54 protein-coding genes (1 of these 54 running past the window's edge) are annotated in these 55583 nt (G+C 62.3%); 32 read left to right on the forward strand and 22 right to left on the reverse strand.

Annotated elements, in window-relative coordinates:
- On the reverse strand, positions 1–836 hold an 836-nt coding region (locus tag AB1A62_RS16995), incomplete at its 3' end, for an A/G-specific adenine glycosylase (RefSeq protein ID WP_366662652.1).
- A gap of 84 nt (positions 837–920) precedes the next feature.
- Between AB1A62_RS16995 and AB1A62_RS17000 the strand changes: the two genes are divergently transcribed.
- Together AB1A62_RS17000 and AB1A62_RS17005 are read left to right on the forward strand one after the other, a co-directional pair.
- Complete coding sequence (locus AB1A62_RS17000) at positions 921–1448, forward strand: DciA family protein (protein ID WP_366662653.1); 528 nt, start codon at positions 921–923, stop codon at positions 1446–1448.
- Complete coding sequence (locus tag AB1A62_RS17005) at positions 1445–2116, forward strand: DsbA family protein (RefSeq protein WP_366662654.1); 672 nt, start codon at positions 1445–1447, stop codon at positions 2114–2116. The genes AB1A62_RS17000 and AB1A62_RS17005 overlap by 4 nt, the downstream gene beginning before the upstream one ends.
- 79 nt (positions 2117–2195) lie before the next feature.
- Here AB1A62_RS17005 and lpxK read toward each other — a convergent pair whose 3' ends face one another.
- From lpxK to AB1A62_RS17030, 5 genes are all read right to left on the reverse strand, one after another.
- On the reverse strand, positions 2196–3197 hold the full coding sequence (lpxK, locus tag AB1A62_RS17010; protein WP_366662655.1) for a tetraacyldisaccharide 4'-kinase: 1002 nt from the start codon (positions 3195–3197) through the stop codon (positions 2196–2198).
- On the reverse strand, positions 3184–4377 hold the full coding sequence (locus tag AB1A62_RS17015) for a glycosyltransferase N-terminal domain-containing protein (RefSeq protein WP_366662657.1): 1194 nt from the start codon (positions 4375–4377) through the stop codon (positions 3184–3186). Before AB1A62_RS17015 ends, lpxK begins: the two co-directional genes overlap by 14 nt.
- A 113-nt stretch (positions 4378–4490) precedes the next feature.
- Entirely contained in the window at positions 4491–5294 is an 804-nt protein-coding gene (locus AB1A62_RS17020; RefSeq protein WP_366662658.1) for a 3'(2'),5'-bisphosphate nucleotidase CysQ, read from the reverse strand.
- Complete coding sequence (locus AB1A62_RS17025; RefSeq protein WP_366662659.1) at positions 5281–6627, reverse strand: TldD/PmbA family protein; 1347 nt, start codon at positions 6625–6627, stop codon at positions 5281–5283. The genes AB1A62_RS17020 and AB1A62_RS17025 overlap by 14 nt, the downstream gene beginning before the upstream one ends.
- A gap of 122 nt (positions 6628–6749) precedes the next feature.
- Entirely contained in the window at positions 6750–8273 is a 1524-nt protein-coding gene (locus AB1A62_RS17030) for a DUF2125 domain-containing protein (protein ID WP_366662660.1), read from the reverse strand.
- Positions 8274–8408: 135 nt separating this feature from the next.
- Between AB1A62_RS17030 and AB1A62_RS17035 the strand changes: the two genes are divergently transcribed.
- From AB1A62_RS17035 to AB1A62_RS17045, 3 genes are read left to right on the forward strand one after another with little or no spacing between them, the layout of a single operon-like run.
- Positions 8409–9158: an SDR family oxidoreductase gene (locus tag AB1A62_RS17035; RefSeq protein ID WP_366662661.1), complete on the forward strand. Its 750-nt coding sequence runs from the start codon at positions 8409–8411 to the stop codon at positions 9156–9158.
- Positions 9155–9766 (forward strand): enoyl-CoA hydratase/isomerase family protein, encoded by a 612-nt coding sequence (locus AB1A62_RS17040; RefSeq protein ID WP_366662662.1) that lies wholly within the window; start codon positions 9155–9157, stop codon positions 9764–9766. Before AB1A62_RS17035 ends, AB1A62_RS17040 begins: the two co-directional genes overlap by 4 nt.
- Positions 9763–10449, forward strand: coding sequence for a VOC family protein (locus AB1A62_RS17045; protein ID WP_366662663.1), 687 nt, complete (start codon positions 9763–9765; stop codon positions 10447–10449). The genes AB1A62_RS17040 and AB1A62_RS17045 overlap by 4 nt, the downstream gene beginning before the upstream one ends.
- Here AB1A62_RS17045 and AB1A62_RS17050 read toward each other — a convergent pair.
- A complete protein-coding gene (locus tag AB1A62_RS17050; protein WP_366662664.1) occupies positions 10446–10739 on the reverse strand; it encodes an HNH endonuclease in 294 nt (97 codons plus the stop codon). The genes AB1A62_RS17045 and AB1A62_RS17050 overlap by 4 nt on opposite strands.
- 68 nt (positions 10740–10807) lie before the next feature.
- Here AB1A62_RS17050 and AB1A62_RS17055 point away from each other — a divergent pair, with 68 nt between their 5' ends.
- Positions 10808–12007 carry a TIGR03862 family flavoprotein gene (locus AB1A62_RS17055; protein ID WP_366662665.1) on the forward strand — a complete coding sequence of 400 codons (1200 nt, stop codon included), beginning with the start codon at positions 10808–10810 and terminating at the stop codon, positions 12005–12007.
- Here AB1A62_RS17055 and AB1A62_RS17060 read toward each other — a convergent pair.
- The 5 genes from AB1A62_RS17060 to AB1A62_RS17080 form a co-directional block, all read right to left on the reverse strand.
- Positions 11980–12570 carry a glutathione S-transferase family protein gene (locus tag AB1A62_RS17060; protein ID WP_366662666.1) on the reverse strand — a complete coding sequence of 197 codons (591 nt, stop codon included), beginning with the start codon at positions 12568–12570 and terminating at the stop codon, positions 11980–11982. The genes AB1A62_RS17055 and AB1A62_RS17060 overlap by 28 nt on opposite strands.
- 76 nt (positions 12571–12646) lie before the next feature.
- Positions 12647–13675 carry a DNA polymerase III subunit delta gene (holA, locus tag AB1A62_RS17065; RefSeq protein ID WP_366662667.1) on the reverse strand — a complete coding sequence of 343 codons (1029 nt, stop codon included), beginning with the start codon at positions 13673–13675 and terminating at the stop codon, positions 12647–12649.
- Positions 13672–14187 (reverse strand): LPS assembly lipoprotein LptE, encoded by a 516-nt coding sequence (lptE, locus tag AB1A62_RS17070; protein WP_366662668.1) that lies wholly within the window; start codon positions 14185–14187, stop codon positions 13672–13674. The genes holA and lptE overlap by 4 nt, the downstream gene beginning before the upstream one ends.
- Positions 14174–16738: a leucine--tRNA ligase gene (gene leuS, locus AB1A62_RS17075; RefSeq protein WP_366662669.1), complete on the reverse strand. Its 2565-nt coding sequence runs from the start codon at positions 16736–16738 to the stop codon at positions 14174–14176. Before leuS ends, lptE begins: the two co-directional genes overlap by 14 nt.
- An 88-nt stretch (positions 16739–16826) precedes the next feature.
- Positions 16827–17309: a DUF3576 domain-containing protein gene (locus tag AB1A62_RS17080; RefSeq protein WP_366662670.1), complete on the reverse strand. Its 483-nt coding sequence runs from the start codon at positions 17307–17309 to the stop codon at positions 16827–16829.
- A gap of 311 nt (positions 17310–17620) precedes the next feature.
- Here AB1A62_RS17080 and AB1A62_RS17085 point away from each other — a divergent pair, with 311 nt between their 5' ends.
- Positions 17621–18586: a porin gene (locus AB1A62_RS17085; protein ID WP_366662671.1), complete on the forward strand. Its 966-nt coding sequence runs from the start codon at positions 17621–17623 to the stop codon at positions 18584–18586.
- Positions 18587–18709: 123 nt separating this feature from the next.
- On the forward strand, positions 18710–19360 hold the full coding sequence (locus AB1A62_RS17090; RefSeq protein WP_366662673.1) for a YggS family pyridoxal phosphate-dependent enzyme: 651 nt from the start codon (positions 18710–18712) through the stop codon (positions 19358–19360).
- Between the two features lie 55 nt (positions 19361–19415).
- On the opposite strand, the gene AB1A62_RS17095 is transcribed toward AB1A62_RS17090, so the two are convergent.
- On the reverse strand, positions 19416–19925 hold the full coding sequence (locus AB1A62_RS17095; protein WP_366662736.1) for a L,D-transpeptidase family protein: 510 nt from the start codon (positions 19923–19925) through the stop codon (positions 19416–19418).
- On the reverse strand, positions 19925–21013 hold the full coding sequence (gene ribA, locus AB1A62_RS17100) for a GTP cyclohydrolase II (protein ID WP_366662674.1): 1089 nt from the start codon (positions 21011–21013) through the stop codon (positions 19925–19927). Before ribA ends, AB1A62_RS17095 begins: the two co-directional genes overlap by 1 nt.
- A gap of 172 nt (positions 21014–21185) precedes the next feature.
- On the opposite strand from ribA, the gene AB1A62_RS17105 reads away from it, so the two are divergent.
- Both AB1A62_RS17105 and xth read left to right on the forward strand, forming a co-directional pair.
- Positions 21186–21872 carry a response regulator transcription factor gene (locus tag AB1A62_RS17105; protein WP_019297625.1) on the forward strand — a complete coding sequence of 229 codons (687 nt, stop codon included), beginning with the start codon at positions 21186–21188 and terminating at the stop codon, positions 21870–21872.
- Between the two features lie 239 nt (positions 21873–22111).
- Positions 22112–22900 carry an exodeoxyribonuclease III gene (xth, locus tag AB1A62_RS17110; protein WP_366662676.1) on the forward strand — a complete coding sequence of 263 codons (789 nt, stop codon included), beginning with the start codon at positions 22112–22114 and terminating at the stop codon, positions 22898–22900.
- A gap of 95 nt (positions 22901–22995) precedes the next feature.
- Here xth and AB1A62_RS17115 read toward each other — a convergent pair whose 3' ends face one another.
- Positions 22996–23517 carry a DUF6653 family protein gene (locus AB1A62_RS17115; protein WP_366662677.1) on the reverse strand — a complete coding sequence of 174 codons (522 nt, stop codon included), beginning with the start codon at positions 23515–23517 and terminating at the stop codon, positions 22996–22998.
- A 74-nt stretch (positions 23518–23591) separates the two neighbouring features.
- Between AB1A62_RS17115 and AB1A62_RS17120 the strand changes: the two genes are divergently transcribed.
- Genes AB1A62_RS17120 through AB1A62_RS17130 form a run of 3 tightly spaced genes read left to right on the forward strand, consistent with a single transcriptional unit; the run spans position 23592 to position 25375 of the window.
- The gene (locus AB1A62_RS17120; protein ID WP_366662678.1) at positions 23592–24518 is read left to right on the forward strand and encodes a tetratricopeptide repeat protein; all 927 of its coding nucleotides are present in this window, start codon (positions 23592–23594) and stop codon (positions 24516–24518) included.
- 27 nt (positions 24519–24545) lie between these two features.
- Positions 24546–25190, forward strand: coding sequence for an LON peptidase substrate-binding domain-containing protein (locus AB1A62_RS17125; protein ID WP_366662679.1), 645 nt, complete (start codon positions 24546–24548; stop codon positions 25188–25190).
- Positions 25187–25375, forward strand: coding sequence for a Trm112 family protein (locus AB1A62_RS17130; protein ID WP_366662680.1), 189 nt, complete (start codon positions 25187–25189; stop codon positions 25373–25375). The genes AB1A62_RS17125 and AB1A62_RS17130 overlap by 4 nt, the downstream gene beginning before the upstream one ends.
- Positions 25376–25398: 23 nt before the next feature.
- Here AB1A62_RS17130 and AB1A62_RS17135 read toward each other — a convergent pair whose 3' ends face one another.
- Positions 25399–26625: an FAD-dependent monooxygenase gene (locus AB1A62_RS17135; protein ID WP_366662681.1), complete on the reverse strand. Its 1227-nt coding sequence runs from the start codon at positions 26623–26625 to the stop codon at positions 25399–25401.
- Positions 26626–26735: 110 nt separating this feature from the next.
- On the opposite strand from AB1A62_RS17135, the gene AB1A62_RS17140 reads away from it, so the two are divergent.
- From AB1A62_RS17140 to AB1A62_RS17155, 4 genes are all read left to right on the forward strand, one after another.
- Positions 26736–28067 (forward strand): amidase family protein, encoded by a 1332-nt coding sequence (locus AB1A62_RS17140; RefSeq protein WP_366662682.1) that lies wholly within the window; start codon positions 26736–26738, stop codon positions 28065–28067.
- Positions 28068–28176: 109 nt separating this feature from the next.
- The gene (locus AB1A62_RS17145; protein ID WP_366662683.1) at positions 28177–29355 is read left to right on the forward strand and encodes an aminotransferase class I/II-fold pyridoxal phosphate-dependent enzyme; all 1179 of its coding nucleotides are present in this window, start codon (positions 28177–28179) and stop codon (positions 29353–29355) included.
- A gap of 114 nt (positions 29356–29469) precedes the next feature.
- Positions 29470–32496 carry a DNA translocase FtsK 4TM domain-containing protein gene (locus AB1A62_RS17150; protein ID WP_366662684.1) on the forward strand — a complete coding sequence of 1009 codons (3027 nt, stop codon included), beginning with the start codon at positions 29470–29472 and terminating at the stop codon, positions 32494–32496.
- A 79-nt stretch (positions 32497–32575) separates the two neighbouring features.
- Positions 32576–33160 carry an outer membrane lipoprotein carrier protein LolA gene (locus AB1A62_RS17155; protein WP_366662685.1) on the forward strand — a complete coding sequence of 195 codons (585 nt, stop codon included), beginning with the start codon at positions 32576–32578 and terminating at the stop codon, positions 33158–33160.
- Positions 33161–33175: 15 nt separating this feature from the next.
- On the opposite strand, the gene AB1A62_RS17160 is transcribed toward AB1A62_RS17155, so the two are convergent.
- Both AB1A62_RS17160 and AB1A62_RS17165 read right to left on the reverse strand, forming a co-directional pair.
- Positions 33176–34567 (reverse strand): alpha/beta fold hydrolase, encoded by a 1392-nt coding sequence (locus AB1A62_RS17160; protein WP_366662686.1) that lies wholly within the window; start codon positions 34565–34567, stop codon positions 33176–33178.
- 62 nt (positions 34568–34629) lie between these two features.
- Positions 34630–35217, reverse strand: a complete 588-nt coding sequence (locus AB1A62_RS17165; RefSeq protein ID WP_366662687.1) for a lytic transglycosylase — start codon at positions 35215–35217, stop codon at positions 34630–34632.
- Positions 35218–35550: 333 nt separating this feature from the next.
- On the opposite strand from AB1A62_RS17165, the gene hspQ reads away from it, so the two are divergent.
- Complete coding sequence (hspQ, locus tag AB1A62_RS17170; protein WP_366662688.1) at positions 35551–35877, forward strand: heat shock protein HspQ; 327 nt, start codon at positions 35551–35553, stop codon at positions 35875–35877.
- 37 nt (positions 35878–35914) lie between these two features.
- Here the strand turns inward: hspQ and AB1A62_RS17175 are convergent, their stop codons facing one another.
- The 3 genes from AB1A62_RS17175 to AB1A62_RS17185 form a co-directional block, all read right to left on the reverse strand.
- Positions 35915–37489: a gamma-glutamyltransferase family protein gene (locus AB1A62_RS17175; RefSeq protein ID WP_366662689.1), complete on the reverse strand. Its 1575-nt coding sequence runs from the start codon at positions 37487–37489 to the stop codon at positions 35915–35917.
- Between the two features lie 308 nt (positions 37490–37797).
- Positions 37798–38247: an ATP-binding protein gene (locus AB1A62_RS17180; protein WP_366662737.1), complete on the reverse strand. Its 450-nt coding sequence runs from the start codon at positions 38245–38247 to the stop codon at positions 37798–37800.
- A gap of 35 nt (positions 38248–38282) precedes the next feature.
- On the reverse strand, positions 38283–38627 hold the full coding sequence (locus AB1A62_RS17185) for an STAS domain-containing protein (protein ID WP_366662690.1): 345 nt from the start codon (positions 38625–38627) through the stop codon (positions 38283–38285).
- A gap of 95 nt (positions 38628–38722) precedes the next feature.
- Here AB1A62_RS17185 and AB1A62_RS17190 point away from each other — a divergent pair, with 95 nt between their 5' ends.
- From AB1A62_RS17190 to AB1A62_RS17245, 12 genes are all read left to right on the forward strand, one after another.
- Entirely contained in the window at positions 38723–39895 is a 1173-nt protein-coding gene (locus AB1A62_RS17190) for an acetyl-CoA C-acyltransferase (protein WP_366662691.1), read from the forward strand.
- A 94-nt stretch (positions 39896–39989) separates the two neighbouring features.
- Positions 39990–40445: a GAF domain-containing protein gene (locus AB1A62_RS17195; RefSeq protein WP_366662692.1), complete on the forward strand. Its 456-nt coding sequence runs from the start codon at positions 39990–39992 to the stop codon at positions 40443–40445.
- A 201-nt stretch (positions 40446–40646) separates the two neighbouring features.
- Positions 40647–41216 (forward strand): XRE family transcriptional regulator, encoded by a 570-nt coding sequence (locus AB1A62_RS17200; RefSeq protein WP_366662693.1) that lies wholly within the window; start codon positions 40647–40649, stop codon positions 41214–41216.
- A gap of 9 nt (positions 41217–41225) precedes the next feature.
- Positions 41226–41597, forward strand: coding sequence for a GFA family protein (locus AB1A62_RS17205; RefSeq protein WP_366662694.1), 372 nt, complete (start codon positions 41226–41228; stop codon positions 41595–41597).
- A 15-nt stretch (positions 41598–41612) separates the two neighbouring features.
- A complete protein-coding gene (locus AB1A62_RS17210) occupies positions 41613–44060 on the forward strand; it encodes an FAD-dependent oxidoreductase (RefSeq protein ID WP_366662695.1) in 2448 nt (815 codons plus the stop codon).
- Positions 44061–44105: 45 nt separating this feature from the next.
- Positions 44106–45176: an alcohol dehydrogenase family protein gene (locus AB1A62_RS17215; protein ID WP_366662696.1), complete on the forward strand. Its 1071-nt coding sequence runs from the start codon at positions 44106–44108 to the stop codon at positions 45174–45176.
- Positions 45173–46069, forward strand: coding sequence for a homocysteine S-methyltransferase family protein (locus AB1A62_RS17220; RefSeq protein ID WP_366662697.1), 897 nt, complete (start codon positions 45173–45175; stop codon positions 46067–46069). The genes AB1A62_RS17215 and AB1A62_RS17220 overlap by 4 nt, the downstream gene beginning before the upstream one ends.
- An 18-nt stretch (positions 46070–46087) precedes the next feature.
- On the forward strand, positions 46088–47101 hold the full coding sequence (locus tag AB1A62_RS17225; protein WP_366662698.1) for a helix-turn-helix domain-containing protein: 1014 nt from the start codon (positions 46088–46090) through the stop codon (positions 47099–47101).
- 83 nt (positions 47102–47184) lie between these two features.
- A complete protein-coding gene (locus AB1A62_RS17230; protein WP_366662699.1) occupies positions 47185–49635 on the forward strand; it encodes an FAD-dependent oxidoreductase in 2451 nt (816 codons plus the stop codon).
- Positions 49636–49893: 258 nt separating this feature from the next.
- Positions 49894–51015: a DNA polymerase III subunit beta gene (dnaN, locus tag AB1A62_RS17235; RefSeq protein ID WP_366662700.1), complete on the forward strand. Its 1122-nt coding sequence runs from the start codon at positions 49894–49896 to the stop codon at positions 51013–51015.
- A gap of 94 nt (positions 51016–51109) precedes the next feature.
- Positions 51110–52207, forward strand: a complete 1098-nt coding sequence (gene recF, locus AB1A62_RS17240; RefSeq protein WP_366662701.1) for a DNA replication/repair protein RecF — start codon at positions 51110–51112, stop codon at positions 52205–52207.
- The gene (locus tag AB1A62_RS17245; RefSeq protein ID WP_366662702.1) at positions 52204–52824 is read left to right on the forward strand and encodes a LysE family translocator; all 621 of its coding nucleotides are present in this window, start codon (positions 52204–52206) and stop codon (positions 52822–52824) included. The genes recF and AB1A62_RS17245 overlap by 4 nt, the downstream gene beginning before the upstream one ends.
- Here the strand turns inward: AB1A62_RS17245 and AB1A62_RS17250 are convergent.
- Positions 52821–53414 carry a TetR/AcrR family transcriptional regulator gene (locus AB1A62_RS17250; RefSeq protein WP_366662703.1) on the reverse strand — a complete coding sequence of 198 codons (594 nt, stop codon included), beginning with the start codon at positions 53412–53414 and terminating at the stop codon, positions 52821–52823. The two genes, AB1A62_RS17245 and AB1A62_RS17250, sit on opposite strands and share 4 nt — an antisense overlap.
- 105 nt (positions 53415–53519) lie before the next feature.
- Here AB1A62_RS17250 and AB1A62_RS17255 point away from each other — a divergent pair, with 105 nt between their 5' ends.
- Together AB1A62_RS17255 and gyrB are read left to right on the forward strand one after the other, a co-directional pair.
- Positions 53520–54110: an NAD(P)H-dependent oxidoreductase gene (locus AB1A62_RS17255; RefSeq protein ID WP_366662704.1), complete on the forward strand. Its 591-nt coding sequence runs from the start codon at positions 53520–53522 to the stop codon at positions 54108–54110.
- Positions 54111–54203: 93 nt separating this feature from the next.
- Positions 54204–55583 carry the 5' portion of a DNA topoisomerase (ATP-hydrolyzing) subunit B gene (gene gyrB, locus AB1A62_RS17260; protein WP_366662705.1) on the forward strand. The gene runs 1038 nt beyond the window's last position, so 1380 of the gene's 2418 nt are visible here — the first part of the coding sequence; the start codon lies at positions 54204–54206; its stop codon lies off the right edge, out of view.

Raw genomic sequence — 55583 nt, forward strand, 5'->3', positions numbered from 1 at the left:
CTCCAGTCCGAGCCGGGCCAGCCCAGCATGCCCCCCAACAGCCCCTTGTCCGGTCGCCGTTCCAGCAGCCAGGTTCCATCGGCTGATTCCGCCAGATAGACAATTCCTTGCCGGGTGGGTTTGGGTTTCTTTGGTGTCTTCTTGGGCAGTTCAGCCGCTGTTCCGGCAACGCGGGCCGCGCACGGGCCGCGCCAGGGGCAAATGCCGCAGGCCGGGTTGCGCGGGGTGCAGATGGTGGCGCCCAAGTCCATCACCGCCTGCGCGTAATCGCCAGGCCGCAGCGCGGGGGTGAGTTCTGCTGCGCGGTCCTTCAGCACCGGTTTGACACCTGGAAGCGGGTCGTGGATGTTGTGAATACGGGCCATTACCCGCTCCACGTTGCCATCCAGCACGGTTTCAGGCCGGTCAAAGGCGATGGAGGCGACGGCGGCAGCGGTGTAGGGGCCGATGCCGGGCAGCTTGAGCAAGCCTTCGTAGCTGTCCGGGAAGCTGCCGCTGTGATCCTGTGCCACCGCGCGGGCGCATTTCAGCAGGTTGCGGGCGCGGGCGTAATAGCCAAGGCCGGCCCATTCGCTCATCACATCTGCGTCTTCCGCGGTAGCCAGATCCAGAACTGATGGCCAGCGGCCGGTGAAGCGGAGGAAGTACTCGCGGACGGCGGCCACGGTTGTCTGCTGCAGCATTACCTCGCTAAGCCAGACCTTGTAGGGATCGGGACGGATGCCGGCAGCGCGTTCCGCCGGGCTGACGCGCCAGGGCATTTCGCGGGCATGCACGTCGTACCAGGCCAGCAGCTCTCCGCTCATGCCCCCTACATTGCTGTTCAAGTCACGCATTCGTTATTCCTTGGCTTGCGGTTGGGCTGGCGCCTGTACCCGGGCTCTTTACAATAGGGTACGCAGTCGAGCAAAAGCTAGATCATGGCATTCAGGCGCAGTACCACACGCGGGTTCTCTCGGACCTCCAAGCTCCTCAGCGAGCAGATCCGCAAAGCGGGGGAAAGCCGCGGATTCGCGGTGTCCCGGCTGCTCACCCATTGGGAGGAGATCGCCGGTCCGGATATCGCTGCGATGGCCCGCCCCGTGAACATCGGCTACGGGCGCGGTTCCTTTGGCGCTACGCTGACGGTTCTGACCACCGGGGCCAACGCGCCGATGCTGGAAATGCAAAAAGAGCGCCTGCGCGAGCGGGTGAACGCGGTTTATGGCTTCAATGCCATCTCCAAGGTGCGGATCACGCAAACGGCACCGACGGGATTTTCCGATGGCCGCGTGGAATTCAAGTATGCCCCCAAAGTGCAAGCGCCGCTGCAGCCGGACCCGCAGGATACGGCTGAGGCCAGCAAGGCAGCCGCTGGGGTGGAAAACGACGATTTGCGCGCCGCCCTGGAACGTCTGGGGCGCAATGTGCTGACAAAACAGAAAACGCAAGGAAAGGGGTTCAAATGACCCGTCTCATGTCAGGTGTTTTTGCCGCTGTTGCGGTGGTTGCGGGCGGTTATGCCCTTTCCGGTTTCAACAGCCAGAGCAATCTGCCGGAAAATCCGCTGGTCGGCGCCGCCTTTGCGCAAGAGGCCGAAGTGGATACCTCGACCATCACCGAGATGACCCTGGGGGCGGAGGATGCGCCGGTCACGCTGATCGAATACGCTTCTTACACCTGCCCGCACTGCGCGAATTTCCATAACAACACGTTCAAGCAACTGAAGGCGGATTACATCGACACCGGCAAGGTAAAGTTCATCTACCGCGAAGTCTACTTCGACCGCTACGGCCTGTGGGCCTCGATGATTGCGCGCTGCAGCGGGCCGGAGAAGTTCTTTGGCATTTCCGACCTGATTTACAAAGGCCAGTCGGAATGGGCGCGGGCCGGCGGTGCATCAGAGATCATTGACGAGCTGCGCAAGATCGGCCGCTTGGCTGGCATCGAAAATGACCAGCTGGAGGCTTGTCTGCAGGATGGCGAGAAGGCGCAAACGCTGGTGACGTGGTATCAGGAAAATGCGACTGAGCACGGAATTGAATCCACGCCGTCTTTCATTCTGAATGGTGAGAAGGTGTCGAATCAGTCTTATGATGACTTCAAGAAACTACTGGATGCCGAACTGGAAAGCTAAGCGGCAGAAAGCAGAAACGCAAAAACCCGGGCCAGGTGTCCGGGCTTTCTTGCTGGAGAAGCTGCAGTCTTCGGACAGGTCAGGGTGCAGGCGCGACTGCTTTCAGCATGTCTTTTAAGCCTTCGTCCCCGGTAATCCGCAGGCGGACTGGCAGGGTGATCACCTTTGAGCGGAAGCTATCTGGCAGGCGGACGGCGTCTTTTTCGGTTGTAACCAGCTGGGCGTTCAACAACTTGGATTCATTATCCAGCCGGTTCAGCAGTGCAGGGGTCAGCGGCTGGTGATCATCCAATGCCTCAGCCCGTGCAATATTGGCCCCGAGGCTACGCAGGGTACTGAAGAATTTCTGAGGGTGGCCTATACCGGCAAAGGCCAGAACCCGGGTGCCGTTCCAGGGCATGCCGGTCAGCAACGGCTCCAGTGCCCCAGTGAAATGCGGCAAATCCTGAAGCTGGCTGCTCCAGGCCGCGGAGAAGGCTTTCTGGGCCGGCTCCGCTCCCAGTGACAGAACTGCGTTGGCCCGTTTCAGCCCGGTTGCAACCGGTTCGCGCAGAGGGCCTGCCGGCAGGCAGCGCCCATTGCCGAAACCATGCTGAGCGTCGACAACTATCAACGACAGATCCTTGGCGACTGCGGGGTTCTGAAAACCGTCATCCAGAACAATGACCGTTGCCCCCGCGTCTGCTGCGGCCCGGGCGCCCGCGGCGCGGTTCTTGGCGACCCAGACTTCACCAAATGCGGCAAGCAGAAGCGGCTCGTCGCCGGCCTGTGCAGCCTTGTGCTTGCCGGGCATCACATGCACTGGCCCTTCAAGCGTTCCGCCATAGCCGCGAGTGACCACATGCGGCTCATGCCCGAAGCTGCGGAGGGTCTCCAGCAGCCAGATCACGGTCGGCGTTTTGCCAGTGCCGCCGGCATTCAGGTTGCCCACGCATATCACCGGCACACTGGCCGCTTGCGGGTTGCCTTTGGCCAGCCGGGAGGCGGTGGCGCGCGCATAGGCCCAGCCCAGCGGAGCCAGCAGGGTGGACCGCAGATCGAAATCCCCCGGCGGCTTGTGCCAGAAATCAGGTGCCCGCATCGCTATCCTCGTGCTGGTCCAGGAAGGTCTGGACTTTTTCCAGAAGAATGTCTGTTGTGGCGGCGCTTTCGGTGACGCTCTGCCAGCCGGCCAGAGCCATTTCGGCAGCCTTGTCCGGTGCTGAAAGTGCAACAACAGTGTCTGACATCTCGCTTTGCGTCTGCACCTGAACGGCGGCACCCACCTTGGCCAACCTGTCATAAAGTTCCCGGTGCGCGTGGATGCCAGGACCGTGCAGCAGTGCTGAACCTAGGGCAGCGGCATCCAGCGGAGATTGGCCCTGGGCCGCGGGATCCAGGCTGCTGGCGATCAGGGCGACTGGCGATAGGCGGTACCAGAGGCCAAGGTCCTCGCCGCCGGTCAGCAGAACTTGGTTGAAATCCTCCGGTTCGCCGCCGGTTTCCCAATCGGCAAAAGACAGACCGCTGTTTTGGAGCAGGCTGCGGGCGGCCTCCAGATCCGCGGTATTGTCCAGCGCAACCACCAGAAGCAAGCGGTGCAGCAGCCGCAAGGCGGTCCGGTGGGCGTCGAGAATGCGGGACAACTCATCCAGCTTGACGTGGGCCGCCAACCATATCGGGCGGCTTCCTAGGGTTAGCTGCATGGCTGCCAGTTCCTCGTCGTTGCAGCTGGGCGGGATGGCGGATACCCGCAGTTTTCCAGCCACCTCCAGCCGTTCAGCAGGGAAGCCTAATCGTACAAGCCGGTCTCTAACTGATTTAGAGGGCGTCAGGATGCAAGTCAGCCCTTCCAGCATTCTCCGGCGCTGATCTGGCAGCCAGCGGCTAGCGCGGTGGGGCATTTCAGCGTCAAGAAGGTCGGCCAACAGCACGCCCGTTCCCTGATCGCGCAGGTGCCGCAGCATGATCCGCCGGGAGGGCGGACCCGTCCAAATACAAGCATCGGGCTGCCAGTGCTGCACGAATTCGCGGGCTTCTGCCAAAGTGTCCTCAGCCAGAGGACCAACCGGAATGTCGCAGCCGACGGTGCCGGTCAGCCGCAGGTCCGGTTCCCAGCTGGCCATCACTGACAGGTCCGGGCGCAGGCTTTTAAGGCGGCGGCCGATGTCGCAGAGCGCCAGGTAGCGTTCAGGCGTGGTTGCGTGCACCCACAGCAGCTCCCCCTTGGGACGGGGCTGCAACACTGAGGAGCGGCCGGAATTCATAGATCGCCGTTGCATCTGGTTCGATTTGAGTTTTCCGGCCCAAGGTATCTGCAACATGCGGGTTTGTCTGTGAAAAGTTTTTGCCCAGCCACGGCTGGACGGCTGAGACCGCTTACGCTCAGGCAGGCTCAATGTCCAGCGATGCCGGGGCCGGCCGGATCGAGTGCAGCCATCAGTTCCCCGTGAAGGGCGCGGTTTCCGGCGACCACACCATTCAGGCGGGGGTGAGGATTGTTGAAGCGCAGGAGATTGCCAGACCTATCGGTGATCGTGCCGCCCGCCTCGCGCACCAGCAGATCGCCGGCAGCAATGTCCCATTCCCAGCTCGGGCGCAGTGTCAGCATGGCACCGAACCGGCCATCGGCCACTTTTGCCAGCCGGTAGGCCAGCGATGGCCGGTAGCTGCGGATGAACGCAGGCGGGATACCGCCCTGCCAGTGATGCGATTGCAGATTGGGCTTGGCGGCTAGGATTTCGGTGTCAGCAAGCACTGTCGCAGAAGAGATATTGACCGGGCTGCCGTTGCAGGCCGCTCCTTTCCCCTTGGCGGCTGTGTACATAAGCTCCCGCTGCGGCAAATAGATCACCGCAGCCGTGACCTCGCCTTTTTCGGCAATGGCGATGGAATGCGCCCAGGTGCGGGAGCCTTCGGCAAAGCTACGGGTGCCGTCGATCGGGTCGATGATGAACACCCGATCGCGCGTCAGACGGGCTGTGCCGTCCTCGGTCTCCTCCGAAAGCCAGCCGTAGTCTGGCCGCGCCTGTTGCAGCATGTCCTCAAGCATGGCGTTGACGGCCAAGTCAGCCTCGGTCACTGGCCCCGCGCCGCCAGGCTTGTCCCAGCGCCTGGCGGCGGGACCTGTGTAGCGGCATGCGATGTCTCCGGCCTGTTCCGCCGCTTTTACAAGCAGGGAAAGGTCAGTTGCCGGCAAGAGTCATCCCCTCGACAAGCAGCGACGGCACCACTGTGGACAAGTGCTGGCGCGCGTCATTGGCCGGCACGATCCGGCGCAGCATGTCATGCAGGTTGCCCGCAATGGTGCATTCGTTGACCGGATAGGCAATTTCTCCGTTTTCCACCCAGAATCCCGAAGCGCCGCGGGAATAATCGCCGGTGTTGGGGTTTATGGTGGAGCCGATCATGGAGGTGACCAGCAGGCCGGTTCCCATCTGCGCGATTAGATTCTCGCGGCTGGCATCGCCCTGGGTCAGCGCGATGTTCCAGGTAGAGGGAGAGGGTACCCCGCCGATGCCGCGGGCGGCATTGCCGGTGCTTTCCAGCCCCAGCTTGCGGGCGGAGGCGAGGTCCAGCGTCCAACCGGTCAGCACGCCGTTGTCCACCACGGTGCGCTTCCGGGTTGGCAGCCCCTCGCCATCAAACGGACGGGAGCCTGATATGCGCGGGCGGTGCGGGTCTTCGATGACGGACAGGGATTCGGGCAGCACCTGCTGGCCCAGCGAGTCCTTCAGCCAGGAGGAGCCGCGGGCAATTGCGGCGCCATTTGCGGCGGACATCAGGTGCCCGATCAGGGAAGAAGATATCCGTTCGTCAAACAGGACCGGGAAACTGCCGGTCTTGGGTTTGCGCGCACCTAGCCGGGCAACGGCCCGTTCCCCTGCAGTGCGGCCAATTTCCTCAGCGCTGCGCAGGTCTGCCTGAAAGGTCCGCGAGTCCCCGTCGTGGTCTCTTTCCATACCGGTACCAGTGCCCGCGATCCCGGTGCAGGACAAAGACCTGCCAGTACGTTGGTAGCCGCCTGAAAATCCGTTGGTGGCTGCCAAATGCACCACGTGACGGCCGTACCCTGCGGCCGCGGATTGCACCTGAGTGATACCGTCGACCGCCTGGCAGGCTGCTTCGGCAGCCAAGGCGTCTGCCTGGAGGGCTGCGGGCTCCGGCTCGCCGCTCGGGTCTTCCAGCTCAAGCGCAGGCAGATCCCAGCCCTTGGCCAGCTGAGACGGGTCAGCGAGACCGGCATAAGGATCCTCCGGTGCTTCCTTGGCCATGGCAACCGCACGTTCTGCCATTGCGGCCATGGTTTCCGGCCTCATGTCAGACGAGGAAACCAGCGCCTGGCGTTTTCCGACAAACACCCGCAAGCCCAGATCGGTGCCTTCCGAGCGCTCTGCGTGCTCCAGTTTGCCTTCCCGGACTTCGATGCTGAGAGAGCTGCCTTCGGCTGCCATGGCGTCAGCTGCATCCGCCCCGGCCTTGCGGGCGGCGTCAATCAGGGCTTGGCAAAGCGCTTCGGGGGACTGGGTCATGGGCACCTTCTGTTCTGCTCTATAAAAGAGCTATCCAGTGAAGCCGCGTGCCGCAAGTGCGGGCCGTAAAAAAGGGGCTGCGCGCGGCAGCCCCTTTACAGATCCCGTCCAGGATCTGACGATTACTTGATGCGCTGGCCGTTGGCGAGCACCTGGCCGTCTTCGGTGACTTCAATCTTGGAGGTCAGGGTGTCCTCGCCTTCGCCCGGAACCGCCAGCATGCCCATCATCATCCGAGCGCCCATGGCGTCGCTGTCGGACATCAGGCCCATGCCGATCAGCTTGTCGATCAGGGTGTTGGCACCGACCAGTTTGAGGTTGGCTTCGCCCGCGGGCGCCGGCATGCCGTCAAAGCTGGTTAGATCTTCATTGTTGAAGGTGAAATCGCCGGTTCCGGTCAGCTCGGCACCCGCAGCGGAGACTTGCAGCTGCTTCACGGTCAGTGCGTTCAGCTCGCCCGGCTGCTCCTCACCCTTTTCCACGGCTTCCATGGCTTCCGGGTCGAACAGGTCAAAGAGGACCTTGCCCTTGCCGGCCAGGTCCAGAATGACGGTGGCCGGGTCGTGCGGCAACTGGCCGGTCGGGTCGACCATGCCCCAGAGCATTTCCGGAACTGCAAAGTCGCGCAGAGTGACACCCAGGGCGAAGTCCTGCTCTTCCTCGGATTTTGCCAGCGGCATCATCAGTTTGAAGCCGGTCTCCGCCATGCTGAGGGCCAGCGGGAACGGGATCTCTGAGCCGGAGATGTTCACATTGGTTGCAATCTGAGAGACGTCGTAGGTCAGGTGCTGCTTGTCCATCGCAACGGTGAAGGCACCGCCCTGAGAACTGCTTTCCATGGCGAAGCTTTCGCTGCCATCCACACCGGAGATCGAGCCATTGCCGCCGGTGAATGTGAAGGTGCCGTCAAAGGCAAAACCGGCGTCCAGCAGCGCCGCCATGTCCGGGCTTTCGAGCCCTTCTGGAACGGTGCCGGTGCCGGTGAAGCTCAGGCCTTGCAGGGCGCCCTTGAACGCGCCGGTGCCGTCGCCTTCGGGATCATTGAAACCCATGTCATAGCTGAGGCTGGAGGCGGTCAAGGTCTGCTCGTAGCTGCGCCCCTCAGCAACCTTCATGGTGCTTTTGGAGACAACGTCGTTCATCTCGACTTGAACCTTTGCCACCTCCGCGGGCACAGGCTCGCCGTCCGCAGACAGCTCATCCAGTGTCAGGGTCACCTTGGAGGAGCTGTAATCATAGCTCATGTTCTCGGCATCACCTGCCACTTTCATCGGGGAGCCGTCGTGGGAATAGATCAGCTTGCCCGCAAAGGTCTCGCCGTCGCCGGAGAACTCAAAGCCCATCGGGAATTCGGCAGGCAGCAGCACGTTGACAGTGCCGTCGCCGTTCTCAATGAACTGGACTTCCGGGAAGCTGATGGTGCCGGAGCCGTCCTCTTCGGGAATCGGCACGGCCATCGACACATCGGAAACGGTCAGAGTGCTGCCGGAAACGGATTCAGTGCCGGATACGGTATAGCCGGTGCTGGTCAGATAGGCCTTCCAGTCGGCCCAGACGTCCTGAGCGCTGAGATCGGCCAGAGCGCCCTGGGCGGAAACAACCAAAATTGCCGCTGCGGCCCCGCCGCGCGCAAAAATTACGGACATTAGAGAACCTTTCTCTGTGAGATAATTGAAATCATCGTCGGCCCGGCGGGCGGTGCCGTCAAGGGGGCCTTGGGCTAGACCGTTCCCCGTAACCGCTTTACCACTTGGGTCAGCGGCCAATTGGAGGGACAGCGGATGGATTTCAATGGAAAAACAGTTGCAATTACAGGGGCCAGCCGCGGCATTGGCGCGGATGCAGCCCGGGTGTTTGCCGCTGCCGGGGCCAACCTGGCCTTGCTGGCGAGGAACGGGGAGGCGCTGCAGGAACTGGCGGCGGAGATTGGCGGAAACGTGCTGACCTTTGCCTGTGACGTGGCTGACTATGCCGCGGTCGAGGCGGCCCTGTCCGATGCGCACCAGAAATTCGGCAGCCTGGATGTCCTGATCAATAACGCGGGGGTGATCGAGCCGATTGCCCGGCTGGAAGCGGCGCAGCCCGAAGACTGGGGCAAGTTGATCGATATCAACGTCAAAGGCGTTTTCAACGGCATGCGGGCGGCATTGCCGCTGATGAAACCGGCAGGCGGCGGCACCATCATCACCGTCAGCTCCGGCGCGGCGCACCGGCCGCTGGAGGGCTGGAGCGCTTATTGCACTTCCAAGGCGGGCGCGGCGATGCTGACCTCCGCCCTGGATCTGGAAGAGCGCAGAAACGGCATCCGCGCTATGGGCCTGTCGCCCGGAACGGTGGCAACCCAGATGCAGCGCGAGATCAAGGCCAGCGGCATCAACCCGGTGAGCGAGCTGGAGTGGGAAGACCACATTCCCGCCGAATGGCCCGCGCGGACGCTCTTGTGGATGTGCACGGCCGACGCGGACGATTATGTCGGTGAGGAAGTCTCGCTGCGCGAAGACAGCATCCGCCAGCGGGTCGGGCTGGCATGATCTGTCTGGACATTGCGGACAATGGCCTGTGGACCATCACCATCAACCGCCCGGACAAGGCCAATTCTCTGACGGAGGCAATGCTGACTGAGCTGGCAGAGATTGCCGAACGCGCGCAGGGAGCGCGCGGGCTGATCCTGACCGGCACCGGCAAGGTGTTCAGCGCCGGTGCCGATCTGGACGAGGCGCGGGCGGGGCTGGCGACCTCACCTGTGTGGGAGCGGCTGTCGGCGGCAATGGCTGCTGTTCCCTGCCTCAAAGTGGCTGCTCTCAACGGCACCTTGGCGGGCGGAGCCAACGGCATGGTACTGGCCTGCGATATCCGCCTTGCGGTGCCGTCTGCCAAGTTCTTCTATCCGGTGATGAAGCTCGGCTATCTGCCGCAGCCGTCGGACGCTGGCCGCCTGGCGGCCCTGATCGGGCCTGCACGCACCAAGATGATCCTGGCGGCGGGGCAGAAGATCACCGCGCAAGAGGCCTATGATTACGGTCTCGTGGACCGGATTGTGGAGCCCGAGGCCTTGCTGGAAACGGCGGAGGACTTGCTGGCCCATTCGCTGGAGGCCAAACCGGAAATTGCCGCCGGCATCCTGAGGATGTGCCGGTGAAGCGGCTGTCCGGTGTGCAGCTGCAGGTTGAAGATCCCGAACGGCTTGTCCGGTTCTATTCAGATGTGCTGGGCATGGCAGCGCGGTCCGATGACGGCACCTGGCGTGCGGGCTATGCAGGGCAGGACGCAGATCTGATCCTTCTGCCGGGCGGCCGCCTGGTTCAGCACTCACGGGACGAGCGCTATTGGAAGATCGGTATCTGCTTGCCCAACCTGGACATTGCCTGCGAGCAGTTGCGGCAGAAGGGTGTGGAGGTCTCTGCCCCGCATCAGTTCCGCGATATCGGCTATATGGCGCATTTGCATGATCCCGAAGGCTTCGCGATCGAGCTATTGCAGCATGATTTCCAAGGTAACCGGCCTGAAGGCGCTGGTGATTTGGCTCTGCCACTGGGTGGTGGTGCGCATGTTGGGCAGATCACCCTGCGCACCGGGGACATCGCAGCGGAGCTGGCCATGCGCGCGGACATGACGCTGCTGTCAGTCCAGGAGGTGGCCGAGTTCGGCTTTGATCTGCATTTCCTAGCTTATACGGACGAAACCCCGCCGGATCCGGACCTGCAGGCCGTGGCAAACCGGGAGTGGTTGTGGAAGCGGCCCTATACAACACTGGAGTTCCAGCACATTTCCGGGGCCGACCTGCGCGACAGCCCGGCGTTTCTGGGGTTTGAAATCACTTAGCGCTTGCGCCGCTTTCCGGGCACGCGAGAGCGGAACTCCGGCGGGCGTTTCCGCACCCAGGCAATGAACTTGGCCAGCCGCGGGTGCGTTTTCAGCGCTTCCGGGGTGCTGTATTCGCGGGCCAGTTCCGCCTCGGTCAGCGTCGCGTGGATCTCGCGGTGGCAGATGTCATGCAGCAGCACGGTCAGCCCGCCCTTGCCTCCTTTCAGTTTTGGGATCAGATGGTGCAGGCTTTGCGGGACGCCGTCGGGAATGGGGCGGCCGCAAAGCGGGCAGACCGGATCGGACATGTGCGGGCCTCTTGCGGTTTCGTGCGGTGAATAGAAACGCTGGCGGCATGCGCTGGCAAGGGGATGGCATGACGGAAATTTGGGACGCAGTGGTGATCGGTGCCGGGCCTGCCGGGCTGATGGCCGCGGAGGAGCTGGGCCGAGCCGGGCACCGGGTGCTGGTGATCGAGGCCAAGCCATCGGTGGCGCGCAAGTTCCTGATGGCGGGCAAGTCCGGCCTGAACCTGACCAAGGATGAACCGTTTGAGCAGCTGATCACGCACTATGGCGGCGCGGTGGACTGGCTGGCCCCGATGATCCGCGCCTTTGATGCGCAGGTGGTGCAGGACTGGGCGCACGAGCTGGGAAGCGAGTTGTTCACCGGCTCGACGGGGCGGGTGTTTCCCACGGTGATGAAAGCCTCGCCGCTGCTGCGCGCCTGGCTGGCGCGGCTGGACGGGTACGGAGTTCAGATCCGCACCCGCTGGCGCTGGACCGGCTGGGAAGATACCGCGCTTGCCTTTGAAACGCCCGAAGGGCTGCGACGGATAGAAGCCGCGTCCGTGGTCTTGGCGCTGGGCGGTGCCAGTTGGGCACGCCTGGGTTCCGACGGGGCCTGGGCGCCGTTTTTACGTGAAAGGGGTGTGGGCCTCTCGCCATTCCAGCCGGCCAATGCGGGTCTGCTGGTGGAATGGTCTGACCATATGAAACCTCAGTTCGGACAACCGCTGAAGGGCATTGCGCTGCGCGCTGGCAGCCTGGCGACGCGGGGAGAAGCGGTCATTTCGGAACGCGGGCTCGAGGGCGGCGGCATCTATACTGTCTGTGCGGCGGTACGGGATGGAGCCGTTTTGCACATGGACCTGCTGCCGGATCTTGAGGCGGCGGAGATTGCCCGCCGCCTGTCCCGTCCGCGCGGCAAGGCGAGTTTTGCCAACCATCTGCGAAAGGTGCTGAAGCTGGGAGCCGCGCGGACGGCTGTGCTGCAGGAATTCGGACGCCCGCTGCCGCAGGATGCGCAGGCCCTTGCACAGCTGGTCAAGGCGCTGCCAGTGAACCACGCGGGGCTGCGCCCGATGGACGAGGCGATTTCCACCAAAGGCGGTGTCTGCCGGGATGCGCTGAACGATAACCTGATGCTGAAACAGTTCCCCGGAATATTTTGCGCCGGGGAAATGCTGGATTGGGAAGCGCCGACGGGCGGCTACCTGCTGACCGCCTGCCTTGCCACCGGGCGCTGGGCCGGACGGGCGGCGGCGGATTACTTAGCGAGTTCTGCAACCCGCTGATAAGCCGCGCGCTCCCGCATCCGCTTGCCGTAATCCTGAATTTTTTCGCCTTCGACCGGGAACTTGGCGCTGCGGGCCCAGTTCAGGCAATGGGTGCAAATGATGTCAGCTATGGTGAACTCTTCCCCCATCATGAAGGGGCCGGCCATCTTGCTTTCGAGACGCGCCAGATTGTGGCCAAATTCCCATTTCAAGCTGCCTTTCACCTCCGGCACCCGCTGCTCCTTCGGCAGGATGAAGCTGTGGCGGGCCGCGGCCCACAGGACGGCGTCGATTTCGTCCAGCAGCAGATGGGTGATCGCGTCCTGCTTGGCGCGGGCCACCGTGCCGGCAGGCGCGGTCAGCGCGCTGTGCTTGTCAGCCAGATAGGTGAGGATGGCGGTCGAATCGGTGATGACCTCACCCTCCACCTGCAGCACCGGCACCTTGCCCGAGACATTCAGCGCCTGAACTTCCGGGCTGCGGGGGCCGTGCTGGTTGAGCTCGTAAGGCTGCCCAAGCTCTTCTAGCGCCCAGAGCACCCGGAAGGTGCGGGTCAGCGGAATGCCGGTGACGGTATACATCGTCTCTCTCCTGTTCTTGTGCTGTAAAGATGGGCAGCCATCGGAGGCGGATCAAGCGGGACGGTGCGTAGCCAGTTCAGCGGGCGCGGCCCAGCATGGCCAGCCGGATCAGGGCGCGTTCCATCAGCGCCAGCGCCGGCGCTGTCTGACCGGCAGAGCGCAATGCCAGATCAGTGTCGGTGATGATGGTCAGCGCGGTTTCCAGCCGGTTCGCACCCCAGTTCTGCGCCTGCCGCAGCATCCGGTCGCGGCGCTTGCCGTAAAGCGGCGGACGCAGCTGGCCGATGCCTTGGGCCGGGCCGCCTGGCGCGGAGGCGATGGTGTAGAGGGTGCGGAAATGCCGTGTCGCACCGATGCACAGCGTCACCGCATTGGTGCCTTGCGCCTGCAGGCGGCGGATCAGCGGACCAATTTCGGCACTGCGCCCCTCGGCCACTACGTTGAGAACGTCATCCAGCGCGGCTTCGGTCGATTGCGGGGCAACGGCGCCGATGTCCTCCAGCGACAGCGGGCTGCTGTCGCCGTGCTTATAAAGCGCCAGCTTCTCGATCATGCGGGAGAAGTCGCCGGGGCCGATGTCATTCGCGATATCCGTCAGTGCCGACATGCTGTCGCCGGGCACGTCGCGGATGCCCGCCTCGCCCAGGATGCGTTCGATCTCGGCCCGCGACGGCGGGTCGTCGTAAATGCCCACGGCGTAGGCGTTGTTTTGGCCTTCAAACGCCTTGCGCAGTTTAGAGGAGGCCTTGAGCTGGCCAGCGGTGACCACGATCTGGGCGTCGCCCGGCTGCCACTCCTCCAATGCTGCCGTGATAGCAGGCGTGGCGGTATCGTTGGCGCCTTCGACAAAGACCGCCCGCACGCCGGGGAAAAACCCCACCGCTTTGACCGCATCCAAAAGCTGCGCAGGATCCTTGCGCAGGTCGCTTCCGGGCAGGCGGCTCAGCCGCATTTCCTCCTCGGCGCCGGGGCCAAGCAGGGCAGCCAGCACCTGCTGCCGCTTCAGCGACACGCGCATTGCGTCGGCGCCATAGATCAGAATGCCGGTCTTGCCCGGGTCGGGCTTGGCAAAATAGCCTTCAGCTTCGCGTGGGGAAAGCTTCATTCTGCCTGAGCGGAAAGGTCCGCAGTTGCCAGTATCTGTGCGGTGATCTGGTCTGCCAGAATCACCATCAGCCGCTCATGCGCGTCACGTTCGCCTGCCAGTGTTTCCACGGTGGAACCGGTAGCAGAATAGCCGGTGAAGTTTCGCACGGTTCCGCTAGAGGCGATATTACCATCTGACAGTCTCGTTAGGGAGTAGTCAGCGGTTCCAATCACCGAATATCGGGTGATTTCATTGTCGGCGGTGATCGCCTGGCCCTCTTCCTGGGTGCTAAGCGTCAGGTCCAGCTTGTAGGCCGCACTGCCGCCGCGGCCCAGTCGTTGTTCCAGGTTCTGCACCAGGAAATAGGCGTCGGTGCCCGTGGCCCCCTTGATCTCCTCCGGCGCCTGAACCTCGACTCGCCCGTATAGAGCGGACCCGGTGCCGCCAGGAGCGTGCACCGGAGTAAAGCCGCAGGCCGCTGCAAGTAGGGGTAGGGCCAGAAGCAGGGTTCTGCGATTAAGCAACGACATTCACAATCCGGCCCGGAACCACGATCACCTTTTTCGGAGCGCTGCCATTCAGCGCCTTCTGCACAGCTTCATGCGCAAGGGCGAGTTTTTCAACCTCTGCCTTGTCCAGATCCTTGGCGACCTCGATTTCGCCGCGGCGCTTGCCGTTGATCTGGATCGGCAGGGTTACGGTGTCCTCAACCAGCATGGCGTCGTCGGCAACCGGCCAGGGTGCGGTGGCCACCAGGCCCTCACCGCCCTGATGGTTCCAGATGTCCTCGGCCAAGTGCGGGGTCATCGGGGACATCAGCTGTGCCAGCGTCATGATCGCCTGCTTCTGCACTTTGGCGCTGGCCTTGGATTTGGCGAGCGTGTTGGTGAAGGCATAAAGCTTGGCAATTGCTGCGTTGAAGCCGAAGGAATCGATGCCCAGCGTCACGTCGCGGATGCACTTGTGCATCTCGCGTAAAAGGTCCTCGTCGCCTTCGCCGGAAGCATCTGGGTCCATTTCTCCGATCCGGTCGCACAGGTTCCAGACCCGGTTCAGGTGCTTATAGGCCGCTTCGGCGCCGGCAGCGGTCCATTCCACATCACGCTCGGGCGGCGAATCAGACAGCACGAACCAGCGGGCAGTGTCCGCACCGAAGGATGAGATGATGTGCAGCGGGTCCACCACATTGTTCTTGGACTTGGACATCTTGGCGGAGGGAATGATTTCCACCTCGGTGCCGTCATTGAGGAAACCCTTGCCGTCGCGCAGCTCCACTTCCTCGGGGTAGTGGTAAACCGGGCGGTGGTTCTCGCCGGTTGTCTTGTAGATCGCGTGGGTTACCATGCCCTGGGTGAACAGCGCATCAAAGGGCTCGATGGATTTCTCCGGCAGATGGCCGCAAATCTGCATCGCGCGCGCAAAGAAGCGCGAATAGAGCAAGTGCAGAATCGCGTGCTCGATGCCGCCGATGTACTGGTCGACGTTCATCCAGTAGTCGGCTTCGGCCATGTCGGTCGGGGTTTCGGCACGCGGCGCGGTAAAGCGGGCGAAATACCAGGACGAATCGACGAAAGTGTCCATCGTGTCGGTTTCGCGCTGGGCCGGCTTGCCGCAGGACGGGCACGCGCAGTCGCGCCAGGTCGGGTGGCGGTCCAGCGGGTTGCCCGGCACCGAGAAGTCGATCGGCTTGCCGCCCTCATCATAAGGCAGCGCAATCGGCAGGTTCTCTTTCTTCTCCGGCACCACGCCGCAGTCTTCGCAATGCACCACAGGGATAGGGCAGCCCCAGTAGCGCTGGCGGCTCAGACCCCAGTCACGCAGGCGGTATTTGGTGACGCCCTGGCCCCAACCTGCATTTTCCGCGAAATCAACAGTTGCGTTGATCGCTTCTTCGCCGGTGGCCTCGGTCAAGCCTGCAAAGTGATCGATCCAGCGAACCTTTTCGGTTTTCGACGGAACGAAGGCCTCATTTTCGACAGGCGTGTTATTGTTCAGCGCAAAGAATGTGTCGATGACCGGCAGGTCATATTTGCGGCAGAAGTCCAGGTCGCGCTGGTCATGCGCCGGGCAGGCAAAGATCGCGCCGGTGCCGTAGTCCATCAGGATGAAGTTGGCGATCCAGACCGGCAGCTCCCATTCCGGATTCAGCGGGTGCTTCACGCGGATGCCGGTGTCATAGCCCAGCTTCTCCGCGGTCTCGATCGCTTCCTCGGTGGTGCCGCCTTTGCGGCATTCAGCGACAAACGCTGCAACCTCTTCCGATTCGGCTTCCAGCGCCTTGGCAACCGGGTGATCGGGCGAAATGCCGACAAAAGACGCCCCCATCAGCGTGTCGGGGCGGGTGGTGTAGACCTCGATCGGCTCACCGCCGTCGGTGCGCTCAAAGGAGAACTGCAGGCCGCGCGACTTGCCGATCCAGTTTTCCTGCATCAGGCGCACCTTGGCGGGCCAGTTTTCCAAGCCGTCCAGCGCCGACAGCAGCTCCTCGGAAAAATCGGAGATCTTGAAGAACCACTGGGTCAGCTCGCGCCGTTCCACCAGCGCGCCAGAGCGCCAGCCGCGGCCGTTCTCGACCTGCTCGTTGGCGAGCACGGTCATGTCGATGGGGTCCCAGTTCACCACCGCGTTCTTGCGGTAGACCAGGCCCTTTTCCAGGAAGTCGAGGAACAGCGCCTGCTGCTGGCCGTAATATTCCGGGTCGCAAGTGGCAAACATCCGGCTCCAGTCCAGCGACAGGCCCAGCGGCTTCATCTGCTCGACCATCGTGTCGATGTTGGAGTAGGTCCAGTCCTTGGGGTGCCCGCCAGAGGCCATCGCAGCGTTTTCGGCCGGCATGCCAAAGGCGTCAAACCCCATCGGGTGCAGAACGTTATGGCCGGTCGACAGCTTGTAGCGCGCAATGACGTCGCCCATCGTGTAGTTGCGCACATGGCCCATGTGCAGCTTGCCCGACGGGTAGGGGAACATTTCCAGCACATAGTACTTGGGCTTGCCGCCGGTACGCTTGGCCTGGAAAATTCCGGCCTCGTCCCAGGCCTTCTGCCATCGTGCTTCGATTTCAGGAGCTATGTAACGCGGCATCAGAGCGGTCCTTTGCATGAAAACGCCGGGCAGGTGGCCCGGCGCTTTTGATAGTGGGGTTTGGCTGATGATTCCAGAGGGCAGCGGCTCAGAGTTTGCCGTCCGCAATCCGCATTTGGCGCGCACGCGAGAGAATCGCGTCTTCAACCGCGCGGGTGGTGCTGGCACTGACCGGGCCGCCCTTGGATTGCAGGGCGACGTTCAAAGAACGTGCGTCCAAGGCCGGATCCTTGATGTGGATGGTGGCGCGGTAGGCGCGGCCGCCGCCGGGCGGGGTGCCATAGCCCGTCACAATGACTCCGGTGAAGGGATCCACTGACTGCACCGGCAGGAAGCTCAGCACATCCAGGCTGGCGGTCCACAGGTAACGGTTCACCTGCACGGTCTGGTCCGGCTTGGCGTTCAGGAAATCAAATACAGAGGACTTGGTCGCTGCGCCCTGTACTTCTTCCTTGTGGCTGGTTGTGCGTGCAGTGCTAGCAGGCGCATCGCCGCCCCGGCCGCCGCAAGCCGCAAGGCTGAGACATATCGCGCCGATCACTGTTACCCGCAGAGTCTTTCCGTATTTCATAACCGCTCCCGGAGCCATTTTCTGCGCGAACACCTAACGCAAGCCGCGCTGGCGGAGCAAGGGCTTTGGCTTCTATGACTCTGCCCCTATGAGCCATTTCCGGAGAGACTGGACTATATAGCGGGCATATCAGACGTGTTTCGGGTGCCCCTACCGATCGGACTGTGGCAAAGCTGCACCATCCAAGACCGCATCGGTTCACCTGACTTTCCCAAGTCTTGCCAAAACGGGGGTGAAAGAGCGAAACCCCTTGGCATACCCACGCCGGATTCCCCGGTTTGGGCTGAGGAATAGAAAACCGAGGGAAAAACATGAAAAAGGTTCTCTTCGCGACCACCGCGCTGATCGCCACCGCAGGCATGGCCGCGGCAGAAGTCAAGATCTCCGGCTATGGCCGCTTTGGTCTGGACTGGAACGAAGCAAACGACGTTGCCGGTAACCTGGACAACACTTCGGCAACCAACATCACCAGCCGTTTCCGTCTGACCTTTGACGCGTCGACCGAAACCGACGGCGGCGTGACCGTTGGCGGCCGTATCCGTGCCCAGGCCGAAAGCCGTGATGGCGTCGCCGGCACCGCAGTTTGGTCCGCACCGCAGTTCCACGTCGCATACGGCGGCCTGCGTGTGAACGTTGGTAACATCTGGGGCGCGATTGACTCCGCACCGGGCCTGTACCTGAACACCACCTCGGTTGGTACCGGCATCGACGGCATGGGCTTTAACTCCCTGGCCATCGGCAATGGCTTTAACTGGGACACCTTCACCTCCGCGGGCAACGGCCGCAACGGTGTTGAAGCCATCTACTCCGCAGGCGGCTTCACCGGTCACATCTCCTACTCGCAGCAGAACGGTACTGTTGCTTCTGAGGACGCAAACGGCGAAGAGCGCACCGCAATCATGCTGAGCTACTCCTTCGGCGACTACTTCGTGACTGGTGCGTACCAGGACTCGAACGTGACTGCTAACGACGAGCTGGGCTTCTTTGCAGTCGGCGGCGACTTCGGTCAGTTCGGTGCAACTCTGTCCTACGGCACCACCGACGCAAGCGACTCCGTCACCCTGGCTGGTGACGTGGAACTGGGCGCGGCTTCGACCATTGTTGCATGGGTGAACTCTGCTGATCAGAACACCGCAGCTGGCCGTGACGGCACCGCCTTCGGCATCAACTACGAGTACGACCTGGGCGGCGGCGTGACCTTCGTTGCTGGTGCTGTGAGCTCGCACGCAGACAGCGACGAAAACTCGATCCAAGCAGGTCTGCACTTCAGCTTCTAAGCTGAAGCACGCCTAGCGTGGCTTTCAGGGCGGGTTCCTTCGGGGCCCGCCCTTTTCTTTTGCCCCTTAACATTTCCCGGCAAACAGTGTTTTTTGCGGCCAAACAGTGATGAGGCCGGACCCATGCCGCTTGAAGAGATCAAATCCAGGATTGCCAAGGCTGAAGCGCAGGCCGGCCGCGAACCGGGCAGCGTGCAGCTGATTGCGGTGTCCAAGGTGCAGCCGAACGAACGTGTTCAGGCGGTGCTTCAGGAGGGCCACCGCTGCTTTGGCGAGAATAAGGTTCAGGAGGCGGCAGGCAAATGGCCTGGTTTCGCTGAGCAGTTTGACGGCATTGACTTGCACCTGATCGGCCCCTTGCAAACCAACAAGACGCGCCAGGCAATGGAGCTGTTCAACAGCATCCATTCGGTGGACCGGCCCAAGCTGGCCAATACGATCGCCCGGCTGGCGCAGGAGCTGGGGAAATGCCCGGAGTTGTTTGTGCAGGTGAACACCGGTGAAGAAGAGCAAAAGGCAGGTGTGATGCCGTCTGACGCGGATGCCTTCATAGCCGAGTGCAGAAAGCTGGAACTGCCTGTGAAGGGCCTGATGTGCATCCCGCCGGTGGATGAGGAACCGAGCTTGCATTTCGCGCTGCTGGCCAAGATCGCCGAGCGGAATGATTTGCAAGGCCTGTCCATGGGGATGAGTGGGGATTTTGAGAAAGCGATTGCCCTTGGCGCGACGCACGTGCGGGTCGGATCGGCAATTTTCGGCGACCGCACGTACTGAGGCGCAAAAGTTTTGGAAATCTTTTGCCAAGACTTTTCAAAAAGTCTTGCTGGCCTCAGGCAGCAGCCAGTTCGGGAACAATGACCCGCGTGCCAATTTGCACCCGGGCAGCGAGCCAATGCAGGTCTGACCTGGAGAAGGCAATGCAGCCTTCGGTGGGATAGCCCGGACGGCGCCACTGGTGGATGAAAATGGCGGACCCCTTGCCGGGAGTGGCGTTGGGCCAATTCCAGTCAGTGATCAGCACAAGGTCATAAAGCGGGTCTGCGCGGCGCAGCCTTTCATGGCTAAACCCATAAGGTGCCCGAACGCGATGGTTGTAGCTGTTGTGGCTTGCATCATCCGACCAGAGGTCCCGTGGGCCGATTGGCTCAGCCCAAGCCGCCGGGCGGGGCAGGCGGTCCGGCCGGTAGAGCATCCCTGCAATACGGTGAATGCCAACCGGGGTGGCTCCATCACCTTCACGCTTATCGCTGGACAGCCCGCCTGTTCCGATGGTGCAGGGCAGCAGGCGGCCCGTAAACCGGACACCTGCCGGGGTCAGGACCAGATCCGAGGGCGTGATCACAGTATGTGCCCGGACTTTCGGGCCTTGGTGGCCAGGTAATGCTGGTTGTGGGTATTTTCACCCACTTTGAGCGGGACCCTTTCAGCCACCTGGATGCCGGTCTTCTCCATCATCGCGATCTTGTTGGGGTTATTGGTCATCAGCCTCACCTGCGAAAAGCCCATTTTCTGCAGGATCGCCGCGCCCAAGCGGAAATCCCGCTCGTCATCCTCAAACCCCAGCCGGTGGTTGGCTTCCACCGTGTCAAAGCCCTGGTCCTGCAGCGAATAGGCCCGCATCTTGTTGGCAAGGCCGATGCCGCGCCCCTCCTGGTTGAGGTACAGAAGAACGCCTGCCCCCTCTGCCCCCATCTGCGCCAGCGCGCCCTGCAACTGCGGGCCGCAGTCGCATTTGAGCGAACCCAGAACGTCACCAGTGAAGCAGGCGGAATGCAACCGGGCGAGCACCGGCTTGCTGCGGTCAGGGCGGCCGATTTCAACCGCATAGTGCTCTTCTGCGCCATCTTCAGGGCGGTAAATGTGGAGCCGGCCGGCTTCGGCGGCCGTCATCGGCAGGCGCGCGGCTGCAACCGGATGCAGCGGCGAACTTTCACTCAGCAGAGGTTCAGCTGCGCCACGCGAAATGAGGGTCAGGCCGTGGGATGCAGCAAATGCAGATGGATCGCTGACAGGGACAAGTACTGCAGAGGGCAGCATGCGGGCGGACTTTACCAGCGCAATGGCAAGCCTGTGGAGGTCCGCACTGCCGCCGCGCATGCTGGACAGCGGGCCCTTCATCGGTGTGTTCAAATCATCTGCCGGATCCGCCAGGGCTTTAATCCAGTTCAGTTCTTCGAAATCAGGAACTGCTACACGGGCGGTATCTTCATCATATACCCGCGCCTTCAGCGTTTCCGCGCGGCGGGCCGTCAGTGCCAGAGACAACGGTCCCAGTGACCGCATGTCCGAAAGACGGGTTTCAGTCAGCGCCTCCACAGCTATTGCCAGCGCCGCTTCATCTCCGCAGGTCAGCACAACCGGCAGGCCCATACGCAGATCGACCCGGGCGCGGGCCAGAAGTTCGATCATGGTGGGCATCAGGCTCATGCACTGCATCCGATGTTATTTTGTAACAAAGCTTGCTGTCTTTACGCCTTAATGCAACGGATGTGAAACAATTTCCATGCCATGGACACGTCGGCGTGAGAGTTTTGCAGCAAATCTTGCCGCGAGCGCAAGGGATACGCATGTGTGGTCAGGAGAACAGGAGGGTTAGCCGATGGCGCAACTGAAGAAAATTCTGCTGGTTGATGACGACGAGGACCTGCGCGAGGCCTTGAGCGAGCAACTGGTGATGACCGAGGACTTCGACGTGTTCGAGGCAGAGAATGGTCAAAGCGCGATGGAGCGCGCCAAGGAGGCCCTGTATGACCTGATCATCCTGGACGTCGGCCTGCCTGATACCGACGGGCGCGAATTGTGCCGTCTGATGCGTAAGCAGGGGGTAAAGGCGCCGATTTTGATGCTGACCGGCCACGATACCGATGCGGACACGATCCTGGGTCTGGATGCCGGTGCGAATGACTATGTCTCCAAGCCTTTCAAGTTTCCGGTGCTTCTGGCCAGAATCCGTGCCCAGCTTCGGCAGCACGAGCAATCAGAGGATGCCGTCTTTGCGCTTGGCCCCTATACGTTCAAACCCTCAATGAAATTGCTGATTACCGAAGATGAGCGCAAGATCCGGCTGACAGAGAAAGAAACCAATATCCTCAAGTTCCTGTATCGGTCCAGCGACGGTGTGGTGCCGCGCGATGTGCTGCTCCATGAGGTCTGGGGTTATAACGCTGGGGTAACCACCCACACGCTGGAAACCCACATCTACCGCTTGCGGCAAAAAATCGAACCCGATCCTTCAAATGCGCGCCTGCTGGTGACGGAATCGGGTGGGTACAGGCTGGTCGCCTGATGCAGATGGCGTTGAGCCAGATCAAAGAGGGACCTGAGGTTCATCTTTAGAATAACCCTGAACCCGCGCATATCCGGGTTACGATATGCACCTCCCTGTTGGACTTGGCCGGGCTGAGTGCCCGGCCTTTTTTCCCCGTTTGTTCACCCGGCACGCGCACACGCGAAAACGTCTCTGGCACTTTCTGGCCCACGCAGGCAGTATCGCCGCCGAACCTGGATTACACGACGAGGCGCGCGATGCCATTTACCCTTGCCACCTGGAACATCAACTCTGTTCGCCTGCGAGAGCCGATCGTGCAGAAGCTCTTGCAGGAGGAAGGGCCGGATGTGCTGTGCCTGCAGGAGTGCAAGAGCCCGGTGGAGAAGATCCCGATGGAGGGTTTTGCGGCGCTGGGTTACACGCACATGATTGCCCGCGGCCAGAAGGGTTACAATGGCGTTGCGATCCTGTCGCGGCTGCCGATCGAAGATGTTGGCGACAAGGATTTTGCCGGGCTCGGTCACGCCCGCCACGTCGCGGGGCGGCTGGAGAACGGGGTGGTTATACACAATTTTTATGTGCCTGCGGGCGGGGATGTGCCGGACCGGGAGCAGAACGAGAAATTCGGCCAGAAACTGGATTACCTGACGGACATGCGCGACTGGTTCCATGCAGAAAAGCAGGAGAAGTCTATCCTGGTCGGCGATCTCAATATTGCACCGCGCGAAGACGACGTGTGGGATCACAAGAAACTGCTGAAGGTCGTCAGCCATACGCCGGTTGAGGTAGAGCATTTCGCGGAGGTGATGGAGGCGGGCAACTGGTCCGATGTGACCCGCACCGATATCCCGGAGGGCCGCCTTTACAGCTGGTGGAGCTATCGGGCCAAAGATTGGGATGCCGCCGACAAGGGGCGCCGCCTGGATCATGTCTGGGCAACGCCTGATATCAGGAATGCGGCCCACTCCAGCCGAATCCTTCGCGATGCCCGCGGCTGGGAAAAGCCCAGCGACCACGCGCCGGTGTTCGCGACCTTTGATCTTTAACTGAAGACGGAGCGCTCCCTCCTGATCTTGAAAATCCACCGGATGTTCTTGCTCAGTTGGGCATGGCACTGCGCTGCCGCGCAACACTCCGCGCGTCAGCGCAGCCAGCCGGCGTAGCTGGGGTGTTTGTCCTTCATGTCCTGATAAAGCCAGGCCATCCGGTCGACGAACCACAGTTTGCCGCCGATCATCAGTATGAGCCCCGCCAGTGTGGTCCCCGGGTTCAATGCCCACAGACCGTGAACCCAGGGAATCACACCAACGGCCGAGACCCAGGCGAGACCCTTTGCCCATTGCTCGTGATGCCGGGGAATAGGAACCTGCGCCCGGTTCAGAAATACCCTTTCTCCAAACGTGCCGCGCGAGGCCCAGTTGTCCGTGCTGGCAGGCGGCGCAAAGGCGCGCGGGTTCCACCAGGTCCATGCCAGCACCAGCAGAACCGGCAGCAGGCCGCCCCAGCCCAGCCAGACTCTTGACCAGATGGCCAGGGTCATCAGCGGCAGCACCGACATCCGGCTGAATACGCTCCACGGGTTTGCGTGCCGCGCCCAGGCGGCGTCATCCATCCTCATCAGCCGCTCTGACGCAGCGAAGAGATCGAACCGGTGGCGGGCCATTAGCAAACTCCTCTCTTGGTTTCCAGCGCGCAGGATTCCATATAGGGGGCAAGTTCCTAACGGAGAACAATCTGATGAGTGAAATTCTTGGCAGTTCCGCACCGGCGGATGATCTGATCAAAGACGTGACCGAAGCCACCTTCATGCAAGATGTTGTCGATGCATCCATGAAGGCGCCGGTAATCGTGGACTTCTGGGCGCCCTGGTGCGGCCCGTGCAAGACCTTGGGTCCGATGCTGGAGGCGGCTGTCACCAAGGCCAAGGGCGCGGCCACAATGGCCAAGATCAACGTGGATGAAAACCAGCGCTTGGCGCAGGCGCTGGCCCAGCAGGGCTTGCCGCTTCAGTCGATTCCGACTGTTGTGGCCTTTGTGCAGGGGCGTCCGGTCGACATGTTCCAGGGCGCCCTGCCTGCATCGGAAATCGATGCCTTCGTGAAGAAGGTGATCGAAGCGGCAGGCGGCACTGCCGATGGCGGCCTGGGAGAGGCGCTGGAAGCGGCAGAGCAGATGCTGGCCGAGGGCGCAGTTGCTGACGCGGCCCAGACCTTCGCCGCGATCCTGGGCGAGGATGACAAGAATGCCGCCGCCTATGGCGGGCTTGCCCGGGCTCATGTCGCGCTTGGCGATTTGGACCAAGCCGAGGCAGTTCTGAATGGCGCGCCAGCGGAGATTTCCAGCGCGGCAGAGATCGAAGCAGTTCACGCACAGATCGCCCTCGCGCGGCAGGCGGAGAATGCCGGTCCGGTGGCAGAGCTGCGCGCCGCAGTGGACGCCAGCCCGGATGATCACCAGGCCCGTTTCGACTTGGCGCAGGCACTGCACGCGGCCGGCGAGGCTGAGGCCGCGGTGAGTGAATTGCTGGAGCTGTTCCGCCGCGACCGGGAATGGAACGACGGCGCCGCCAAAACTCAGCTGTTCACCATCTTCGACGCGCTGAAACCGAATGACCCGGTGGTTCTGAACGGACGCCGCAAACTCAGCTCGATGATATTTGCCTAGGACCGTGGCAGCACTACACTCTGTCCCATGATCCAGCCTGCCGATCTGCCGGACACGATTGCCGTGTTTCCCTTGCCCGGGGCTTTACTGCTGCCCCGGTCGCGCCTGCCGCTGCATATCTTTGAGCCGCGCTATCTGCAAATGCTTGAGGACACATTGAAAACACGCCAGCGCCTGATCGGCATGGTGCAGCCCTGCCCGGCACCGCATGGCAATGGAGAGGACCTGCACAGCATTGGCTGCGCTGGGCGTGTCACCCAGTTTTCCGAAACCGAGGACGGCCGGTACCTCATCACGTTGTCAGGCGTGTCCCGCTTCCGGATCACCCGCGAGGCTAATGGGTTCACGCCTTACCGGCGCTGTGATGTCAGCTGGGCGGGGTTTGAAAGGGATCTGGGCCGCTGCGAAGCGGACGAAACCCTGGATCGCCCTTCTTTCCTGGATCTGCTGGAGCGCTTCTTTTCCGCGCGCAGCCTGTCAACCGACTGGGAGGCGCTGAAAGAGGCGGACGACGAACTGCTAATCAACTCTTTGGCGATGCTGCTGGAATTCGATCCCGAGGACAAACAGGCCTTGCTTGAGGCGCCCTGCCTTGCCACAAGACGGGAAACGCTTGTCACTTTGATCGAGTTTGCCCTGCGCGGCGGCTCTCAGGAGGAAACCCTGCAATGACTGAGACACAGGCGCCAGCCTTTGACCGGCGGATGCTGGAAGCACTGGTTTGCCCGCTGACCCAGACGGTGCTGGAATATGATGCCCAGACGCAGGAACTGGTTTCGCGCGCGGCCAATCTGGCCTTCCCGATCCGCAATGGCATCCCGGTGATGCTGGTGGATGAGGCACGCGAGCTGGACTGATCCGGACAGCGGCGCCTTTATCCCTAGATTGCCCGCCCTTTCAGCAGCCTTGGCAGGTCGCCGGTCAGGCCTGCCGCCTCGCGCACAAAGCCGCGGCGCAGGCTGGGAACGGCACCGGCAATCCCCATGCCAATGTCGCGGCCCAAGCGCAGCAGCGGGTTGTCATTGGAAAACAGCCGGTTGAACACGTCAGTTGCCGCAGCCAGAGAAGCGGTGTCGAAACGGCGCCATTGCTGGTAACGCTCCATCACCAGGGGTGAGCCGATATCTTCGCCGCGCCGGGTGGCCTCGGTGATCACTTCTGCCAGCGCGCCAACATCGCGGAGGCCGGCATTCAAGCCTTGGCCCGCGATCGGATGCATCCCATGCGCGGCATCACCGACCAGCGCCATGCGGTCGCCAATGAAGCTGTTGGCGATGGTCAGGTTCAGCGGATAGGTGAAACGTTTCCCGGCCAGGTAAATCTCCCCCAGGAAATTGCCGAACCGCGGACGCAGCGCCTGGATGTATTCAGCGTCATCCAGGGCGTGTATGGCCTTGGCGGTCTCGGTTCGTTCGCTCCACACAATCGACGACCTGTTGCCCGGCAGCGGCAGGATTGCCAGCGGCCCGGGCGGCATGAAGAACTGATGCGCGATGCCGTGATGCGGCTTCTCGTGATCAATGGCGCAGACCAGCGCAGTCTGGCCGTAATCCCAGCCGGTCCTCTTTATGCCCGCCCGCTGGGCGGTGCCGCTGCGGCGCCCGTCGGAGCCGACCAGCACCTGACCGCGCAGTTCTCCGCCGTCGTCCAGCGTGACGGTCACGCCAGTCTGATCCGGGGCCTGTGCGGTCACGGTGCGGCCTGACACCAGGGTAATGCCCGGCGCATCCTCCATCGCTTGCAGGAAGGCGCGGCGCAGGAAGCGGTCCTCGACCATGTACCCCATAGGGCCTTCTTCCAGCTCGGCATGGTCGAAATGGATGAAGAAGGGCGAGGGGCCGTGGCCCGCGTGGCCGTCCGTCACCTTGATCTCCAGCATGGGTTGCGCGTTGTCCCCGACATGCTGCCAGACGCCGGTCTGCTGCAGCAGCCGCTGCGAGGCCAGCGCCAGCGCATAGCCGCGGCCGTCGAACCCCTCGTCCGCCAGTTTGTCTGGAGTCAGCGAGTCGATGACGGTAACGCTGTGGCCGGTCTGAGCCAGGGCCAGGGCCAGGGCCGGACCATTCAGCCCGCCGCCTACGATCAGGATATCGGACGCATTTTTCATGCCCCGCAATATGCGCCTGCTGGCGGGATTGTCCATGCAGGAAGCGCGGGATTGTGCCTGCGTCCTGCTGCCGCTACCGTCACCGGCAACTGCCAAGGGGAGAGATGCTGATGCAAGAATGGCTGACGATGACGGCCGCCGATCTGGGACGCGGGATTGAGGCCGGTGAAATCGGACCGGTGGCGCTGACCCGCTGCTATCTGGACGCCATCGACGCGCATCCCCTGAAAGACCGGATCTACACGCAGGTGACTCATGACCGGGCGCTGGCGGAGGCGGAAGCAGCCCGGCAGCGTGCCGAGCTCGGTCTGCGACGTTCGCTGCTGGACGGGGTTCCGATCAGCTGGAAGGACCTTTTCGACAGCGCAGGCACCGCGACCGAATCCGGCTCTGACCTGCTCAAGGGGCGAGTGCCGGATCAAGATGCGGCTGTGCTGTGCAACGCAACCTTCATGGGCACCGTCTGCTTGGGCAAAACCCACATGAGCGAGCTGGCGTTTTCCGGCCTGGGCTTCAACCCGATCAAGGAAACGCCGCCCTGCGTGAATGACCAGGGCGCAGCGCCGGGCGGCTCTTCCTCCGGCGCCGCTGCATCCGTGGCTTTTGGCTTGGCGGCGGCTGGAATCGGCTCTGACACAGGCGGTTCGGTCCGAATTCCGTCTGCCTGGAACGACCTGGTGGGGCTCAAGACCACATCGGGCAGGATCACCCTTGAAGGCGTGGTGCCGCTGTGCCTGAAGTTCGACACCATCGGCCCGCTGGCCCGCTCGGTGGAGGATGCGGGACTGCTGTTGGGGCTGCTGGAGGGAACCTCAGGCCCCGATCTGCGCAATCCCGCCACTCTCAGAGGCCGCCGGTTTGCCGATCTGCAAAATGTCGTGCACGATGATCTGGACCCGAAAATTGCGGCGGCCTACCGGGAGACGCTGGAGAGGTTGAAAAACGCCGGGGCAGAGATTGTGCCGCTGGAGGTGGCGGAGCTGGAAGAGGCCATGGGCCTTAGCCCGATTCTCTACACCACCGAAGCCTATGGGCTGTGGAAAGACGTGATCGAGGCCTCGCCGCAGCTGATGTATGCTGAAATCCTGGAACGTTTCCGCACCGGCGCGCAGTTCAGCGGCCCGGATTACGTCGCGGCCTGGGCCAAGCTGGAGCAGTGCCGGATGGCTTGGGATCAGGCCGTGGCAGGCTTTGATGCGGTGCTCACCCCGGCCTCGCCGAACCTGCCGCCGAACCTGGAGCGGCTGCAAAGCGATCATGACTTCTACGTGCAGTCCAATCTGCTGGCACTGCGCAACACGCGGGTCGGCAATCTGATGGGCCTTTGCGCGCTGTCACTGCCCACCGGCACGCCCAGCTGCGGGCTGCAGGTGCTGGGGCAGCCGGACTGCGAGGAAGCCTTGCTGCGCACCGGTACCGCGATCGAGGCGGCCTTGGCCTGAAAGCCACATTCGGCCCAGCGGGCCACTCACCGGGTGGACGCATCCGCCCGCCATCTGTAACCTGAGGCGCAAACGGGGCGCCAATGATCCCGTGACTGAGGCATAAGACATGGATTTTCCTGAGCGGTTTTCGAACCTGCCAGCCTATGCGTTTCCGCGCCTGAGGGCGCTGTTGGACCATCACACCCCCGGCGGGGATGTGGTGCATATGACCATTGGCGAACCGAAACATGCGTTTCCGGCCTGGGTCACCGATGTCATCGCCGAAAATGCGGCCGGGTTTAACCAGTACCCCAACAACGACGGCACGCCGGAACTGCGCGGGGCTATCTCAGACTGGATCCGCCGCCGCTATGGTGTGACCGTGGACCCTGAAACCCAGATCATGGCGCTGAACGGCACCCGCGAGGGGCTCTACAATGCCGCGATGGCGCTGTGCCCGGAGCAGAAGAGCGGGCAAAAGCCGGTGGTGCTGATCCCGAACCCCTTCTACCAAGTCTATATGGTGGCGACGATTTCTGTCGGGGCAGAACCTGTGTTTGTCCCCGCGACAGCAGCGACCGGACATCTGCCGGACTATGGAAACCTGCCGGAAGAGGTGCTGAACCGCACGGCGGTCGCCTATATCTGTTCGCCCGCAAACCCGCAGGGCGCCGTGGCCTCGCGCGCATACTGGACCCGGCTGATTCAGCTGGCAGAAAAATACGATTTCCGCATCTTCGCGGATGAATGCTACTCCGAGATCTACCGCGACGCGGCGCCGGTGGGCGCGCTGACTGTAGCGCAGGAACTGGGCGCCGATCCCGAGAGAGTGGTGCTGTTCAATTCACTTTCGAAACGGTCGAATCTGCCGGGGCTGCGCTCCGGGCTGATTGCCGGCGGGCCGGAGACCATCAAGCGGGTCAAGCAGTTGCGTGCCTATTCCGGGGCGCCCTTGCCCGCACCGCTGCAGGCCGCTGCGGCCAGCGTCTGGGCGGATGAGGCGCATGTGGCGGAGAACCGCGCGCTTTACCAGGAGAAATACAAAATCGCAGACGAGGTCTTTGACGGCCTCAACGGCTACATGGCGCCCGAAGCGGGCTTCTTCCTGTGGCTTCCGGTGGACAATGGCGAGCAGGCCGCGCTGAAGCTGTGGAAGGAGACCGGTGTCCGGGTGCTGCCCGGCGCCTATCTGGCGCAAGGCGCGATCGGTCAGAACCCGGGCGAGACATACATCCGGGTGGCGCTGGTCGCCCCGGCTGAGGACACCCGCAAGGCGCTGAGCACGCTGCGCGGCTGCCTTTACTGAATCTGCTGAGCGGCCCTTGGCTGGGGGCCGCGCAGCCAAAACCAAGAACGGACAGGCCCGTGACCTTGCGGTGAACAGCGGGGCAGGGGCGAATGAAACGGAACTGAGGTAGGCATGGCATTTCAAACCCGCAGCCGCGATCCGCTGCTCGACAGCAATATGCAGGCGGCTATTGAAAAGCGCGGCAAGGAACTGATCGGGATTGCCCTGATCCTGGTGGGGCTGATGGTTGCGGCCATGCTTGGCTCATACACGCCTGAGGATCCGAATTGGACGGTTTCCACCGACGCCCCGGTGCAGAACTGGTTGGGCCGCCCGGGTGCCTCTGTCTCCTTCATCTTGATCACCCTGTTCGGGAAGGCGAGCTGGGCAATGCCGCTGTTCCTGTCGGCTTGGGGCCTGAGGTTTGTGCTGCACCGGGGCGAGGACCGCGTGGTCTGGCCGCTGCTGTTGTCGGTGCCGTGGCTGCTGGTGGTGGCCCTGCATATGGAAACTTTGAACGCCAGCACCAGCTGGCAGCAGAACTATGACTTCGGCCTCGGCGGCATGGTTGGCTACACCTTCCTGGGCGCGCTGCTGGCGCTGTTGCCGGTTGGCCTGCACTTCATGGTCAAAATCATGTCCCTGCTGAGTGCTGCGGGCATGCTGGCGCTTGGCTGCGTGGTGCTGGGCTTCACTTGGCCTGAGGTGAAGAAAAGCCTGCACAAGGTGATGATCGGGCTGATCCTGGGCTATGGCGCCGTAGCTGCGCTGCTGGGCCGCGGTGCTTCCAGCGGTCTGCAGGCGGCGCTGACCTACCGCAGGGAGCGCGCCGAACGCGCGGATGCTGCGGAGGATGACCTCTATGCTGGCGCTGTTACAGACCCTGAGATGTTCGAGGACTATCCCGAAAACGTTTATGCGGCTGATGCTGATCTGGAAGAACCTGAAACGCCGGCCAAAGGCGGGTTGCTGTCGCGTGTGCCTGGGCTGATCCGCCGGGCTGCGCCCGCGGCACCGGCACATGAAGATGCTTATGCCGCTGAAACTCATTTTGCGGACGAAGAAGAGACCTTTGCCGATGATGAGGGCGGCGAGGATCGGATATCCAAGAAGATCGCGAATGCTGTACGGATCCGCCGCGCCGCCGATACACCGCCGGAGCTGGACCCGAACCTGCCGCTGACCAAGGGCCGTGGCCAGCGTCCCGCGCCGCTGATTTTCAATCCCGCTGCCGCACAGGGCGGCCTGCCCGCCGAGCCGCCGCTGACCGCTGCGCAAATGCCGGTGCCGCCGGTGCCGGAAGAGGCGCCGCTGTCCTGGCAAGCGGCAGAGGCTGAGACTTTTGTTCCGAACGCACCGGAAGCACACGCGCAGGAAGGGGACGCCCGCGCGGGCTTCGGCGACGACGCGCCCCGGATGCTGACGCCGGACCACGTGCCGTCCGAAGCGTTGCCAGACGCGGCGGAGCCGGTTCAGGATGCAGCCCAGGCGACCAAGGCCCCCGGGCCGCGGCTGACCGTTGATCTGCCGGTGGCAGAACCGCGCAAGGCGGTGGTGGAGAAACCGGCGCGCAAGCCGGTGCAACCCTCAGCGCGGGCCAAGGCGGAAGCCCAGCCCAACCTGGCCTTCGACGACAGTGACAGCGATTTCGAACTGCCGCCGCTGAACCTGCTGACCAACCCGGTCAGCATCGAACGCCACCACCTGAGCGATGAGGCGCTGGAAGAAAACGCCCGGATGCTGGAGACGGTGCTGGACGACTATGGCGTGAAAGGCGAGATCGTCTCGGTTCGCCCGGGCCCCGTCGTCACCATGTATGAGCTGGAGCCCGCACCAGGCCTCAAGGCCTCCCGCGTGATCGGCTTGGCGGATGACATCGCGCGGTCCATGTCTGCGCTGTCGGCGCGGGTTTCGACCGTACCTGGCCGCACCGTGATCGGCATCGAACTGCCGAATGAGAAGCGTGAGAAAGTGGTTCTGCGCGAAATCCTGTCCTCCCGCGACTTCGGCGACGGCAACCACGCGTTGCCGCTGGCGCTGGGTAAGGACATCGGCGGCGACGCCATGGTCGCGAACCTCGCCAAAATGCCTCACCTGCTGATTGCCGGCACCACCGGTTCCGGTAAGTCGGTAGCGATCAACACCATGATCCTGTCGCTGCTTTACAAGCTGACGCCGGATGAATGCCGCCTGATCATGATCGACCCCAAGATGCTGGAACTTTCGGTCTATGACGGCATTCCGCATCTGCTCTCACCCGTTGTGACCGACCCGAAAAAGGCCGTCGTGGCGCTCAAATGGGTGGTGGGCGAAATGGAAGACCGCTACCGCAAGATGTCCAAGATGGGCGTGCGCAACATCGCGGGCTACAACGGCCGCGTGAAGGAAGCCTTGGCCAAGGGCGAGATGTTCTCGCGCACGGTGCAGACCGGGTTTGACGACGAAACCGGCGAGCCTGTGTTCGAGACCGAAGAGTTCGAACCCAAGGCGCTGCCCTATATCGTCGTGATTGTCGACGAGATGGCCGACCTGATGATGGTTGCGGGCAAGGAGATCGAGGCCTGCATTCAGCGCCTGGCGCAGATGGCGCGTGCCTCGGGCATCCACCTGATCATGGCAACCCAGCGTCCCTCGGTGGACGTGATCACAGGCACCATCAAGGCAAACTTCCCGACCCGGATCTCCTTCCAGGTCACCTCCAAGGTCGACAGCCGGACCATCCTGGGTGAGATGGGTGCCGAGCAGCTGCTGGGCATGGGGGACATGCTGTATATGGCGGGGGGGGCCAAAATCACCCGCTGCCACGGTCCGTTCTGCTCGGATGAAGAGGTCGAGGAAGTGGTCAACCACCTCAAGCAGTTCGGCCCGCCGGATTATGTGGGCAGTGTGCTGGACGGCCCGGATGAGGACAAGGCTGACAATATCGACGCGGTGCTGGGGCTGAACACCGGCGGCAATACCAATGGCGAGGATGCGCTCTATGATCAGGCCGTCGCCATTGTGATCAAGGACCGCAAGTGCTCCACCTCCTACATTCAGCGCAAGCTGGCGATCGGCTATAACAAGGCCGCGCGTCTGGTTGAGCAGATGGAGGAAGAGGGCGTTGTTTCCGCCGCCAACCATGTGGGTAAACGGGAGATTCTGGTTCCCGAACAGTGAGCTGACAAAAACCTGCCGATGCCGGGTCCTTGCGGATCCGGCATCTTCACATCTGCCACAGCGTGCCTATGTTGAGCTCATGAAACGGATTGCACTCACACTAGCGCTGACCCTCGTCGCCCCTGCTTCCTGGGCGGCAGAGAGGCTGAGCCTCAATGAGATTTCCAGTTACCTGAACGGGATTTCCACGGCTTCGTCGCCATTTACGCAGATCAACGACGACGGCAGCCTTTCCACCGGCAAGCTGTATATGCACCGGCCTGGCCGGATGCGGTTCGAGTATGACGGCAACGGCGGCGGCACGGTGGTGGCCGGCGGCGGGGCTGTGGTGATCCACGACCCGAAATCCAACCAGCCGCCCGAGACCTATCCGTTGAAGCGGACGCCGCTGTCGATCATCCTCGACCGCAAGGTGGACCTGGGCCGTGCCAATATGGTGGTGGGCCACAGTTTTGACGGCACGTCCACCATTGTGCGGGCACAGGATCCTGAAAACCCGGACTATGGCAGCATTGAGATGATGTTCACCGGCAGCCCGGTGGAGCTGCGCAAATGGGTGATCCATGACAGTTCGGGCGGCAAGACAACCGTCATTCTCGGGGCGATGGAAACCGGGGTGAAGCTGTCCTCCAGCCTGTTCAACGCCAGCGGCCGTTCCCGCTGACCAGGCTGCGGTCGCTTACCCTGCGCGGCGGTGGATGAACGGCATTGCCTCGTCGAAAAACTCCTGGAAACCGGGGTGCCCGCCAACCATGCCGTGGTTGTTGCCGGGCAGCTCGACAAAGCTGGCGCCGGGAATCAGCCGAGCCGCCAGCCGCCCTTCGGATACTGGCACCGCACGGTCGCCGCGGCAGTGCAGAACCAGGGCGGGAACTTTGACGCTCTCTGCGTAGGCCGTGACGTCGATCTTCGCATTCATCTCCATTATCCGCAGCGCGTTCGCGGTGTTGGTGGACAGTCGCTGCAACTCGTCAAAGGAGTTCCCTTCCTCCGCAGTGGCATCGGGAATGTAAGTCGTTGTAAAGAAATGCCGGTAGACGGAATCGGGGGATCCCCAGCCGTCCCGGATCATGTTGTAGCCGATCTGATAAAACCGGTCTGCCTCCGGGTCGCCGCGCCGCAGCCGTCCGCGAACGTAACCGCCCAGAAGTACCAGGCATTTCACCCGTTCTGGGTGCATGGCGGCAAACCGCATGGAAAATGCTGCCCCCTGGCTGATGCCGAACAGGGCGAACCGGTCAAGCCCGGCTGCGTCCGCAACAGCAACCATGTCGTCGATCATCCGGTCTTCCGATATTTCCTCCACCTCCCAATCCGACAGCCCGTTGCCGCGCTGATCAAACCGGGTCAAGCTGCAGTTGCCGGCAAATTCGTTCAGAAACTGGCCCCAAACCGGGCTTTGCCATTCGTATTCGATGTGGTTGATCCAGTTCGGCGCTTTTAGAACCGGCGGCCCGTTGCCGATCGTGGTATAGGCAAGATGGGTTCCGTCAGGTGATATGCAGTATCTGACCCTTTGCTGCAGGGCAGCTTCCGGTGGCGCGCGCTCGGGACTGGCATCGGGGACCCATTGCCAGACCCGGACCGGGCGGGAAATGTTCTTGACCCGTTGCGATCCCATATCCCGGAAGTTTTCGCCTAGCCGGTCCCTGACGGTTTCGTGCACGATGCCGGAGATGCAGATGCCGCCGGGTTCCGCCAGCCCTTCCAAGCGGGCGGCGACGTTGACACCGTCGCCAAAGATATCCGCGCCGTCAAAGACCACGTCGCCGATATTGATCCCGACGCGGTAGCGGATGCGGCTTTGTTCCTGCGTGTCTGCTTCGCGTTTGGACATATCCTTCTGGATTTCCAGCGCGCAGCGGACTGCGTCGTGGGCAGATCCAAATTCCACCAGCATGCCGTCGCCAGTGGTTTTCACGGTGTGGCCGCGGTTGGTTGAGATTTGCGGGTCGATCAGTTCCCGGCGGTGTCTCTTCTGGCGCCTTAGAACGCCTTCTTCATCAGCTTCCATCAGCCGGGAGTAACCAGCCATGTCGGCGACCAAAACGGCGGCAAGCCTGCGTTCCATGCACTGTATCCTCCCCCCTGAATGTTAGGGGAGAGGTGCTATATTTCCAGTCTTGTACAGGGTCAGCGGAACTTGCGGCAAGTGGCCAGCTGTGCCTGATAGGTTTGCGCGCGCGCCTCGACCTGGCCTGCAACTCGCATCAGCCAGGCCTTCGAGCGGTAGCTGCCGCGGGAATAACCATAGTGGCCCTCGTGGTAAGCGAGATACTGGTTGCGCGCGTCATAAAGCGGAATGCCGTTCTTCTCGAGGCTCTTGCGCATGTACCAGCCCATAAAATCGGTGGCATCGCTGATCCGGTCGCGCTTGGCACGGCGGCGGCCGGTGTCGTGGCGGTAGTCGTCCCAAGTGCCGTCCAGCGCCTGGCTGTAGCCATAGGCGCTTGACTGGCGCCCGATCGGGATCACGCCCAGCAGGTACTGATGCGGTGTGCGGGCATCGCCGCGGAACCGGCTTTCGTGATAGATCGTTGCCATCTGAACATGCACCGGCACCCCCCAGCGGCGCTGGGTCGCGCGGAAGGCCTTCAGATAGTCAGGACGCTGCTGAATGATGCTGCAGGCATTATCCAGGTTGCGCGGCGGCGCTTTGTGCCCGCCTCCGCAAGACGCAACCGCCATGAGGAGAACGAGGGCGCTGATGAGTCTGCTCATTGCCTCTGCCCACTTTTTAATATTGGGTTTGTTTTGTGGCAACTTTAGCGGATTGTGGCGGTCGAGGAAATCAAATTTCCAGAAGCGATTGCCGTTGCAGTGGCGGAAAAACTTCAGATTTCCGGGCAAAACCGTCCGTATTTCTGGTCATCGCGCGGGAAATGCTCTCCGGCGCTGGGCTACTCTTTCAGTCCGGCTGCCTTGGCGCTGCCCTGCTACGGCGATGGCACTGTCAAAGTGAGATCCACAGTCTGTTTCCCTTAAAATTTGCGTCAACAGTTGGACATTTCCCCGCCGCGCGCGCTATTTAGTTTAAACGGGGGCATTAAGACCATGATGAGAACACGCGCAAAATATAACCTTGGGCAGGTCGTCCGCCACCGGAAGCATCCCTTCCGCGGCGTCGTCTTTGATGTCGATCCGGAATTCTCAAATACCGAGGAATGGTATGAGGCGATCCCGGAAGACAGCCGGCCCGTCAAGGACCAGCCGTTCTACCACTTGCTGGCTGAGAATGACCAAAGCTATTATGTGGCTTACGTTTCCGAACAAAACTTGGTTGCGGATTATTCGGGAGAGCCTGTTGGGCACCCGGATGTGCCTGAAATGTTCGGTAATTTCGACGGCGGCACCTATGCGCTGCACTATCAGTTGAACTGATCTCCGGATTCCATCTGACTGGCTTGCAGCGCGGGCGTCAGTATCCCAGCGCACTGCCGTCTTTTCGCGGATCGCTTGCACCTTCCAGAACGCCTGAGGCATGAATGCGAATTGCTTGCGCACCGCCCAAAGGGGTGTCCGGAATTTCCACCTTATGCCCCAATTCCGTCAGTTGCTGGCGGACTTCGTCTGAATAGCCTCGCTCCACTTTCAACACACCGCTATCGGCAAAGCAGCGCGGCGCGTCGATCGCGGTTTGCAGGTCCATCCCGAAATCCAGAAGGTTCGAGACCAGCCTGGCATGTCCGGTGGGCTGATATGCGCCGCCCATCACGCCGAAGGGCATGACGACCTCTTCATTTTGTTTCAGCATTGCCGGAATGATGGTGTGCATCGGGCGCTTGCCTGGCCCCAGTTCGTTCGGATGGCCTTCCTCCAGGGTGAAACCGGCGCCGCGGTTCTGCAAAAGAATGCCAAACTTCTCTGACGCGATGCCTGAGCCAAAGCCGTGGAAGATGGAATAGATCAGTGAAACCGCCATTCGGTCCTTGTCCACCACCGTGATATAAACTGTGTCCTTGTGCACTGCCTCGGTCAGTGGCGCGGCAGTGGGCATGGCACGCTTGGGGTCGATCAGCGCGGCAAGACGCGCAGCAGTTTCAGGCGCCAGAATGTGTGCAAGCCGGGCAGTATGATCAGGATCTGCCAGAAACCGGTTGCGCGCGTCATAGGCCAGCTTGGCGGCCTCCGCCTCGATGTGCGCCCGTTCGGCGCCATGCGGGTCCAATCCTGCAAGTTCAAAGTGTTTGAGGATGTTCAGCAGCAGGATCGCCGTGGCCCCCTGGCCGTTCGGCGGATGCTCTGCCAAACAGGATTCCTTGTACTGGCCTTCAACAGGCAGCGTGGCAAGACTGTTGGCGCGGGCAAAGTCCTCTAGCGTGTGCGAGCCGCCCATGGCCGACAGCGCTGAAACGATATCCTCCGCCACTTCCCCGGAATAGAACGCCTCGCGCCCATGTTTTGCGAGCCGGCGCAGCACTTCAGCCTGCCCTGGCGCGCGGAACACATCGCCGCAGCGTAGTGGTTTGCCGTCCTTCAGATAGTGCCTGCGCGCTGCACCCTTTAAGGTTCCGGCGTTGATCTGCCAGTCAAAGGCCGTGCGGGGCGCTACTGGCACGCCTTCTTCGGCGTAGGTGATGGCGGGCTGCAGCAGAACATCCAGGCCAAGTCGCCCTTCGGTTTCCGCCGTGCGGCAGAAAGCATCGATGGCGCAAGGGATTGTGACCGCATCCGCGCTTCCCGGCGGAACCGCTTCCAGACCTTGCGCTCTGAGGGCAGATGCAGTGGCCGCCGCCGGGGCGCAGCCCGATCCGTTCAATGCCTGAATTTCTTGCCCCGGCCGCGAATGAAGAACGAAGCAATCGCCGCCGATCCCGGTCATTTGCGGCTCGCAAATACCCAGCAAGACCGCCCCGGCCAAAGCTGCGTCCATCGCATTGCCACCGCGCTTCAGCATGTCCAGCGCAACGCTGGCCGCCAAAGGGTGGGAGGTGGCGCACATGCCATTGCTGGCAAAAACCGCCGAACGCCCTGGCAAATGAAAATCCCGCATGAGCCTGCCTCCCTTGTCGATGCGCTAAGCCTAGGCGCGGGGTGCAGGAAGGCAATGCAATTTGCTTGCCCTCCCGCCGGAACGGGGCGTCAATGCAAAGAATTGGGAAGGAAGGGCTGAAGAAGATGTCCCCGGTGCCATGTTCTGGTGGGGGCAAGAATACACGGCACCAGGGGAAGCTCGTTTCAGCTACAGGTAAGGATTCGCATATCTATTTGGCTGGGGCGGGCCGGGAATGCGGCGCAAATGCGGCAAAACGTTAAAGTTTCGTTTAATCGGCCGGGCGTTCCGCCAGTGCAAGGTCTGGCTCAGGCCTGGGCAGGCGGGCTGGTGACCTGGATTTCGAAACAGAGCGACAGATTATTGCTTCCCCCTGAACGCTCATACTGGACCTGGCTTGCAAGTTCCCGGATCAGGAACCAGCCAAATCCGCCCTCGGGCAGGTTTTTCACAGGCACGTCGACGTCAGCAGGCTTGCCTTCGGGAAGCTGTCCGTTCGGAAAAGGCGCACCAGCGTCCTGGATGCTGATCCATAGCCGTTCTGGAGAGAGCTCCGCTTTGATGCGGACATCCCCCGGGGCCGCATCTGCATAGGCATGCTCGACCACGTTGTTTACAGCCTCAGTCAGGGCGATTTGCACTTCATCCACACGGGCCGCCGGGACTCCCAGAGTCCGCAGCCGGGCCACAACGGATGAAATGCCGGAACGGGCATCCAAATTCGTGGCCGTGAACGAGCAGGCGAAGGTTTTTACCATCAATTTCTCGCTTTGCGCCGCCAGCGCCGTCGTTTTCAGGAATTCGCGCTGGCCGGGGCGGTTGCTTCACTTAGCGAACTGTACAGGTCAAAGATCGTATCCATGCGGGTCAGCCGGAAGACCTTTTCCACCATGGGAGTCAGCCCGGCCAGATCCAGCTTGCGGCCTCCGCCAAGCTGCTTCATGGCCGCGACAATCGCGCCAAGCCCGCTGGAATCGATGAACTGCACTTCGGACAGGTCCAGGATGACCCGCTCCGGTCCGGATTCGGTTTCCGTGCGCATGTCTTCCTTGAACTGTATTGCCATGGCGGCATCAATGCGCTCGGCATTGACTTTGACGATCTGTGCACCGTCCGTCATGGTGGTCGTCAGGCTCATTTTGGTCCCCCGGGATGTAACGTCATTAGGCAGCACTCTAGACCGCAAAGCTTACTTTTCTGTAGGTATATTTTTGACGATTGGAGGAAAATTGCATGAAAGATGTTGTTATCGCCGGAGCGGCCCGGACGCCCATGGGCGGGTTTCAGGGCATGTATGACGGGGTGACGGCTGCGGAACTGGGCGGCGCGGCGATCCGGGCGGCTTTGGAAGGGGCTGGCACTGCCACTGTGGATGAGGTGCTGATGGGCTGCGTTCTGCCGGCGGGGCAGGGGCAGGCTCCTGCGCGCCAGGCTGGTTTTGCAGCGGGCCTGGGCGAAGATGTGCCTGCCACAACGCTTAACAAGATGTGCGGTTCCGGCATGAAGGCGGCGATGATCGCCTTCGACCAGATCGCGCTGGGCCATGCGGACACCATGATCGCCGGCGGCATGGAGAGCATGACCAATGCCCCCTATATGCTTCCGAAAATGCGCGGGGGCGCCCGTATCGGCCACGGCCAGGTGATCGACCACATGTTCCTGGACGGGCTTGAAGACGCCTATGACAAGGGACGACTGATGGGCACCTTTGCCGAGGACTGTGCCGAAAAGTACCAGTTCACACGCGAAGCCCAGGATGAATATGCGCTGAAGTCGCTGTCGAACGCGCTAGAAGCGCAGGACAGCGGTGCCTTTGACGGGGAAATCGCCCCGGTCACCGTGAAAACCCGCAAGGGCGAGGTGATGACGGATGCGGATGAGCAGCCGAAATCGGCGCGTCCGGAAAAGATCCCCACGCTGAAGCCGGCGTTCCGCAAGGACGGTACCGTGACCGCCGCCAATGCCTCCTCCATATCGGATGGCGCCGCGGCGCTGGTGATGGCCTCCGCCGAGGCTGCCGAGGCACAGGGCCTGACAGTGCGCTCCCGTATTCTGGGTCATGCCAGCCACGCGCAGGCGCCCGGCTGGTTCACCACCGCGCCGGTTCCGGCCGCGCAGAAGTTGCTCAAGAACATCGGCTGGAAGGTCGAGGATGTCGACCTGTGGGAGGTCAATGAGGCCTTTGCCGTGGTGCCGATGGCCTTCATGCACGAAATGGGCCTGTCGCGTGACAGGGTGAATGTGAACGGCGGCGCCTGCGCGCTGGGCCACCCGATCGGCGCCTCCGGCGCGCGGATCATGGTGACCCTGCTGAACGCATTGGAAAAGCGCGGCCTCAAGCGCGGCGTCGCCGCCATCTGCATCGGCGGCGGCGAAGGCACCGCGATCGCAATCGAGAGGGTGTGATCTTCACCTTTGCAAAATACACTCGGGGGTGAATTGACCGGCAGGTCAAGAGGGGGCAGACAGCCCCCTCTGTTACGTTGAAGGAGGGCTGCCCATGCGGGCCGATTACGAAACCCTTGCCAAGACCATCGCGGCACTGACTGATGGCGAGACGGATGAGGTGGCGCTGATGGCCACTGTCGCCTGCGAGGTGCATCACGCTGACGACCGGTTCGACTGGACCGGCTTTTACCGCGCCGTTGCGCCGGAGCTGCTGAAGATCGGCCCCTATCAGGGCGGCCATGGCTGCCTGCAGATCCCGTTCTCCCGCGGTGTCTGCGGCGCGGCAGCACGCACCGGAGAGATACAGCTGGTCGCGGATGTGGACGCCTTTCCCGGCCATATCGCCTGTGCGTCGACTACGCGCTCGGAACTGGTGCTGCCTGTCTGGAACGGCAATGGGGAACTGATCGGGGTTTTTGATATCGACAGCGATCAGCCGGATGCTTTCGCTCAGGAAGATGCAGACCACTTGGCAGCAATCCTGCGTCAGGTGTTCAGCCGCAGCTGATTCGTGAATCAAGGGGCTTTGCCCCTCGGTCTCGCGGCCTCACCCCAGGGTGTTTTTGACCAGAAAGAAGCCGCCCGGCGCTTGAAGGCGCTGGGTTTTTTATTGGTATCCGCTTGTCTCGTGAAAAAATGCTTGGAAATTTCACGAACTCGGGGCATCGTGAAAAACGAGAGGAATTTTTCACGAGCAGGGAGGTGGGCTGTGAACGATCAGACCCTGGCAGCAGCGACACTGGGGGCCGACATCCGGGCCCTGCGCAAGGCGCGCGGGCTGACTCTGTCGGATATCGCCGCGATGCTGAACCGCTCGGTCGGCTGGCTGAGCCAGGTTGAACGGGACATGTCCGAGCCCTCGATCTCCGACCTGCGCCAGATTGCAGAGGCGCTGGGGGTACCGATGTCGATGCTGTTTGCCCACTCCGGCGCACCGGCGGATGAACATGGGTATATCGTGCGCGCTGGCTCCCGCCGCCCGATGGGCTCCGGTGAGGAAGGGCTGATCGAAGAACTTCTGTCCCCTGACCTGACCGACGACTTCGAGATGGTGCACTCCACCTTCCAGCCCAATTCGCGGATGCAGACGCCGGCCAACCGGCCGACACAGGAGGTCGGCTACATGATCTCGGGCAAGCTGGACCTGCTGATCGGCGGCCGCAGCTTTACCGTCGGTCCCGGCGACAGCTTCCGGATCAAGCATGAGCCGTATCAGTGGTCGAACCCTTACGACGAGCCTGCCGTGGCCGTCTGGGTGATCGCGCCGCCGGTTTACTAGGAGGGGATGATGATCAAGGGTTCCTGCCTTTGCGGCGATGTCCGCTTTGAAACCGCGGCACAACCGCAGAGGGCCTCGATGTGCCACTGCAGCCAGTGCCGTAAGCAATCGGGTGGAATCTGGGCCTCGGCCCAGGTGCGCGATGAGGACCTTACAATCACTGGCCCGGTGAGCTGGTTCGAGGCAACGCCGCAGGCCAAGCGCGGCAGTTGCCCGCGCTGCGGCTCCTTCCTGTTCTGGAAGGGCACGGGCGAGGACACCACGAGTTTTGCTTTGGGCGCTGTCGACGGGAACACCGGTCTCAGCGTCGAAAAGCATATCTTTACCGCCTCCAAGGGCGACTACTACGAAATCGCGGACGGCGTGCCGCAAGAGGACTGAGACTAGGGAGCGAACATGTCTGATTTTCCAACCAAGGCCCGCGTGGTCATCATCGGCGGCGGCGTCGTCGGCTGCTCGTCGCTTTATCATCTGGCCAAGAAAGGCTGGACCGATTGTGTGCTCTTGGAAAAGAACGAGCTGACCGCCGGTTCGACCTGGCACGCGGCCGGCAACGTACCGACCTTCTCGACCTCCTGGGCGATCATGAACATGCAGCGCTATTCGACCGAGCTGTATTCGCGCCTGGCTGAAGAAGTCGATTATCCGATGAACTATCACGTCTCGGGGTCGATCCGTCTGGCGCACAGCAAAGAGCGGATGCAGGAATTCGAGCGCGCGATGTCCATGGGCCTGTACCAGGGCATCCCGATGGAAATGTGGACCCCGGAGCAGGCGAAAGAGCGGTATCCCTTCCTGGAAACCCACGATCTGGAAGGCGTCCTTTATGACCCGACCGATGGTGACATCGACCCGGCGCAGCTGACCCAGGCATTTGCCAAGGGCGCGCGCGACATGGGGCAGAAAATCCTGAGGTTTACCCCGGCGACCGGCGTGACCCAGCACGAGGACGGCACTTGGACCGTTCACACCGAAAAAGGCGATATTGCCTGTGATTATGTGGTGAACGCGGCTGGTTATTATGCGCAGCGCGTGGGTGAGATGTTCAAACCCTACGGCGGCCGCATGGTGCCTGCGATGGTCATGAGCCACCAGTATCTGCTGACCGAGGAAGTGCCCGAGGTCGAAGCCTGGTCAAAGGAGCATGGCGGCAAGCTGCCGCTTCTGCGTGACGTGGATGTGTCCTACTACCTGCGCCAGGAAAAGAACGGTTTCAACCTTGGCCCCTATGAGCCCAACTGCAAGGGCGAGTGGATGACCGAGGACGACCCGATGCCGGAAGACTTCTCGTTCCAGTTGTGGAATGACGATCTGGACCGCATCGAAGACATCGTGACCGATGCCATGGAGCGTGTGCCGCTGATGGCGACCTCGGGTGTTGGCAGCGTCATCAACGGGCCGATCCCCTATGCGCCGGACGGCCTGCCGATGATCGGCCCGATGCCGGGTGTGAAAAACGCATTCGAAGCGCACAGCTTTACCTTCGGCATTGCCCAGGGCGGCGGCGCCGGCAAGGTGCTGGCAGAGTGGATCGTCGATGGGTTCACCGAGTGGGATATGTGGGCCGTCGATCCGCGCCGCTACACTGATTATACCGACCAAGACTATTGCAACAAAAAGGGCATGGAAGTTTACGGCAACGAATACGCCATGCACTTCCCGCATCACGAATGGCCCGCTGCGCGCGACAAGAAACTGTCACCGGTGCATGCCAAGGTCAAGGAACTGGGCGGCCAGATGGGTGTCTACAACGGCTGGGAGCGTGCCAACTGGTTCGCGCAGCCGGGTGACGATACCTCGGAAGAATCGACCCACACCTGGGGCCGTTCGGGCCCATGGGAGCAGCGAATCAAGGAAGAGTGCGAAGCCGTCCGCGATGGCGTTGGCGTGCTTGACCTGCCGGGCTTCTCGCGGTTCCTGGTCAAAGGCGAAGGTGCAGCCGAGGCGCTGCGCGGTCTGGTCACCGGCGGCCTGCCCAAGATTGGCCGGATCAACTTGGTCTATATCGCGGACAGCCGCGGCCGCATCCTGACCGAAATGTCCTGCATGCGTCTGGGCGAAGACGACTTCGTGATGATCACCGCCGCAACAGCGCAATGGCACGACCGTGACCTCCTGGTGAACGCGATGCCCGCGACCGTGTCGGTCGAGGACGTCACCACCACCCGCGACACCCTGATCGTGACCGGGCCCAAGTCGCGCGACCTGCTGGCCGCGATCTCGGATGCGGATTTGCAGGCAGGCTGGCTGACCCATCAGGCGGCAACCGTGGCAGGCAAGCCCGCGCACCTGGTGCGCGTGTCCTTTGCCGGCGAGCTGGGCTGGGAAGTCCACGCGCTGAACGAGGACATGCCGGCCATCTACGAGGCCATCCTTGCAGGCGGCGCCAAGCCGTTCGGCATGTATGCCCTGAACTCGCTGCGCCTGGAAAAAGGCTATCGCGCATGGAAAGGCGACTTGAGCACCGATTACTCGCTGCTCGAAGGCGGCCTGGAGCGTTTCGTGAAACTGGACAAGCCGCAGGACTTCCCGGGCAAGGCTGCAATCCAGAGCGAAAAGCAACAGGGCGTGAAGAAGGCCTTTGTTACGCTGACGGTTGAAGCCGGCGACGCGGATGCGCCTTATTTGTCCTGCATCTGGAGCGGCGACGAGATCGTCGGCGAGACCACCAGCGGCGGCTGGGGCTACCGTGTCAACCAGTCGATCGCGCTGGGCATGGTGCGCACCGATCTGGCCGAGCCTGGCACCGAGCTGGAGATCGAGATCTACGGCGAGAAGTGCCGTGCGGTGGTTCAGAAAGACGAACCGCTGTGGGATCCGGCCAACGAGCGCCTGCGCGCCTGATGTGCTAGGGTCGGCCCGTCACGCTTAATTCAGGAGGCTTCAGCGATGGCCCAGTTGATGAAAGGCGTCTGTTTGACCCAGCATGGCGGGCCGGATGCGCTCGAATGGCGTGAAGATATTCCTGTTCCGGTCCCTGGACCGGGGCAGGTCCTGGTCAAGGTCCTGGCGGCAGGCGTCAATAACACGGACATCAACACCCGGATCGGCTGGTACTCGTCAGATGTGACGGGTGCCACGGATGCCGTTGGCGATGACACAGACGTAGAAGTCGGCGGCTGGGGCGGCGCCTTGAGCTTTCCCCGGATTCAGGGCGGAGACCTGTGCGGTGTGGTGGTTCAGACCGGCCCGGACGCCGGTGCTATCCGCGTGGGGCAGCGGGTTACCAGCCAGATCAATATTCCCCGGCCGCAGCCTGACAACCCGGTGGCCTTCGTTGCCCTGGGGTCAGAGCTTGACGGTGCTTTCGCGCAATACTGCCTGACTGACGCGGCAGATCTGTTCGACGTAAGCGCCTCCCCCCTGTCGGACACCGAGATTGCGGCTATGCCCTGCGCATATGGAACCGCCTGGAACATGCTGCACCGTGCCGGTGTCTCTGCCGGCCAGCGGGTGCTGGTGACCGGCGCATCCGGCGGGGTCGGGCTGGCCGCGGTGCAGCTGGCCGCCCATCTTGGCGCACATGTCACTGGCCAGACATCGCCCGCCAAGTCGGAAGCGGTGACCGCTATGGGGGCAAGCGGCATCATCAGCCGCGAGGAAGCGCCGGAACCAATCTGTTTTGACGCAGTCATCGACGTGGTTGGCGGTCCGGCCTGGCCCGCGCTGATACAGGCTTTGCGGCCTGGCGGGCATTACGCGGTCTCCGGCGCAATTGCCGGCCCGATTGTCACGGCAGACCTGCGCGAAATCTACCTGCGCGACATTACCATCCACGGCTGCACCTTCTCGCCCCGTTCCGTTTTTGCCGAACTGGTTGAGCTGATCAATTCCGGCGCAATCCGTCCTCTGATCTCGGCAACCTATCCCCTGCAGGAAATCGCCCGGGCGCAGGAAGATTTCATGAGCAAGGCGTTTCCAGGCAAACTGGTCCTGATTCCCCCGCAGGAGGCGCCATGACAGATATCGTCCTCCTTGATGGATCGATCGGGCAAGAGGTCGTCAAACGGTCCGGGGACCGGGCAACACCGCTATGGTCAACCTCCGTGATGATCGAAAAGCCGGACGTCGTCGGCCGCATTCACGCCGACTACTTCTCTGCGGGCGCCACAATTGCCACCATGAACACCTATGCGGTTCTGCGCGACCGTTTGGCCCGCGCCGGGATCGAAGAGCATTTCGAGGTGCTGCTGGCCCAGGCTGCCGCACAGGCTACCGCAGCGCGAGATGCGCATGGCTCGGGCCGTGTTGCTGCTGCGCTTGGCCCGCTGATTGCCTCTTACCGTCCGGACATATGCCCGCCGCATGAGGAGGCCGCACCTGTTTATGCGGAGCTTGTTCAGCTGCCCGAGCCGCAGGCAGATCTGTTCCTGATAGAAACCGTGTCTTCGGTCGAACATGCCAGGGGTGCGCTGCGCGGCTGTGCCGGCACGGGCAAGCCCGTGTGGCTGGCGGCTTCCGTCTCCGATGATGACGGCACGCTGCTCCGTTCCGGCGAACCGCTGGCAGACCTCGCGCCGCTGGTTGAGGAATTTCAGCCGGAAGCGGTGCTGCTCAACTGCTCTAGGCCCGAGGTCATCGGCAGCGGCTTGGAGATCGTCAAGGCGTTCGACAAGCCGTTCGGGGCCTATGCCAACGGTTTCACCCGGATCTCGGAGGGCTTCCTGAAGGACGCGCCCACCGTGGACGCCCTGGAGCAGCGTCAGGATCTGGGACCCAAGGCCTACGCGGAATTTGTCTTGGGCTGGGTTGCCCAAGGCGCCGCTATCGTCGGCGGCTGCTGCGAAGTCGGCCCGGACCATATTGCCGAACTGGCCCGGCAGCTGCGCGCGGCCGGGCACCACATCGTCTGACCAGGGGAGGGGATCAGCATGGCAGTTCCGGAAAAACTCAAAGCTGCGGACCCGGCCCGGGTCTGGAACATCGACATCATCGTCACTGAAGGTTTTGTCCTGATCGAGATGTCGGCGATCCTGGAGGTGTTGCGGATCGCCAACCGCGTGCTGGCCCAGCCGCCGTTCAAATGGACCGTTCGTTCACTGCAGGGAGGGCGGGTCGGCTGCCGTGCGGGTCTCAGCCTGGATACCGAACCTTTTGCCGTCAAACCGGACGCGGATTTTGCCTTTTTCCTTGGCAACTCCGACCCTGATCATCCGGGCCTCAGCCTAGGCCGGGTGATTTCCAGCTACACTTGCCGCGGCATCAAGGTCTACCTGCTGGCAGAAGCCGCGGCCCGCTATATCCGCGACCAGGGCGGGGCTTCCGGGCGGCTGACGACCCACTGGGAAAACTCTGCCCTGCTGCGTGAACGCATGGGGCTGAACGATTCCAGCCACGCGCTGGCCAGCGAGGACGGGCTGGTGGTGACCTGTGCCGGCATGGGCTCCACTGTTGATATCGCGCTGGCGTTGGTCGGACGGCTCACCTCTGCCGCGGCGCAGATGACCGTGGCCAACATTATGCTGCATGAGCAGGTGCGCGATTTTTCCTCGCTGCAGCCATTTGCCGGCGCCAAGCCGACCATCACCGGTGACAGTGATCTGGACCACTGCATTCGCATCATGCAGGACAATATTGAAGAACCGGTGCCGATCGGTGAAATCGTTGATGAACTTGGCATTTCCACCCGCTCGCTGGAGCGCAAGTTCAAAACCTTCCTCGGCACCACCCCTAACGGCTTCTACCGGGAAATGCGCCTTTCCAAGGCCAACAATCTGTTGCTCAACACCACCATGAGCGTGCGCGAGATCGGTCTTGCCTGCGGCTTTCCGAACGGTTTTTCCAGTCTTTACAAAAGCTTCTTCGGCATCACTCCCTTTGCCCTGCGCAAACGGCGGCGGCTGGGCGAGGACAGCTCGGAAAAAATCCTCAAGGCCGGAGAATAGCCCCGCGAGTCTGGCGTTTTTGATGCATTTTGCGCCGCCTATTCGTGATAATCAGGCGCAAACTCTCATTCAGGAGCGATGACATGAGCGATCTTCCCAACAAGGCCCGCGTGGTGATTATCGGCGGCGGCGTGATCGGCTGCTCGGTGGCCTATCACCTGACCAAGCTCGGCTGGAAGGATGTTGTGCTGCTGGAGCGCAAGCAGCTGACCTCCGGCACCACCTGGCACGCCGCGGGTCTGATCGCCCAGCTGCGCGCCACCGCCAACATGACCAAGCTGGCGAAATACAGCCAGGAACTCTACGGTTCGCTGGAGGAGGAAACCGGCGTAGCCACCGGCTTCAAACGCTGCGGCTCGATCACCGTCGCCCTGACCGAAGAGCGCAAGGAAGAGATCTTCCGCCAGGCCGCCATGGCGCGCGCCTTCGGTGTCGAGGTTGAGGAAATCTCCCCCGAGGAAGTCAAAGCCCGCTACGAGCACCTGAACGTGGGCGACGTGACCGCCGGCGTGTGGCTGCCCAAGGACGGGCAGGGCGACCCGGCCAACATCGCGCTGGCCCTGGCCAAGGGCGCCCGCCAGCGCGGCGCGCTGGTTAAGGAGCGGATCAAGGTCACGGGCATCTCCAAGGAAGGCCGCCGTGTCACCGGCGTTGACTGGGTCAGCGACGACGGCCAGTCCCAGGGCCACATCGAAGCTGACATGGTGGTGAACTGTGCCGGCATGTGGGGCCATGAGGTCGGCCGTATGGCAGGCGTCAACGTGCCGCTTCACGCCTGCGAGCACTTCTACATCGTGACCGAAGGCATCGAAGGCCTGACCCAGATGCCGGTGCTGCGGGTGCCGGACGAATGCGCGTACTACAAGGAAGACGCCGGAAAGATCTTGCTGGGCGCCTTTGAGCCCAACGCCAAACCCTGGGCGATGAACGGTATCCCCGACAGCTTCGAATTCGACCAGCTGCCCGAGGATTTCGACCACTTCGAGCCGATCCTGGAAGCGGCCTGCAACCGTATGCCGATGCTGGCTGAGGCGGGGATCCACACCTTCTTCAACGGTCCCGAGTCCTTTACCCCGGATGACGCCTATCACTTGGGCCTGGCGCCGGAGATGGACAACTTCTGGGTTGCAGCAGGCTTCAACTCGATCGGCATCCAATCGGCCGGCGGCGCAGGCATGGCGCTGGCGCAGTGGATGGAAGACGGCCAGAAACCGTTTGACCTCGGCGACGTGGACATCAGCCGGATGCACCCTTTCCAGGGCAATAAGCACTATCTTTTCGAGCGCTCGAAAGAAACCCTGGGCCTGCTTTACGCGGACCACTTCCCCTACCGCCAGAAGGCCACCGCGCGCGGCGTGCGCCGTACCCCGTTCCATCACCACCTGAAGGAACAGGGCGCAGTATTCGGTGAACTAGGCGGCTGGGAGCGCGCCAACTGGTTTGCGAATGAGGGCCAGGAGCGCGAATACCAGTACAGCTGGAAGCGCCAGAACTGGTTCGAAAACTCTGCCGCCGAACACCGCGCGGTTCGCGAAAACGTCGGCATGTACGACATGTCCTCCTTCGGAAAGATCCGCGTCGAAGGCCCGGATGCGGAAAAGTTCCTGAACTACATCTGCGGCGCCAACGTCTCTGTACCTGCAGGCAAGATCGTCTACACTCAGTTCCTGAACTCCCGTGGCGGGATTGAGGCGGATGTGACCGTCACCCGCCTGTCTGAGACTGCTTACCTGGTGGTGACCCCGGCGGCGACCCGCCTGGCCGACCAGATCTGGATGATGCGCCACGTGGGGGACCACCGCGTGGTGATCACCGATGTGACTGCAGGCGAGGGCGTGCTGGCGGTAATGGGCCCGAACGCCCGCGAGCTGCTGCAGAAAGTGTCGCCGAATGATTTCTCCAATGAGGTGAACCCCTTCGGCACCGCGCAGGAGATCGAGCTGGGCATGGGCCTCGCCCGTGTGCACCGGGTGACTTACGTGGGTGAACTTGGCTGGGAAATCTATGTCGGTGCCGACATGGCGGGCCACGCGTTTGAAACGCTGTGGGAAGCGGGCCAGGACATGGGGCTGAAGCTCTGCGGCATGCACATGATGGACAGCTGCCGGATCGAGAAGGGCTTCCGCCACTTCGGCCATGACATTACCTGCGAGGACAATGTGATCGACGCGGGCCTCGGCTTTGCAGTCGCGACCGGCAAGGACGATTTCATCGGCAAGGCCGCCGTGGTGGAACGCAAGGAGAGCGGCCCCAAGAACCGCATGCTTCAGTTCAAGCTGACCGAGCCGGAGCCGCTGCTGTTCCACAATGAGCCGATCATCCGCGATGGCAAATACGTGGGCTACCTCAGCTCCGGCAACTACGGCCACACGCTGGGCGCCGCCATCGGCATGGGCTACGTTCCCTGCGAGGGGGAAAGTGCTGCAGATGTGCTGGGTTCCACCTACGAAATCGACGTCTGCGGTGTGAAGGTGAAGGCCGAGGCTTCGCTGAAGCCGATGTATGATCCGAAATCGGAGCGGGTGAAGGCCTAAGCACCTCTCCAGTGTTTTCACCAGCCCGTATCACGCCCCGGCTGTACCGCCGGGGCGTTTTTCATAGCTGTCTCCGCGCGGGCAGTTTCGGGTTCGGTTGCAACGTTTGCCCCGGTTTCGAGGTTCAGCCGCCCGCCGCCTCTTGACCCCGCCGGAAATCCCTTGGAGAAATCCATAAAAAGCCTTGTATGGCAGGGGTAAACAGGTAGGTTGCTTGTCCCGGCCACTGACAGGGGCCTGACGAAGAGGATTTGGGACATGAAGATCAGCATCGAACGCGGCACGCTTCTCAAGGCCGTGGCCCAGGCGCAGTCTGTGGTCGAGCGCCGCAACACCATTCCGATCCTGGCGAATGTGCTGATCGAAGCCGAGGGCGACAGCGCCCAGTTCCGCGCCACCGATCTGGATATCGAGGTGGTTGACAAGGCCCCCGCTCAGGTGGAGCGCGCGGGTGCCACCACCGTGGCCGCCACCACCCTGCACGAGATTGTCCGCAAGCTGCCCGACGGCGCGCTGGTCACCCTGAGCGCTGATGCCGCAACCGGCCGCCTGACCGTTGAAGCCGGCCGCTCCAACTTCTCGCTGGCGACTCTGCCGCGCGAGGATTTTCCGGTGATGGCCTCGTCGGAGTATCACTCCAACTTTGCCGCCAAGGCCGCGGTGCTGCGCCGCCTGTTCGACAAGTCGAAGTTTGCAATCTCCACCGAGGAGACCCGCTATTACCTGAACGGTGTCTACCTGCACGTCTCTATGGGTGCTGAGGGCGGCAAGGCATTGCGCGCCGTGGCAACCGACGGCCACCGCTTGGCCCGCATCGATGCCGAGCTGCCGCTGGGAGCCGAGGACATGCCCGGTGTGATCGTGCCGCGCAAGACCGTGGGCGAGCTGCGCAAGCTGCTTGACGACGATGACATGGACATTGCGGTCTCGGTCTCGGAAACCAAGGTGCGCTTTGCCACCCCGAACATCACCCTGACCTCCAAGGTGATCGACGGAACCTTCCCCGACTACACCCGCGTGATCCCGGCCGGCAACACCCGCCGCCTAGAGGTGGACGCAGCCGAGTTTGCCCAAGCCGTTGACCGGGTTGCCACAGTCTCCTCCGAACGCTCCCGCGCGGTGAAGCTGCAGCTGGAGGAGGACCGGCTGATCCTGTCGGTGAACGCGCCCGACAGCGGCGCCGCCGAGGAAGAGCTGGCGGTCGCCTACAATGACGAGCGGCTGGAGATCGGCTTCAACGCCAAGTACCTCTTGGAGATCGCCAACCAGGTGGACCGCGAAAATGCAGTGTTCATGTTCAACTCCTCCGGCGATCCGACCCTGATGCGCGAAGGCAACGATGAAAGCGCTGTCTACGTCGTGATGCCGATGCGGGTCTGACACGCCTGACGGCGCTTCCCCCTTCGGCGGCAAAGCCGCCTGCCGGGCAGCGGGACGCGAGTATATTTGAAAAGATGAATAGGGAGCGCGCCTCGTGCTGGCCCTGACTGCCTTGACCCTGTCCCATTTCCGCTCGCATATGCGGGCGGAATTGCGTTTGGACGGGCGTCCGGTGGCCATCTATGGAAACAACGGCGCGGGCAAGACCAACATCCTGGAAGCGGTATCGCTGTTCTCCCCCGGCCGCGGCCTGCGCCGGGCCAGCGCAGCGGAGATGGCGCGCCAGCCGGAGATGCTGGGCTGGAAGCTGAAGGGCGAGCTGCGGACGCCTTCGCAGACCTGTGAGGTGGAAACCTGGTCCGAAAGCGGCAATGCCCGCCAGGTCAAGATAGACAACAAATCCGCCAGCCAGGTGGCGCTGGGGCAGGTGGCCCGGGTGGTCTGGCTGATCCCGGCCATGGACCGGCTTTGGATCGAAGCCGCCGAGGGGCGGCGGCGATTTCTGGACCGGATCGCGCTCAGCTTTGAACCCGCCCATGCCGAGGCCTCGCTGGCCTATGAGAAAGCGATGCGCGAACGCAACCGGCTGCTGAAGGAGCAGATCCGCGATGCTGCCTGGTACCGGGTGCTGGAGGACCGGATGGCATCTGCCGGTCACCGGGTCCACGCTGCGCGGGTGCAGGCGGTGGACTTGCTGCAGCAGGCGCAGACTAATGCCGAGACAGCCTTTCCCGCCGCGGAGTTGGAGCTGATGCAGTCAGAGGGCAGCATGCCCTCTACGGAGGCGGAGTTCAAAGAGGCGCTGGAGGAAAGCCGGTTTCGCGATCTGGCCGCGGGGCGCACGCTTGTGGGGCCGCACCGCACCGAACTTATTGGCACCTATCGGGCCAAGGGCATCCCGGCCAGGGATTGCTCCACCGGTGAGCAAAAGGCACTGCTGGTGTCGCTGATCCTGGCCAATGCGCGGGCGCTGGCGCAGCGCGAAGGCGCGCCGCCGATCCTGCTGCTGGACGAGGTAGCCGCGCATCTGGATGCAGGCCGCCGGGGAGCGCTTTACGATGAGATCTGCGCGCTTGGCACCCAGGCTTGGATGACCGGCACTGGCCCGGAGCTGTTTGCGGAACTGGGTGGCCGGGCGCAGTTGCTGGAAGTGTCGGAAGCCGAAGGCGTGTCGGAGGTTTCCCAGAAATGACCGTGACGCCTTGGGATCTGGCGCTCTACGCCGGCGCCTTGCTGATCCTGTTCCTGACTCCTGGCCCGGTCTGGCTGGCGCTGATGGCGCGCTCGGTTTCCGGCGGGTTCCCGGCGGCCTGGCCGCTGGCGGTTGGCGTCGCCTGCGGCGACATCTTTTGGCCGCTGATCGCGGTGGCGGGTATGTCCTGGGTGGTCTCGGAATTCGAGGGCATCATGACCGTGCTGCGCTGGGTGGCCTGCGGGATGTTCCTGGGTATGGGGTATCTGCTGATCCGCCATGCCGGCGACGCGGTCAAGGAAAACCGGGCCCTGACCCGCCCTGGCATCTGGGCCGGTTTCATGGCCGGTATCGCGGTGATCCTCGGAAATCCCAAGGCGATCCTGTTCTACATGGGCGTGCTGCCCGGATTCTTTGACCTGTCGGGCATTTCCTGGAGCGACATTGCCGCGATTGTCACCCTGTCCTTCCTGGTGCCGCTTTTGGGCAACCTAGCGCTGGCGGGGATGGTGCACCGCGTGCGCCGTGCGGTGACCTCCACCCGGATCCGGCGGCGGATCAATCTGGTCTCCGGCGGGCTGCTGATCTGCGTCGGGCTGGTGATCCCGTTCACCTAAGGGGCGGGCTGCAGCCAGGCCTGCAGATAGGGCTCAAGCGCCCTGGCAGGCGGCGTTTCATCATCGTGCTCCATGCAGAACCACACACCCAGGACGTGGTTTAGGAAGGCCTGAATGCCTTCGGCCAGAAGTTCCGGCGGCTGATCGCGGCGGATCCGGCCTGCTGCTTGCAGAAGCTGAAGCCAGCGGGTCAGCAGGGCAACCTGGCGGAGGAAGCCTGCGGTGACCACTTCGTCCGGCTCTGCTGCCGTGGTGCCGGAGTAGCGCAGCAGCAAATCAAAGATCACCCGGTCCTGGCCGACATAGTCCAGATGCGGCGCCAGCCGGGCGGTCAGCTCAGCCGCGTCCTGGGGGGCGCCACCCGCCTCCATCCCGTCCAGCAGGCGCATGACCTCATCCCCGATCAGCACGGCCAGCAGCCCGTCCTTGTCCTTGAAATGCGAGAACAGGGTGCCCTTGGCCACTCTGGCACGGGCGACCACATCCTCAACCCGCAATCCGCTGTAGCCTTGCTCCTGCACGATGGCCGCTGCCACCTCCAGCAGTTTCGCCCGGGTTTCAAGCCGCCGTTTCTGCGGTGCACGTGTCATTTTCAGCCTCACGAGTATTTTTGACCGTGGTCATTTTTATAATTGACCGCGGTCATTTTTGATTCAATAAAGTGACCACGGTCAACTTATCTAATGGAGAGTGAAATGTCTGCCCGGAAAATCCTGATTCTGAACGGCCATCCGGCTTCCAACACCTTTACCGGGGCGCTTTGCGATAGCTATGGGTCTGCCGCTGACGGTGCCGGTCATGATGTGCGCATGCACAAGCTGTCACAGCTGGAGTTTGATGCGGATTTCGGACAGGCTGGTTTCACCGGCGCAAAGAAGCCGGAACCCCAAATCGAAGCGGTGCTTTCGGATTTCGAATGGGCGGACCATGTGGTCGTTGCCTTTCCCCTGTGGTGGGGCGGCATGCCGGGCAAGTTGAAGGGGCTTTTCGACCGGATCCTGCTGCCAGGTCGCACCTTTGATCCCCGCATCGTCACCGATGGCCTGCCCAAGCCGCTTCTGGCAGGAAAGTCGGGACGGGTCCTGGTTGCGTCAGACACGCCGCCCGATTTGATGGCGCAGTACTACGACAATGCCGCGCATGTTCAGGTGGAACGCCAGATCCTGAATTTTGTCGGAATTGACCCGGCTGAGACCTGCCATTTTGGTGCTTTGCAAGGGTCAAGCAGCGAGGAGCGCGCGGCCTGGCTCAGCACTGCGGCGGAACTTGGAGCGCTGGGCGCATAATCGTCTGATAGACCCATGAAAAAAGGGGGCTTGCGCGTGACAATCCCGGTCAGGTTTCGTATAAAATCCCGAAGCTAAGACAGGAAGATGTGAATGTCCGGAAACGAGCAGGCCCCCGCAGAATACGGCGCGGATTCCATCAAGGTTCTCAAAGGGTTGGAGGCCGTCCGAAAGCGCCCCGGCATGTATATCGGGGACACGGATGACGGCTCGGGCCTGCATCACATGGTGTACGAGGTTGTGGACAACGGCATCGATGAGGCCCTGGCAGGCCACGCCGACCACGTAACGGTCAAGATCCACGCCGATTCTAGCGTCTCGGTCAGCGACAACGGCCGCGGCATCCCGGTGGATATTCATGCCGAGGAAGGCGTGTCGGCGGCCGAGGTCATCATGACCCAGCTGCACGCGGGCGGCAAGTTTGACAGCAACTCCTATAAGGTGTCGGGCGGTCTGCACGGAGTGGGTGTGTCAGTTGTGAACGCGCTCAGCGACTGGCTGGAACTGCGCATCTGGCGCAACGGCAAGGAACACGTGGCCCGGTTTGAACGCGGCGATACCGTCAAGCATCTGGAAGTGGTGGGAGATTGCGGCGACCAGACCGGCACCGAAGTCCGGTTCATGGCGTCTACCGACACGTTCTCCAACCTGGAATATTCGTTTGAAACCCTGGAAAAACGCCTGCGCGAGCTGGCCTTCCTGAACTCCGGCGTACGGATCATTCTGGAGGATGAGCGCCCGGCAGAGAAACTCTCGGCTGAGCTCTTCTACGAGGGCGGGGTCAAGGAATTCGTCAAATACCTGGACCGGCACAAGACCCCGGTGATGGAGGCTCCGGTCTACATCGTGGGGGAAAAGGACGACATCGGCGTCGAGATAGCCATGTGGTGGAACGACAGCTACCACGAGACAGTGCTGCCCTTCACCAACAACATCCCGCAGCGTGATGGCGGCACCCATGTGGCGGGCTTCCGTGGCGCGCTGACCCGGACCATCAACAACTACGCGCAGACGTCGGGGATCGCCAAGAAAGAGAAGGTCTCTTTCACCGGTGATGACGCCCGCGAAGGGTTGACCTGTGTTCTGTCGGTCAAGGTGCCGGACCCGAAGTTCTCCAGCCAGACCAAGGACAAGCTGGTGTCCTCCGAGGTGCGCCCGGTGGTGGAGAGCCTGATGGGCGAAAAACTGGCCGAGTGGTTTGAGGAAAATCCGAACGAGGCCAAGCAGATCGTTGGCAAGATTGTCGAGGCCGCCCTGGCCCGCGAAGCCGCCCGTAAGGCCCGTGAGCTGACACGCCGCAAGACCGCGATGGACGTGAACTATCTGGCGGGCAAGCTTAAGGACTGCTCCGAGAAGGACCCTTCCAAGACTGAAGTCTTCCTGGTCGAGGGTGACTCGGCTGGCGGCTCCGCCCAAACCGGGCGGGACCGGATGACCCAGGCGATCCTGCCCCTGCGCGGCAAGATCCTGAAC

The sequence above is a fragment of the Leisingera sp. JC11 genome (assembly GCF_040704725.1).
Taxonomy (GTDB): domain Bacteria; phylum Pseudomonadota; class Alphaproteobacteria; order Rhodobacterales; family Rhodobacteraceae; genus Leisingera.

Excerpts from the sequence above, each read along its gene's own strand:
- AB1A62_RS17000 (WP_366662653.1), top strand. The coding sequence starts at position 921 with ATGGCATTCAGGCGCAGTACCACACGCGGGTTCTCTCGGACCTCCAAG.
- AB1A62_RS17005 (WP_366662654.1), top strand. The coding sequence starts at position 1,445 with ATGACCCGTCTCATGTCAGGTGTTTTTGCCGCTGTTGCGGTGGTTGCG.
- lpxK (WP_366662655.1), bottom strand. The coding sequence starts at position 3,197 with ATGCGGGCACCTGATTTCTGGCACAAGCCGCCGGGGGATTTCGATCTG.
- AB1A62_RS17015 (WP_366662657.1), bottom strand. The coding sequence starts at position 4,377 with ATGCAACGGCGATCTATGAATTCCGGCCGCTCCTCAGTGTTGCAGCCC.
- AB1A62_RS17025 (WP_366662659.1), bottom strand. The coding sequence starts at position 6,627 with ATGACCCAGTCCCCCGAAGCGCTTTGCCAAGCCCTGATTGACGCCGCC.
- AB1A62_RS17030 (WP_366662660.1), bottom strand. The coding sequence starts at position 8,273 with ATGTCCGTAATTTTTGCGCGCGGCGGGGCCGCAGCGGCAATTTTGGTT.
- AB1A62_RS17035 (WP_366662661.1), top strand. The coding sequence starts at position 8,409 with ATGGATTTCAATGGAAAAACAGTTGCAATTACAGGGGCCAGCCGCGGC.
- AB1A62_RS17040 (WP_366662662.1), top strand. The coding sequence starts at position 9,155 with ATGATCTGTCTGGACATTGCGGACAATGGCCTGTGGACCATCACCATC.
- AB1A62_RS17050 (WP_366662664.1), bottom strand. The coding sequence starts at position 10,739 with ATGTCCGATCCGGTCTGCCCGCTTTGCGGCCGCCCCATTCCCGACGGC.
- AB1A62_RS17055 (WP_366662665.1), top strand. The coding sequence starts at position 10,808 with ATGACGGAAATTTGGGACGCAGTGGTGATCGGTGCCGGGCCTGCCGGG.
- AB1A62_RS17060 (WP_366662666.1), bottom strand. The coding sequence starts at position 12,570 with ATGTATACCGTCACCGGCATTCCGCTGACCCGCACCTTCCGGGTGCTC.
- holA (WP_366662667.1), bottom strand. The coding sequence starts at position 13,675 with ATGAAGCTTTCCCCACGCGAAGCTGAAGGCTATTTTGCCAAGCCCGAC.
- lptE (WP_366662668.1), bottom strand. The coding sequence starts at position 14,187 with ATGTCGTTGCTTAATCGCAGAACCCTGCTTCTGGCCCTACCCCTACTT.
- leuS (WP_366662669.1), bottom strand. The coding sequence starts at position 16,738 with ATGCCGCGTTACATAGCTCCTGAAATCGAAGCACGATGGCAGAAGGCC.
- AB1A62_RS17080 (WP_366662670.1), bottom strand. The coding sequence starts at position 17,309 with ATGAAATACGGAAAGACTCTGCGGGTAACAGTGATCGGCGCGATATGT.
- AB1A62_RS17085 (WP_366662671.1), top strand. The coding sequence starts at position 17,621 with ATGAAAAAGGTTCTCTTCGCGACCACCGCGCTGATCGCCACCGCAGGC.
- AB1A62_RS17090 (WP_366662673.1), top strand. The coding sequence starts at position 18,710 with ATGCCGCTTGAAGAGATCAAATCCAGGATTGCCAAGGCTGAAGCGCAG.
- ribA (WP_366662674.1), bottom strand. The coding sequence starts at position 21,013 with ATGAGCCTGATGCCCACCATGATCGAACTTCTGGCCCGCGCCCGGGTC.
- AB1A62_RS17105 (WP_019297625.1), top strand. The coding sequence starts at position 21,186 with ATGGCGCAACTGAAGAAAATTCTGCTGGTTGATGACGACGAGGACCTG.
- xth (WP_366662676.1), top strand. The coding sequence starts at position 22,112 with ATGCCATTTACCCTTGCCACCTGGAACATCAACTCTGTTCGCCTGCGA.
- AB1A62_RS17115 (WP_366662677.1), bottom strand. The coding sequence starts at position 23,517 with ATGGCCCGCCACCGGTTCGATCTCTTCGCTGCGTCAGAGCGGCTGATG.
- AB1A62_RS17120 (WP_366662678.1), top strand. The coding sequence starts at position 23,592 with ATGAGTGAAATTCTTGGCAGTTCCGCACCGGCGGATGATCTGATCAAA.
- AB1A62_RS17125 (WP_366662679.1), top strand. The coding sequence starts at position 24,546 with ATGATCCAGCCTGCCGATCTGCCGGACACGATTGCCGTGTTTCCCTTG.
- AB1A62_RS17130 (WP_366662680.1), top strand. The coding sequence starts at position 25,187 with ATGACTGAGACACAGGCGCCAGCCTTTGACCGGCGGATGCTGGAAGCA.
- AB1A62_RS17135 (WP_366662681.1), bottom strand. The coding sequence starts at position 26,625 with ATGAAAAATGCGTCCGATATCCTGATCGTAGGCGGCGGGCTGAATGGT.
- AB1A62_RS17140 (WP_366662682.1), top strand. The coding sequence starts at position 26,736 with ATGCAAGAATGGCTGACGATGACGGCCGCCGATCTGGGACGCGGGATT.
- AB1A62_RS17145 (WP_366662683.1), top strand. The coding sequence starts at position 28,177 with ATGGATTTTCCTGAGCGGTTTTCGAACCTGCCAGCCTATGCGTTTCCG.
- AB1A62_RS17150 (WP_366662684.1), top strand. The coding sequence starts at position 29,470 with ATGGCATTTCAAACCCGCAGCCGCGATCCGCTGCTCGACAGCAATATG.
- AB1A62_RS17155 (WP_366662685.1), top strand. The coding sequence starts at position 32,576 with ATGAAACGGATTGCACTCACACTAGCGCTGACCCTCGTCGCCCCTGCT.
- AB1A62_RS17160 (WP_366662686.1), bottom strand. The coding sequence starts at position 34,567 with ATGGAACGCAGGCTTGCCGCCGTTTTGGTCGCCGACATGGCTGGTTAC.
- AB1A62_RS17165 (WP_366662687.1), bottom strand. The coding sequence starts at position 35,217 with ATGAGCAGACTCATCAGCGCCCTCGTTCTCCTCATGGCGGTTGCGTCT.
- hspQ (WP_366662688.1), top strand. The coding sequence starts at position 35,551 with ATGATGAGAACACGCGCAAAATATAACCTTGGGCAGGTCGTCCGCCAC.
- AB1A62_RS17175 (WP_366662689.1), bottom strand. The coding sequence starts at position 37,489 with ATGCGGGATTTTCATTTGCCAGGGCGTTCGGCGGTTTTTGCCAGCAAT.
- AB1A62_RS17180 (WP_366662737.1), bottom strand. The coding sequence starts at position 38,247 with ATGGTAAAAACCTTCGCCTGCTCGTTCACGGCCACGAATTTGGATGCC.
- AB1A62_RS17185 (WP_366662690.1), bottom strand. The coding sequence starts at position 38,627 with ATGAGCCTGACGACCACCATGACGGACGGTGCACAGATCGTCAAAGTC.
- AB1A62_RS17190 (WP_366662691.1), top strand. The coding sequence starts at position 38,723 with ATGAAAGATGTTGTTATCGCCGGAGCGGCCCGGACGCCCATGGGCGGG.
- AB1A62_RS17195 (WP_366662692.1), top strand. The coding sequence starts at position 39,990 with ATGCGGGCCGATTACGAAACCCTTGCCAAGACCATCGCGGCACTGACT.
- AB1A62_RS17205 (WP_366662694.1), top strand. The coding sequence starts at position 41,226 with ATGATCAAGGGTTCCTGCCTTTGCGGCGATGTCCGCTTTGAAACCGCG.
- AB1A62_RS17210 (WP_366662695.1), top strand. The coding sequence starts at position 41,613 with ATGTCTGATTTTCCAACCAAGGCCCGCGTGGTCATCATCGGCGGCGGC.
- AB1A62_RS17215 (WP_366662696.1), top strand. The coding sequence starts at position 44,106 with ATGGCCCAGTTGATGAAAGGCGTCTGTTTGACCCAGCATGGCGGGCCG.
- AB1A62_RS17220 (WP_366662697.1), top strand. The coding sequence starts at position 45,173 with ATGACAGATATCGTCCTCCTTGATGGATCGATCGGGCAAGAGGTCGTC.
- AB1A62_RS17225 (WP_366662698.1), top strand. The coding sequence starts at position 46,088 with ATGGCAGTTCCGGAAAAACTCAAAGCTGCGGACCCGGCCCGGGTCTGG.
- AB1A62_RS17230 (WP_366662699.1), top strand. The coding sequence starts at position 47,185 with ATGAGCGATCTTCCCAACAAGGCCCGCGTGGTGATTATCGGCGGCGGC.
- dnaN (WP_366662700.1), top strand. The coding sequence starts at position 49,894 with ATGAAGATCAGCATCGAACGCGGCACGCTTCTCAAGGCCGTGGCCCAG.
- AB1A62_RS17245 (WP_366662702.1), top strand. The coding sequence starts at position 52,204 with ATGACCGTGACGCCTTGGGATCTGGCGCTCTACGCCGGCGCCTTGCTG.
- AB1A62_RS17250 (WP_366662703.1), bottom strand. The coding sequence starts at position 53,414 with ATGACACGTGCACCGCAGAAACGGCGGCTTGAAACCCGGGCGAAACTG.
- AB1A62_RS17255 (WP_366662704.1), top strand. The coding sequence starts at position 53,520 with ATGTCTGCCCGGAAAATCCTGATTCTGAACGGCCATCCGGCTTCCAAC.